This is a genomic window from Collinsella sp. i06-0019-1H4 (genome assembly GCF_042849575.1).
GTDB lineage: Bacteria > Actinomycetota > Coriobacteriia > Coriobacteriales > Coriobacteriaceae > Collinsella.
Window position 1 is genome coordinate 346,030 of record NZ_BAABYB010000001.1, and the last position, 57,671, is coordinate 403,700.

General features: G+C 60.5%; 48 protein-coding genes and 1 tRNA gene (2 of these 49 only partly in view). 34 read left to right on the forward strand and 15 right to left on the reverse strand.

Translation table 11 applies throughout. The features are described 5' to 3' along the window. The 4 genes from ACGHEN_RS01405 to ACGHEN_RS01420 all read left to right on the forward strand — a co-directional run. A protein-coding gene (locus ACGHEN_RS01405; RefSeq protein WP_390396755.1) for a GntR family transcriptional regulator crosses the window boundary here: on the forward strand, positions 1-28 show its end. It extends 692 nt beyond the left edge of the window; 28 of the gene's 720 nt are visible here — the last part of the coding sequence; its start codon lies off the left edge, out of view; the stop codon is at positions 26-28. 262 nt (positions 29-290) lie between these two features. Continuing rightward, entirely contained in the window at positions 291-2,273 is a 1,983-nt protein-coding gene (locus ACGHEN_RS01410; RefSeq protein WP_390396758.1) for a RecQ family ATP-dependent DNA helicase, read from the forward strand. Between the two features lie 2 nt (positions 2,274-2,275). Continuing rightward, entirely contained in the window at positions 2,276-3,031 is a 756-nt protein-coding gene (locus ACGHEN_RS01415) for a GntR family transcriptional regulator (RefSeq protein ID WP_390396761.1), read from the forward strand. Positions 3,032-3,175: 144 nt separating this feature from the next. Further along, positions 3,176-4,144, forward strand: a complete 969-nt coding sequence (locus ACGHEN_RS01420) for an SIS domain-containing protein (protein WP_390396764.1) — start codon at positions 3,176-3,178, stop codon at positions 4,142-4,144. A gap of 130 nt (positions 4,145-4,274) precedes the next feature. Here the strand turns inward: ACGHEN_RS01420 and ACGHEN_RS01425 are convergent, their stop codons facing one another. Further along, on the reverse strand, positions 4,275-5,252 hold the full coding sequence (locus tag ACGHEN_RS01425) for an L-lactate dehydrogenase (protein ID WP_390396767.1): 978 nt from the start codon (positions 5,250-5,252) through the stop codon (positions 4,275-4,277). A 210-nt stretch (positions 5,253-5,462) separates the two neighbouring features. On the opposite strand from ACGHEN_RS01425, the gene metA reads away from it, so the two are divergent. Beyond that, complete coding sequence (gene metA / locus ACGHEN_RS01430; protein ID WP_390396770.1) at positions 5,463-6,389, forward strand: homoserine O-succinyltransferase; 927 nt, start codon at positions 5,463-5,465, stop codon at positions 6,387-6,389. A gap of 453 nt (positions 6,390-6,842) precedes the next feature. Beyond that, entirely contained in the window at positions 6,843-7,805 is a 963-nt protein-coding gene (locus ACGHEN_RS01435) for a hypothetical protein (protein ID WP_390396772.1), read from the forward strand. A gap of 167 nt (positions 7,806-7,972) precedes the next feature. On the opposite strand, the gene ACGHEN_RS01440 is transcribed toward ACGHEN_RS01435, so the two are convergent. The 4 genes from ACGHEN_RS01440 to ACGHEN_RS01455 form a co-directional block, all read right to left on the reverse strand. Next, the gene (locus ACGHEN_RS01440; RefSeq protein ID WP_390396775.1) at positions 7,973-8,569 is read right to left on the reverse strand and encodes a 5-formyltetrahydrofolate cyclo-ligase; all 597 of its coding nucleotides are present in this window, start codon (positions 8,567-8,569) and stop codon (positions 7,973-7,975) included. Between the two features lie 146 nt (positions 8,570-8,715). Next, on the reverse strand, positions 8,716-9,045 hold the full coding sequence (locus tag ACGHEN_RS01445) for a type II toxin-antitoxin system HicB family antitoxin (RefSeq protein ID WP_390396778.1): 330 nt from the start codon (positions 9,043-9,045) through the stop codon (positions 8,716-8,718). Next, complete coding sequence (locus ACGHEN_RS01450) at positions 9,038-9,301, reverse strand: type II toxin-antitoxin system HicA family toxin (RefSeq protein WP_117746728.1); 264 nt, start codon at positions 9,299-9,301, stop codon at positions 9,038-9,040. The genes ACGHEN_RS01445 and ACGHEN_RS01450 overlap by 8 nt, the downstream gene beginning before the upstream one ends. Positions 9,302-9,676: 375 nt before the next feature. Then, the gene (locus ACGHEN_RS01455; RefSeq protein WP_390396781.1) at positions 9,677-12,721 is read right to left on the reverse strand and encodes an insulinase family protein; all 3,045 of its coding nucleotides are present in this window, start codon (positions 12,719-12,721) and stop codon (positions 9,677-9,679) included. Between the two features lie 527 nt (positions 12,722-13,248). Between ACGHEN_RS01455 and ACGHEN_RS01460 the strand changes: the two genes are divergently transcribed. The 3 genes from ACGHEN_RS01460 to ACGHEN_RS01470 all read left to right on the forward strand — a co-directional run bounded on the left by ACGHEN_RS01460 (position 13,249) and on the right by ACGHEN_RS01470 (position 16,676). Continuing rightward, positions 13,249-14,724 (forward strand): ATP-binding protein, encoded by a 1,476-nt coding sequence (locus ACGHEN_RS01460; RefSeq protein ID WP_390396784.1) that lies wholly within the window; start codon positions 13,249-13,251, stop codon positions 14,722-14,724. Positions 14,725-14,853: 129 nt separating this feature from the next. Then, a complete protein-coding gene (locus ACGHEN_RS01465; RefSeq protein WP_390396787.1) occupies positions 14,854-15,519 on the forward strand; it encodes a PilZ domain-containing protein in 666 nt (221 codons plus the stop codon). A gap of 5 nt (positions 15,520-15,524) precedes the next feature. Then, on the forward strand, positions 15,525-16,676 hold the full coding sequence (locus ACGHEN_RS01470) for a hypothetical protein (RefSeq protein WP_390396789.1): 1,152 nt from the start codon (positions 15,525-15,527) through the stop codon (positions 16,674-16,676). A 48-nt stretch (positions 16,677-16,724) separates the two neighbouring features. Here the strand turns inward: ACGHEN_RS01470 and ACGHEN_RS01475 are convergent, their stop codons facing one another. Further along, positions 16,725-17,237, reverse strand: coding sequence for a hypothetical protein (locus ACGHEN_RS01475; RefSeq protein ID WP_390396792.1), 513 nt, complete (start codon positions 17,235-17,237; stop codon positions 16,725-16,727). A gap of 399 nt (positions 17,238-17,636) precedes the next feature. On the opposite strand from ACGHEN_RS01475, the gene ACGHEN_RS01480 reads away from it, so the two are divergent. Together ACGHEN_RS01480 and ACGHEN_RS01485 are read left to right on the forward strand one after the other, a co-directional pair. Next, a complete protein-coding gene (locus tag ACGHEN_RS01480; RefSeq protein ID WP_390396795.1) occupies positions 17,637-18,431 on the forward strand; it encodes a hypothetical protein in 795 nt (264 codons plus the stop codon). A 70-nt stretch (positions 18,432-18,501) separates the two neighbouring features. After that, positions 18,502-19,446 (forward strand): hypothetical protein, encoded by a 945-nt coding sequence (locus ACGHEN_RS01485; RefSeq protein ID WP_390396798.1) that lies wholly within the window; start codon positions 18,502-18,504, stop codon positions 19,444-19,446. Positions 19,447-19,534: 88 nt separating this feature from the next. Here the strand turns inward: ACGHEN_RS01485 and dcm are convergent, their stop codons facing one another. After that, positions 19,535-20,797 carry a DNA (cytosine-5-)-methyltransferase gene (gene dcm / locus ACGHEN_RS01490; protein WP_390396800.1) on the reverse strand — a complete coding sequence of 421 codons (1,263 nt, stop codon included), beginning with the start codon at positions 20,795-20,797 and terminating at the stop codon, positions 19,535-19,537. Between the two features lie 141 nt (positions 20,798-20,938). Between dcm and ACGHEN_RS01495 the strand changes: the two genes are divergently transcribed. Then, positions 20,939-22,444, forward strand: coding sequence for a Sau3AI family type II restriction endonuclease (locus ACGHEN_RS01495; protein WP_390396803.1), 1,506 nt, complete (start codon positions 20,939-20,941; stop codon positions 22,442-22,444). Between the two features lie 77 nt (positions 22,445-22,521). On the opposite strand, the gene ACGHEN_RS01500 is transcribed toward ACGHEN_RS01495, so the two are convergent. After that, the gene (locus tag ACGHEN_RS01500; RefSeq protein WP_390396806.1) at positions 22,522-23,220 is read right to left on the reverse strand and encodes a DUF5710 domain-containing protein; all 699 of its coding nucleotides are present in this window, start codon (positions 23,218-23,220) and stop codon (positions 22,522-22,524) included. A 321-nt stretch (positions 23,221-23,541) separates the two neighbouring features. Between ACGHEN_RS01500 and ACGHEN_RS01505 the strand changes: the two genes are divergently transcribed. From ACGHEN_RS01505 to ACGHEN_RS01515, 3 genes are all read left to right on the forward strand, one after another. After that, on the forward strand, positions 23,542-23,787 hold the full coding sequence (locus ACGHEN_RS01505; RefSeq protein ID WP_147336052.1) for a helix-turn-helix domain-containing protein: 246 nt from the start codon (positions 23,542-23,544) through the stop codon (positions 23,785-23,787). A 162-nt stretch (positions 23,788-23,949) separates the two neighbouring features. Further along, positions 23,950-24,198, forward strand: coding sequence for a PriCT-2 domain-containing protein (locus tag ACGHEN_RS01510; RefSeq protein WP_117765514.1), 249 nt, complete (start codon positions 23,950-23,952; stop codon positions 24,196-24,198). A 285-nt stretch (positions 24,199-24,483) separates the two neighbouring features. Further along, the gene (locus tag ACGHEN_RS01515) at positions 24,484-25,560 is read left to right on the forward strand and encodes a DNA cytosine methyltransferase (RefSeq protein ID WP_390396810.1); all 1,077 of its coding nucleotides are present in this window, start codon (positions 24,484-24,486) and stop codon (positions 25,558-25,560) included. On the opposite strand, the gene ACGHEN_RS01520 is transcribed toward ACGHEN_RS01515, so the two are convergent. Both ACGHEN_RS01520 and ACGHEN_RS01525 read right to left on the reverse strand, forming a co-directional pair. Then, positions 25,557-26,363: an MAE_28990/MAE_18760 family HEPN-like nuclease gene (locus ACGHEN_RS01520; protein WP_390396813.1), complete on the reverse strand. Its 807-nt coding sequence runs from the start codon at positions 26,361-26,363 to the stop codon at positions 25,557-25,559. The two genes, ACGHEN_RS01515 and ACGHEN_RS01520, sit on opposite strands and share 4 nt — an antisense overlap. Positions 26,364-26,368: 5 nt before the next feature. Then, positions 26,369-27,427: a DUF262 domain-containing protein gene (locus tag ACGHEN_RS01525; RefSeq protein ID WP_117842766.1), complete on the reverse strand. Its 1,059-nt coding sequence runs from the start codon at positions 27,425-27,427 to the stop codon at positions 26,369-26,371. Between the two features lie 224 nt (positions 27,428-27,651). Between ACGHEN_RS01525 and ACGHEN_RS01530 the strand changes: the two genes are divergently transcribed. Beyond that, positions 27,652-27,801, forward strand: a complete 150-nt coding sequence (locus tag ACGHEN_RS01530) for a hypothetical protein (RefSeq protein ID WP_158559600.1) — start codon at positions 27,652-27,654, stop codon at positions 27,799-27,801. Between the two features lie 228 nt (positions 27,802-28,029). Here ACGHEN_RS01530 and ACGHEN_RS01535 read toward each other — a convergent pair whose 3' ends face one another. Both ACGHEN_RS01535 and ACGHEN_RS01540 read right to left on the reverse strand, forming a co-directional pair. Then, positions 28,030-28,371 (reverse strand): ATP-binding protein, encoded by a 342-nt coding sequence (locus ACGHEN_RS01535; RefSeq protein ID WP_390399348.1) that lies wholly within the window; start codon positions 28,369-28,371, stop codon positions 28,030-28,032. A gap of 60 nt (positions 28,372-28,431) precedes the next feature. Next, positions 28,432-28,506 (reverse strand) — tRNA-Val (locus ACGHEN_RS01540). Positions 28,507-28,736: 230 nt separating this feature from the next. Here ACGHEN_RS01540 and ACGHEN_RS01545 point away from each other — a divergent pair. From ACGHEN_RS01545 to glmM, 11 genes are all read left to right on the forward strand, one after another. Continuing rightward, the gene (locus ACGHEN_RS01545; RefSeq protein ID WP_390396817.1) at positions 28,737-29,621 is read left to right on the forward strand and encodes a hypothetical protein; all 885 of its coding nucleotides are present in this window, start codon (positions 28,737-28,739) and stop codon (positions 29,619-29,621) included. A gap of 11 nt (positions 29,622-29,632) precedes the next feature. After that, positions 29,633-30,469, forward strand: coding sequence for a hypothetical protein (locus ACGHEN_RS01550; RefSeq protein ID WP_390396820.1), 837 nt, complete (start codon positions 29,633-29,635; stop codon positions 30,467-30,469). 13 nt (positions 30,470-30,482) lie between these two features. Next, a complete protein-coding gene (locus ACGHEN_RS01555) occupies positions 30,483-31,472 on the forward strand; it encodes a hypothetical protein (RefSeq protein WP_390396823.1) in 990 nt (329 codons plus the stop codon). Continuing rightward, positions 31,472-32,278 carry a hypothetical protein gene (locus tag ACGHEN_RS01560; RefSeq protein ID WP_390396825.1) on the forward strand — a complete coding sequence of 269 codons (807 nt, stop codon included), beginning with the start codon at positions 31,472-31,474 and terminating at the stop codon, positions 32,276-32,278. The genes ACGHEN_RS01555 and ACGHEN_RS01560 overlap by 1 nt, the downstream gene beginning before the upstream one ends. A 60-nt stretch (positions 32,279-32,338) precedes the next feature. Beyond that, positions 32,339-33,088: a signal peptidase I gene (locus tag ACGHEN_RS01565; protein WP_390396827.1), complete on the forward strand. Its 750-nt coding sequence runs from the start codon at positions 32,339-32,341 to the stop codon at positions 33,086-33,088. Next, positions 33,081-34,778, forward strand: a complete 1,698-nt coding sequence (locus ACGHEN_RS01570) for a hypothetical protein (protein ID WP_390396829.1) — start codon at positions 33,081-33,083, stop codon at positions 34,776-34,778. Before ACGHEN_RS01565 ends, ACGHEN_RS01570 begins: the two co-directional genes overlap by 8 nt. A 99-nt stretch (positions 34,779-34,877) precedes the next feature. Then, the gene (locus tag ACGHEN_RS01575; protein ID WP_390396832.1) at positions 34,878-37,133 is read left to right on the forward strand and encodes a DUF2357 domain-containing protein; all 2,256 of its coding nucleotides are present in this window, start codon (positions 34,878-34,880) and stop codon (positions 37,131-37,133) included. Then, on the forward strand, positions 37,133-37,837 hold the full coding sequence (locus ACGHEN_RS01580) for a signal peptidase I (protein ID WP_373204562.1): 705 nt from the start codon (positions 37,133-37,135) through the stop codon (positions 37,835-37,837). The genes ACGHEN_RS01575 and ACGHEN_RS01580 overlap by 1 nt, the downstream gene beginning before the upstream one ends. A gap of 125 nt (positions 37,838-37,962) precedes the next feature. Beyond that, complete coding sequence (locus tag ACGHEN_RS01585) at positions 37,963-38,985, forward strand: DMT family transporter (RefSeq protein ID WP_390396835.1); 1,023 nt, start codon at positions 37,963-37,965, stop codon at positions 38,983-38,985. Between the two features lie 139 nt (positions 38,986-39,124). After that, positions 39,125-41,464, forward strand: a complete 2,340-nt coding sequence (locus ACGHEN_RS01590) for a DUF4012 domain-containing protein (protein ID WP_390396837.1) — start codon at positions 39,125-39,127, stop codon at positions 41,462-41,464. Between the two features lie 83 nt (positions 41,465-41,547). Then, positions 41,548-42,879, forward strand: a complete 1,332-nt coding sequence (gene glmM / locus ACGHEN_RS01595) for a phosphoglucosamine mutase (RefSeq protein ID WP_390396839.1) — start codon at positions 41,548-41,550, stop codon at positions 42,877-42,879. 205 nt (positions 42,880-43,084) lie between these two features. On the opposite strand, the gene ACGHEN_RS01600 is transcribed toward glmM, so the two are convergent. Continuing rightward, positions 43,085-44,659: a carboxypeptidase M32 gene (locus ACGHEN_RS01600; protein ID WP_390396841.1), complete on the reverse strand. Its 1,575-nt coding sequence runs from the start codon at positions 44,657-44,659 to the stop codon at positions 43,085-43,087. A 505-nt stretch (positions 44,660-45,164) separates the two neighbouring features. Between ACGHEN_RS01600 and pheS the strand changes: the two genes are divergently transcribed. From pheS to ACGHEN_RS01630, 6 genes are all read left to right on the forward strand, one after another. Continuing rightward, positions 45,165-46,241, forward strand: a complete 1,077-nt coding sequence (gene pheS, locus ACGHEN_RS01605; protein WP_035136801.1) for a phenylalanine--tRNA ligase subunit alpha — start codon at positions 45,165-45,167, stop codon at positions 46,239-46,241. A 163-nt stretch (positions 46,242-46,404) separates the two neighbouring features. Continuing rightward, positions 46,405-48,858 (forward strand): phenylalanine--tRNA ligase subunit beta, encoded by a 2,454-nt coding sequence (gene pheT, locus ACGHEN_RS01610; RefSeq protein WP_390396843.1) that lies wholly within the window; start codon positions 46,405-46,407, stop codon positions 48,856-48,858. Between the two features lie 245 nt (positions 48,859-49,103). Next, positions 49,104-50,186, forward strand: coding sequence for a cobalt transporter CbiM (cbiM, locus tag ACGHEN_RS01615; RefSeq protein ID WP_390396846.1), 1,083 nt, complete (start codon positions 49,104-49,106; stop codon positions 50,184-50,186). Beyond that, positions 50,164-51,000: an energy-coupling factor transporter transmembrane component T family protein gene (locus ACGHEN_RS01620; protein WP_390396848.1), complete on the forward strand. Its 837-nt coding sequence runs from the start codon at positions 50,164-50,166 to the stop codon at positions 50,998-51,000. The genes cbiM and ACGHEN_RS01620 overlap by 23 nt, the downstream gene beginning before the upstream one ends. Before the next feature lie 46 nt (positions 51,001-51,046). Next, positions 51,047-51,817 carry an energy-coupling factor ABC transporter ATP-binding protein gene (locus tag ACGHEN_RS01625; protein ID WP_390396851.1) on the forward strand — a complete coding sequence of 257 codons (771 nt, stop codon included), beginning with the start codon at positions 51,047-51,049 and terminating at the stop codon, positions 51,815-51,817. Positions 51,818-51,896: 79 nt separating this feature from the next. Continuing rightward, positions 51,897-52,745, forward strand: coding sequence for a hypothetical protein (locus ACGHEN_RS01630; RefSeq protein ID WP_390396854.1), 849 nt, complete (start codon positions 51,897-51,899; stop codon positions 52,743-52,745). Here ACGHEN_RS01630 and ACGHEN_RS01635 read toward each other — a convergent pair. Together ACGHEN_RS01635 and pyk are read right to left on the reverse strand one after the other, a co-directional pair. Beyond that, entirely contained in the window at positions 52,742-53,479 is a 738-nt protein-coding gene (locus tag ACGHEN_RS01635) for a hypothetical protein (protein WP_390396857.1), read from the reverse strand. The two genes, ACGHEN_RS01630 and ACGHEN_RS01635, sit on opposite strands and share 4 nt — an antisense overlap. Before the next feature lie 753 nt (positions 53,480-54,232). Next, on the reverse strand, positions 54,233-55,693 hold the full coding sequence (pyk, locus tag ACGHEN_RS01640; RefSeq protein ID WP_390396860.1) for a pyruvate kinase: 1,461 nt from the start codon (positions 55,691-55,693) through the stop codon (positions 54,233-54,235). Positions 55,694-56,134: 441 nt separating this feature from the next. On the opposite strand from pyk, the gene ACGHEN_RS01645 reads away from it, so the two are divergent. Continuing rightward, positions 56,135-57,671, forward strand: the 5' portion of a protein-coding gene (locus ACGHEN_RS01645; RefSeq protein WP_390396863.1) for a cation-translocating P-type ATPase. Its footprint extends 1,145 nt past the window's final position; only the first 1,537 of its 2,682 coding nucleotides appear in the window; it begins with the start codon at positions 56,135-56,137; its stop codon lies off the right edge, out of view.

The following is a 57,671-nucleotide window of genomic DNA, read 5'->3' on the forward strand; positions in this document are numbered from 1 at the left end:
GGGTAGCCGTTACGTCATGGTCATGTAGGTTGCGGCGTTTTACCAAACGCCGCAACCGCTCGACGCTGCAAGCCCGCCAGAGCGGCAATCTGCAGAATGAGCGTGGATAATCTCCCGTTTTTGGCTTGGTGACGGGCCCAAAGTGGGAGATTATCCACGCTCATCCGGAAAGTGTCCAAAAATCCACGCTCGTTCCTTTCGGATTGCGCCGCCCGTGGCCGGCAACCGTGGGGCACCGGTCCGCGTGGCGGCGTATAATCGGCGGCAGATGACTTGGACGTTAGGAAACCATGACCGATAGCATGCAGCAGATGGCGCTCGACACGCTCGGCGCCTATTTTGGCTACACCTCGTTTCGCCCGGGGCAGGACCGCATGGTCGATGCGATCCTTGCCGGTCGCGATGCGCTGGGTGTTATGCCCACAGGCGCCGGCAAGTCCATTTGCTACCAGGTGCCCGCACTCATGCTGCCCGGCATCACCTTTGTGGTGAGTCCGTTGCTCTCCCTTATGGAGGACCAGACCCGTGCGCTGCTCGCGGCGGGCGCGCGACCCAGCTATCTCAACTCCAGCCTTACTCCGGCCCAGCAAAATACCGTGCTCAAGCGGGCGCGCGAGGGCCGCTACCAGCTTATGTACGTGGCGCCCGAGCGCCTGCTCGAGCCGCGTTTTCTGGCCTTTGCGCAGGAAGCTGCGGCCGAAGGCGGCATCGGCGTTCCGCTCGTGGCCATTGACGAGGCCCACTGCGTGAGCCAATGGGGTCAGGATTTCCGCCCCGCCTACCTGCAGATTCGCGAGTTTATCGATTCCCTGCCGCAGCGCCCCATCGTGGCGGCCTTTACCGCTACAGCGACTGAGCGCGTGCGTGCGGACATTCAGCAGATGCTCGGCCTGCAAAACCCGGCGACGGTGGTGACGGGCTTCGATCGCAAGAACCTCTACTTTGGCTGCGAGGAGATGGGCGACAAGGCCAAGGCCGCGTGGGTGCGCGACTATGTGATCGCGCATTCGAGTGAGAGCGGCATCGTATATTGCTCGACCCGCAAGACCGTCGATGCACTCGCCGGCGAGCTTGCCGAGGCGCTGGGCCCCAGCGGCATTCGCGTTGGCCGCTACCATGCCGGCATGGGCAACGACGCCCGTCGTCAGAGCCAGCGCGCCTTTATCGACGACGATATTCAGGTGATGGTTGCCACCAACGCCTTTGGCATGGGCATCGACAAGCCCAACGTGCGCTACGTCATCCATAACAACGTGCCCGAGAGCATCGAGGCCTACTATCAGGAGGCGGGCCGCGCCGGTCGCGATGGCGATCCGGCCAGCTGCCACCTGTTGTGGAACGGCAACGATTTTCGCATGCGTCGCTTTTTGATCGACCGCGGCGACGCTGCCGACGAGGCGCTCGATGACGAGCAACGCGCGTGGGCGCTCCAGAACCGATATCGTCTGCTCAGCCAGATGGAGGGCTACTGCAATACCACCGGCTGCCTGCGCGAATATATGCTGCGCTACTTTGGCGACGAGGCCGCGGCCGAGCATGCTGCTGCGGCTGGTGCGGGCGCCACCGCCACAGACGACGCCGAGGGCTGTGGCAACTGCAGCAACTGCCTCACGCAGTTCGAGGTCGAGGACGTCACCGATATGGCCCGCGCCACCGTGCGCTATGTGGCCACGCGTCCCATGCGCTTTGGCAAGTCGCTCATCGCCGATGTGCTCCACGGCGGCAACACCGAGCGCATCCGCCAGATGCATCTGGACGAGGACCGCGGCTATGGTGAGCTGTCGAGCGAATCGGTCGGGCGCATCAAGGACATCATCGGCCAGCTGTGCGGCCGCGGTTATTTGGCCACCTCGCAGGGGCAGTACCCGGTCGTGGGCCTGGGTCCGCGTGCCGGCGAGGTCGAGGACGAGGCGTTTGCCTTTACCGTTAAGCGTCGCGCGTCCAAGCGCAAGGCCTCGGCCCGTGCTCGCCGTGCGGTGGATCTGCTGCGCGAGGAGGCCGAGCTGGATCAGCGCCCGCGCGTGGGCGACGATGCCGAGCTGTTCGAGCGCCTGCGCGCCCTGCGCAAGGAGATCGCGGCCGAGCTGGAGATGGCGCCGTACATGGTCTTCTCCGACAAGGCCCTGCGCGGCCTGTGCCGCCTGCGCCCGCAGACGCGCGACGAGCTGATTCAGGTCAACGGCATTGGCGAGAAAAAGGCCGACGCCTTTGGCGAGCAGTTTATGGCGGCGATTGAAGAGTTTGAATCCGAGCGTGCGCGAGATGGAGCGTAACAATGGCAACCGACGATAAAACCGGCCGCGCTGGCGTATCCGCCGTACCGCTGTACCAGCAGGTCATGGACGACCTAAAGGGCGAGATCGCGCGCGGCGTGTATGCGGCCGGCTCGCGCATTCCTTCCGAGATGGAGCTCGCGAAGTCTTACGGCGTGGGACGCATCACCGTGCGCCGCGCCATCGAGGAGCTGTCGCGCGCGGGGTATCTCGACCGCCAGCAGGGGAGGGGCACCTTTGTGTGCGCTCCCAAGCTCAAGCGCAAGATTGTCCAGAAAGGCGACGTCCAGAGCTTTACTGAGGGTTGTGCCGCCAACGACATGGTGGCCGGAGCGCGTCTGGTGTCGCGTACGGTGGTCGCGGCGACGCGCGAGGATGCGGCGTTCTTTGGCGTGGAGCCCGGCTGCGAGCTCATCGTGGTCGAGCGCGTGCGCACGGCCGACGGCATCCCCGTCATGCTCGAGAACAACGCCTTTGTGCTGGCCGACCATCCCTACCTGCAGACGCTTGCCGACAAGGACCTCACGGACAATTCCATCTTTGCGCTCGTTGCCGAGCATTCGGGCCGCGCGCCGCTCAAGTCCGACCCCTGCACCGTGGAGATTGCGCTTGCCGATACTCAGACGGCCCCGCTGCTGGAGGTGCCGGTCGGCGAGCCTCTCTTCTATATGGAGGCCTACTTTACCGACGCCGGCGGGCGCCCTCTACTGCTCGGCCGCCAAAAGATCGTGGGCTCGCGCTACGTCTTCGACATCTAACGTTCACGAATAGAACAACATGGAACAAATTTACCGCAATGGCTTCCACCGTGGCTGCATGCGTGGTATATATAGAACAACATAGAACGACAGCAGGTACGAGCAGCCGTCGCCAAAAGCCGCCACACAAGGAGGGGCATCAGCATGAACGCACATGATCTGATTCAGGAAATTATCGAGCGCAAGGGCAAGGTCGAGAACGTCTTTTGGATCGCCTGCGGTGGTTCGATGATCGACCTCATGCCGGCCAACGAACTGCTCAAGCGCGAGGCCACCACGTTTACCTCGACGGTCTACACGGCGCGCGAGTTTTGCCTGATGACTCCCAAGAGTCTTGGCGAGAAGTCACTCGTCATCGCCTGCAGCCACAGCGGCAACACGCAAGAGGTCGTCGACGGCTGCGAGATGGCGTTGGCTGCCGGCGCCGAGGTCATTGCCCTTACCGACTGCGAGGGCTCAAAGATCGGCAACGGCAAGTGGACTACCTGGGTCTATCCCTGGGGCGAGGGCGTGCCGCAGGCCGAGGTGCCGCAGGGCATCGGCGCTCTGATCGCCGCTGAACTGCTCGACCAGCAGGAGGGCTACGAGGCGCTCACTGACATGTACGCCGGCCTTAAGCAGATGGACGCGCTGCTGCCCGCCGCACGCGAGAAGGTCAACGCCGAGCTGGGCGCCCGCTTTGCCGAGCTCTGCCAGCAGCACGAGTTCTTCTACATCCTGGGCTCCGGCCCCAACTTTAGCCAGACCTACGCCATGGCAATCTGCTCGCTCATGGAGATGCAATGGCAGCACTGCTGCTACATCCACTCCGGCGAGTATTTCCACGGCCCGTTCGAGGCTACCGAGCCCGGCGTGTTCTACTTTGTGCAGCTCGGATCGGGCGAGTGCCGCCCCATGGAGGAGCGCGCGCTGGCGTTCCTCAACACGCACACCGACACGATCATGGTGCTCGATGCGCTCGAGTACGGCGTGGGCGAGGTGCCGGCCAGCGTGCGTTCGTTCCTGGAGCCGATTTTCTTCTACGCGATGAGCTGTGAGCTGCGCGCCGCCCGCGGTAAGGTGTTCGACCACAGCCCAGAGGTTCGTCGCTACATGGGCGTCGAGCAGTACTAAGTAGCGGGAAAAGCATTCACCTTCGATTCGCAAGCGTGTCGTGTGAGTCAAAAGCGGGCCGTGCCGGGGATTTCCGGCACGGCCCGCTTGGTATCGCGCTTAGATTCGCAAGGTTGTGGCAGCCAACGGCCTACTTCGCGTCGTATGCCTCGGCGTCCCACCAGTCGAGCTGGGCGATGTTGTCGCGAATGTGCTGACAGCTCTTGTGGAAGCCCTCGAGCTCGTACTCGGACAGGTCGAGCGTGTAGACCTCCTCGACGCCCTCGGCACCGATCACACACGGCAGGGAAGTAAAGATGCCCTCCTCGCCATACTGGCCGGTCATAAGCGTGGAGGCCGAAAGCACGGCGTGCTCGTTGTGAAGCACGGCGGCGCAGACGCGCGCGGCGGAGTTGGCGACGGCGTACTCGGTGCACTGCTTGCCCTGGTAGGTCACATAGCCGCCCTTGCGCGCGAGCTCTTCGACCTCCATGTGGTCGAAGGCGTACTTGTCGGGGTTCTCGGCCTGAAGCTCGTTAAGGCTCTTGCCGGCAATGGTCGCGGTCTTAAAGGCGGCCAGCTGGCTAAAGCCGTGCTCGCCGATCATGTAGGCGTCGACGGACTTGGGGCTCACGCCGACCTTCTTGGAGATCTCGGTGCGCAGGCGGGCGGAGTCCAGGCCGCAGCCCGAGCCGATGATCTTCTTGGGGTCGTAGCCGGTCAGATGCCACAGCTCGGTGCACACGACGTCGCAGGGGTTGGAGATACTCACGAAGATGCCGTCGAAGCCGGCGTCGACGATGCGCTTGGCAAAGGTGCGGGCGGCGTCGGTGGTAAAGAACAGCTCGCCGTCGCGGCTGCCGGCAGCCAGCGCGACCTTGCCGGCAGCGTTGACGATAACGTCGCAGCAGGCCAGCTCCTCGTAGTGGCCGTAGCAGTTGACGATCTTGGTGTTATACGGGACAAACGAAAGGGAGTCGCGCAGGTCCTGGACCTCGGACGTCACCTTGGCCTCGTTGATATCGCACAGGTACAGCTCATCGGCAATGCCCTGCATGAGCAGGCTGTTGGCGACATGTGCTCCTACGTGGCCCTGGCCGACCACACCGATCTTACGCGTCTGGTACATATATGTATCCTTTCGGCCGAGTTTTTCGCGTCGAACCATTGTAGCGTTCTGCTGTTACTTTGCTAGGCTAAAGTGCAGTAGATTTTGGGACATGCCTTAATCTCTACTTTTGGAGTGATTTGGGCCGCTGACGGCATCGCTGGGCGATGCACTCGCGCGGATGGGGCCGGTCGTTGTACCATAGCTGCAACTGACTCGTAAGGAGCATCCATGCCCATTCGCATCCCCGACGCCCTCCCTGCCGCTGCGCAGCTCGAGAGCGAGAACATCTTTGTCATGACCGAGTACCGCGCGCTGCACCAGGACATCCGTCCGCTGCGCGTACTCATCCTCAACCTCATGCCCACCAAGATCGCCACCGAGACGCAGATCATGCGCAAGCTCTCCAACACGCCCCTGCAGGTGGAGGTGGACCTGCTGCGCACCAAAACGCACGAGGCCACGCACGTGAGCGCCGGCCACCTGGAGACGTTTTACCGCACGTTCGACGACATCCGCGACATCCACTATGACGGCCTGATCATCACGGGCGCGCCGGTGGAGCAGATGCCGTTCGAGGAGGTCGACTACTGGCCCGAGCTCTGCCAGATCATGGATTGGTCCACCACGCACGTGCACTCTACGTTGCATATTTGTTGGGGCGCACAGGCGGGGCTCTACCATCACTACGGTATCCAGAAGCACGACTTGCCGGCAAAGGCGAGCGGCGTGTTCGAGCATTATCTGGTGAAGCCGCAAAGCCCACTGGTCCGCGGCTTTGACGACCGTTTCTATGCCGTGCATTCGCGCAACACCGATGTGCGTCGCGAGGACGTGGAGGCCGAGCCGCAGCTCGAGGTCGTAGCCGTATCCGACGAGGTTGGTCTGTACATCGTCAAGTCGACCGACAGCCGCCGCTTCTTTGTCTTTGGCCATCCCGAGTACGATACCGACACGTTGCGCCTGGAGTACGAGCGAGACGTCAAGCGCGGACTCAACCCGGAGGTGCCGGCGCATTACTTTCCGGGTGACGACCCCTCCGCCGAGCCGCGCAACGTCTGGCGCAGCCAAGCTCAGCTGTTCTACACCAACTGGCTCAACTACTACGTCTACCAGACCACGCCCTACGACCTGGCCCGCGCCGGCGAGGAGCACTAGGCTGCGGCCGTGGCTGCGACTGTGGCTGTGCTCACGGCATGACGAGCGTGGATTATCGGACACGCGAGCGTGGATTTTCGGACGTTTACAAATCGAGCGTGGATAATCTCCCACTTTTGGCTTGAAACTAGGCTCAAAACGGGAGATTATCCACGCTCATTTTTTATATGTAGATGCTGATGGCTCGGCTAAGAGACGGTGCGTGCAGAAGCAAAGTCGCATTTGGCGTGGTCTTGAATCTCGACGGGTTTTTCTTTCTGATAATCCAATGGACCAAGGCATCGAATTGTGGAGACGGGGACCTTTCGACAACCGCCCTACCTGCAGATATAAGCCATCAGCCTAAAACGCCCAAAACCGTCAAGCATTTGGTCAGCGCCTGGACAGCGTTTGGTCAGACTTCGCATGAAACCGTCTGGTACGTTTGCGCCGTTCCAAGAGTTGGGAGGCGACATGGGAAACATGACGGCGAATCAAAGACTTGCAAGCCACATTAAAGCATGCGAACAGCAGATGAACTGCGTGTACGCGCGCACGACAGCAGAGGCAAAGCAGATTGAGCGGCGGGTGGCGGCGGGAAGTCTCGAAGTGGTCATGCCGGGGCTGTATGCGCGTCCGGAATACTGGTCCGAGCTCAAGTTTCGGCAGCGTTATCTGCATCGGGTGCGGGCTCTTGCGCAAAAGCACCCCGACTGGACATTTTGCTCCTATACGGCGGCTGTTATCTATGGCCTTTCGGTTTCGCATGCCAATTTGACGCACATCCATATCGCCGCGGCGCCGGCGCAATCGACGACGCCCGGCTCTCAGGTGATTCGCCATCGTTATGTTCGTCAAACGCGGGCAAGCCAGATGGATATTGCCGTGACCGATATCGATCAAACGATTACGGATTGCCTGGTCGATGCATCGTTTGTCGAGGGGCTGATCATCGCAGACTCGGCGCTCCATGAGCAGCTTTTGTCGAAGGAGCATCTCGTTGAGGCAGTCGACAAGCTTGGCTTGAATCGTCGCGGTGTTGTGGCGGCGCGAAGTGTTGCACGGTGTGCCGATGGCCTGTCGGAAAGCGGCGGCGAGTCCAAGGCGCGAGCGCTGATGATCGAGCGCGGCTGGCAGGTTCCGGAGCTGCAAGTTGAGCTGTTCGACCCGGTTGAGCCGGGGAGGCCGTATCGCGTTGACTACCTGTGGCGCGTGGGCGACCGGTTGATTATCGGGGAGTTCGACGGATTCGTTAAAAGCGAAAAGGCGGCGGAGGAGGGCAAGCTCGCAAAGGCGCAATTTGACGAGCGCCAGCGCGAATCGAGGCTTTCGCTGCTTGATAACTGCAAGATTGTGCGCCTGTGCTGGGATGATTTAAGGGATCCGGCAAAACTCGACCGCAAGCTCAGAGTTGCCGGCGTGCCGCGCGTGCGCTGAGGCGGTTGCAGGGCGTTGAGCCGCACGAGCGTGGAAATTCGGACGGACGAGCGTGGATTTTTGGACGCTTGTTGAATGAGCGTGGATAATCTCCCACTTTTGGCTCGTAAGGGGGCTCAAAGTGGGAGATTTTCCACGCTCATCTTGCGGGTGCGATACAGCGGCGATCAGGCGCTGATGATGTGGAGTAGCGGCAGGTCGTGGGCGTCGGTGGGAACGTGGTCGACACGCTGCTCGTCAAAGGCGATGCCGATGATTTGACATGCGGGCGAGAGCGTGAGCAGGTAGCGATCATAGCAGCCGCCGCCGTAGCCCAGGCGCGCGCCGGCGCGGTCGAAGGCTACGAGCGGCACGACGACCATGTCGAGAGCTTCGGCAGACACGATAGGGAAGCGGTCGTTGTCGATGTCCACGGCCGCAAAGACCCGCGTGGGGTGGGCGATAAACGGTGCCGCGGACGCATCGTCGGCGGCAACTGCCCGCATGCACATGCGCTGGCCACAAGCTGCGGCATCAATTGCCGAGAACATGCACGGATAGGCCACGCGCCAGCCGCGTTTGGCGGCCGCTGCGGCAAACGCGGCAGGATCGACTTCGGAACCCATCGCGGCATAGACGGCAACGGTGCGCGGCGCCGCGGCATCCGAGCGATCCAACAGCTCAACCAGCCGCGCACAGATAACGGCAGACTTCGCCGCCCGCACATCTAAATCAAGAGCATCGCGCCGAGCAATCATCGCCCGTCGCAACTCAGCCTTGTCCATCCCAGCCTCCTCTAGCAAACCTGCCAAAAAGGGACAGGTTTATTTTGGCAGGTTTTATCTGGGCAAACGCGATATGGGCAGTAAAGCCACCGCAAATATGCCTGTGAGCTGCGCCCTTTGTGGTTGTTTGGGCCTATGCGTTAATGCTATAACGCCGCAGCGATTGCTTCAGTCACAAACTTATTGAGTGACTCACCCTTCTTTGCCGCTGCCAGCGCCGCTTGCTTGTGGAGCTCAGAGCCCGTTCTTACGTTGAACGAGCCCTTAAAAGCCCGCTCGGGTTCCTCGCCTTTCTCGGCGCAAAACTCAAGGTAATCGTCGACGGCGTCGTGGAAGCATTGCTCCACTTCTTCAGCTGTGGAGCCTTCAAATACGATTGCGTCCCTAATGCCGGTGACCATACCTGTTAGCACATGCTGTTCGGCATCGAACTCGACTGGGGCGAAATAACCCTTGTATGCCAAAACGTTACTCATGACTACCTCCGACATCTTGCAGAAATCGAACGATGTTTCGAATGGTCCCCGCCGTCAATTCGTCAGATGGATGTGGCGCGTGCATTACGAACATCCTGCCATCTGATGGCCTGTAGAAGCGAATGCGCGATCCGGATGTCTTGCCTTTGTTGTCCATTTCAAAGCCATATGAAGCCATGACTTTTAAAAAATCGGTATACCGATACGTCGAAGGGCAGCTAAGCAGTTGGGCGATGAGTTTATCGGTCCGAGTCATCCCGCCTCACATTCTGCAACTATATCTTAGTTGCAATTTAAGTCCGATGCAAGCACCCCTACTATAGAACAAGTGTTCGAATCAACGCAAAGGCACCTGCCCCTTCGTGGTGGTTTTTGCTGGTGGGGCGGGTGTCTGCGGCGGTTTGTCTCGATCTGTAACAGTAACTCGGCAAAATCTGACCTAGATGTTACAGATTGAGACAAAGGGCCGGCGTCATCCGAAAACGTCTCGATTTGTAACATCTGGAGCCAATATTGCCGCCTAGATGTTACAGATTTAGACAAACTGGTGGGACGGGTGAGCTGCCCCGCCCAAGCAGCGGCAAAAGAAAAGGTAGATTTTCAGGCATGTCCCAAAAATCTACCTTTGTGGTTAGCTGAGCAGGTCGACGACGTTAAAGCCGGCGTTGCTCTTGGCGATGACGTCTCGACCGCCAAAGACACAGGTTGGCGACTCGGCTGCGATGCGCGTCACGTCGGCGCCGAGCGAGCGAAGCTCACCGGGCGTGGCGGCGAGCATCTGGGCGCGGCGCTCCTCGCGTGCGTGCGGATCGAGCCCGGCCAGGTAGGTCGTGTTGCGGCGCTTGGTGAGCGCGTACGGCTTCACCGGCGCGTCCATGCCGCTCACGCAGCTCACGATAAAGCCCTCAAAGGCGGCCTCGTCGGGCTCAAAGCTGCCGAGCCATTCGCCTGCGCGCGCCACACGCTCAATCGAGGGGTCGATTGCCGGGTCGCGGTAGGTGTAGAACGCCGCCTGACGCTCGCCGGCCGCGCGGAATCCGCAGCCGTACGCGCCGCCCTTCACGCGGATCTCGTTCCACAGATAGTCGTAGGAGAGTGCGTTGGCAGCAACCGCCCAGGCGCCCGTCACGTCAATGCCCAGGCGACGCGGGTCGCACGCGCTGGCCGCAAAGCAGATGTCGCTGGGGATGACAAAAGCCTCGTGGCGGTCGCACGGCGTCGGCACCACGAGCGCGTCACGGCCGGCATCGGCGCCGTCGCCAGCGCCCAGCCCCAGGTCGCCCGCGGCGGCCCAATATGCGCCAAAGTCTTCATCGCTGCCAGTAAAGCTCGCCAGACAGCCATCGGCCACAAAGATGCGGCCTGCCAGCTCGGCAAGCTTGGTGCGCAGGCCGTCCAGACGCTCGTCAAAGTGGTCGAGCAGATCGCGCAGGAACAGATAGAAATCCACGCCCGAAAGCTGCTCGCGCACCACGGCCGAAGGCGAGCTGTAGCTCATCGCGCGACCGAGCGCCGCCGAGTGACCGTTGTTGATAAAGCCCTGCTCGAGCCCAATGCGAATCTGCGTGAGCACGTCGCGCACGCGGTCGGCATCGGCGTCGAGCAATAGCGTGCTCGACCACACCTCGCGCGGCAGGCTTGCCAGCGCATCGATCTTCTCGGACAAGGCGCCGGCGCTCACCAGCAGGTAGGGGCGCACGCCGTCCACGTCGGGCTGGGTCATGACCTCGGTCGTAAAGCTCAAAAAGCCCAGCTTGCCGGCGAGTAAGTTGTCAAGTTCCTCGGCCGAATGCTCGCGTGTGGGCAGCTGCTTGAGCAGGCGGCAGAGCAGCGTCACGTAGGGCAGGTCCTCAAATGCGACGCAGCTCAGGTCGAAGTATTGCATGGCGTAGGCCAGGCGGTTGGTGGGGATGCCGTGGCGCAGGCAGGGGATGGGCGCGGTCGTGTCCACGACGAGCGGCGGCTCGGGGCGCGCCTCGCCAATGTCGGATACACGCAGGCGCGGCAGCGTTGCCTTGTCCTCGGGCGTGTCCTCGGCCTCCTGCGCGGCACGTAGTACGGCCGTGCGCTCGACCACGTCCGCCAGCTCGGCATCGGACATGGAGTCGCGCTTGGCAGCCAGCTCGGCGGCCTCGGCACCCTCTGCACCCTCGACAGCGTCTACCGGAACCAGCTCGACCAGCGCCATATGGTCATTCTCCAGCACGAGCTCGCGCAGCAGGTCCTCAAAATGGCTGCCGTCCAGCTCGCCACGAAGCTCCTCGTACACCGGGCCATACTTGAGCGCCAGCGTCGCGGCGTCGTCATCGTAGAGCCAGGTGCTCAGCGCGTCGCACGCAATGGCCACGCCGTCGGCGATACCGTAGTCGCGCTGGCGCAGGTCGTATTCGTTGCTGCTGATGATGGCTTCCAGGCGCTCGCGCGGAACGCCGTGCTCGCACAGGTCGCGGCAGGCGTCCTGGAACACGCGACGCAGCTCACGCGCCACGCCGGGCTGCGCGTTTTGCAGCATGATGAGCTCGTAGGGCTGCAGGCTCTCGGCCGCGGTGTAGCTCACCACGTTGCCGCCCAGGCCGGCGGCAAGAATGGCCTTCTTAACCGGCGCTTCGTTGGAACCCAGCAGCGCCTCGAACAGGATATCCGCCGCGATTGTGCGCTTGCGGTCGAGCGCGCTGCCCAGTACAAGACCCAGGCCCACCAGGGCGTTCTCGGGCGTGGTGGCCATCTCGACGCGCTGATACTCGCAGGTCACGGGCGCCTGCACGCCCAGCGGATTGGGCGCCAGCGTGGACGGGTCCTCGCCGGCGGCAACGGCGGCGTCCATGCGGCGGCTCGCGGCACTCGGCTGCGACAGATAGCGCTCGTCCAAAAATGCCAGCGCGCGGTCCACATCTAGGTCGCCGTAGAGCGTTATATAAGAGTTGGAAGGATTGTAGTGGCGCGCGTGCGTATCCAGGAACTGCTCGTAGGTGAGCGCGGGAATCGCGCGTGGGTCGCCGCCGCTCTCGTGCGCATAGGCGGTGTCGGGATAGAGCGCGGCGTTGACGGCGTCGTCCAGCACGCTCATGGGGTCGGACAGCGCGCCCTTCATCTCGTTGAACACCACGCCGTTGTAGCGCAGCGTGCCCTCGCGCAGGCTCTCGGAGCTGCCGTCGCCCTCGCCCTCGGCGCCCTCCGGCAGGTCCAGCTCGTAGTGCCAGCCCTCCTGCTCAAAAATGGTGGGCTTGGTATAGATGGCCGGGTTGAACACCGCGTCCAGGTACACGTCCATCAGGTTGTACAGATCCTGCTCGTTGGTGGTAGCAACGGGGTAGATGGTTTTGTCGGGGTAGGTCATGGCGTTGAGGAACGTCTGCATGGAGCTCTTAATCAGGTCGACAAACGGCTCCTTGACGGGAAACTTGGCCGACCCGCACAGCACTGAGTGCTCAAGAATATGGAACACGCCGGTGGAATCGGCCGGCGGCGTCTTAAAGCCAATGGCAAAGGCCTTGTTTTCGTCGTCGCACGCCAGGTACAGCAGGTGAGCGCCCGAGGCAGTGTGGCGCAGCACGTAGGCGTCTGAATCGAGCTCGGGCACGGTCTCGCAGCGCTCGACGGCAAAACCGTGGCAGATGGTACCGGGTACCAGCAGCGCGGCAGCAGCGGCGCGCGGGTCGGTTGAGGTGGTGGGCATATGCAGTCTCCTTTGACGCCCCAGCGGGGGCGAATCGAGTCGAATCCTCGTGAGTATACCCATATGGGGCCCTCGACCAATCTGCCGCACGAGCGTGGATTTTCGGACACACGAGCTTGGAAATTCGGACGCAAATTGAACGAGAGTGGATTTTCGGACGGAAACAGCCCCAAAACGCCAAAAAACCGTCCGGAAATCCACTCTCGATTCCTGACCGTCCATCACTCATGCATTTCTCATTTCTCACTCATCTCTAATATGAGAGATAACTGAAAGACGAGAGATAAATATGAGAGATAACTGAGCAGCAAGGAGACAAGCAATCATGGTATTGTCTCAATACTGATTGTTCTACCAGCAAAAACATGTTTAAATGAAACAGATGACAGACATCTTTTCTTTCATCTCTCACTTATCTCTAATATGAGAGATAGCAGAAAGATGAGAGATAATTACGAGAGATAACTGAGAGACGAAGGAAATCTATTCGTGGCATTCTCCGCCGGGCCGAGCGAAAGGACATGCAGATGAACGAAAACGAGCTGACCGGTCTGCTCGAGTCTTTAAGGCGCATGGGCTCGGACGATCTTAACGTCGAGGTCAAGGAGAGCGCCACGACGCTTTCCCGCGACGTATGGGAAACGGTTAGTGCATTCGCGAATACCGCTGGCGGAATTATCGTGCTCGGCGTGAGCGAGCGCGCGGGCTTTGTCCCGGTTGAGAACTTTGAGACCGAGAAGGTGCTCAACCAATTCGTGGCGGGCATGGGCGATGCCGGCGGTCGCGGAAAGCTGGCCAATCCGCCCAAATACACCATTGAGCGCGTGGAGCTTCGGGGTACCGTTGTTCTCGTCATCACGATCGAGGAGCTCGACCCGTCGAGCAAGCCTTGCTATGTAATAGAGCGGGGCGCTCAAGGTGGCAGCTACAAACGCATCGATGACAAAGATGTCCCGCTTTCGTCGACCGAGGTTTTGGCACTGTCGTCATATGAGCGGACGAGCCCCAGTGATCGCGACGCAGTGCCGGGCGCGGGTGTGGGCGACCTCGACGAGGCCCTGGTCGACCGCACGATAGAGCGTGCTTTCTCGCTGACGCCCCGAGCTATGCACGGTGCGACGGACAAGAAAACAAAGCTGGAGCGCCTGAATTTCCTCGATTCCCAAGGCAACGTGACTAAGGCCGGACTCCTGGTTGCGGGCGCCTATCCTCAGCAGTTCTACCCCAAGCTCTTTATCGATGTGGCGGTCTATGCCGGAACGCAGAAGGGCGCGGCGGGGTCGTTGAGGTTCATGGACCGTACGATCTGCGAGGGAACGTTGGGCGAAATGATCTCGGATGCCGTCGCGGCGGTCGCCAAGAATTTGCGACGAACCTCGATGATCAAAGGCGTCTCGCGTGTCGACTCGCTGGAGATTCCCGAGGAGGTCCTGCGCGAGGCAATTGCCAACGCCGTAATCCACCGAGAATACGGAGACCGGTTCTGTGGGCAGTCGATCGCTGTTGACGTCTTTGATGACCGTATCGAAGTGACGAACCCCGGCGGCCTATACGGAGGAAAGACTCGCGAGAACCTGTTTGACGGCAGCTCCCGATGTCGCAATGCGACGCTTGTGAAGCTCATGTCGCTTGCCCCATTGCCCGACGGCGCGGGCTCTCCTGCCGAAGGCAACGGGTCGGGCATTCCAATGATGCTCGATGCCATGCGTGCGCAAGGTCTGGCCGAGCCATTGTTTTGCCCGGGTTTCGACCGGTTTAAGGTTGTCCTCTACCGAGCGAAGGTTGAGCAAATCGATCATGGCGGGGACTTAATTGTGGCGGCACTCAAGCGCAACGGCGAACTGGGAACACGTGAACTGGCAGAATGCACGGGACTCACCGTCTCCCAGGTTAGGGTACGCGTCAATGCGCTTATCGCACAAGGCGAGCTTGAGCCCACGGCGCCGGCGACGAGCCGCAACCGCAAGTACCGGCTGACGGAGCGCGCGGGGCAGCTGCACTAGTGGCTGCCCCGCCTCACATCCGCGCCATTTCACGCGCTGCACATCGAAACCTGCGGCAAAGCAGTTACAATAGCCCAATGTGCATCGCGCACGACGATGATATCGGCGCCCGCGACTGGGGGAGAATACATGGCAGAGCAACAGATAACGCCGGGGACTAAGCTTCAGGTGGCATTCGACGTGCCCATGGGCCAAAAAACCGACTTCAACATGCTCGCCACGTACAAAGAGAACCTGGACGAGGCGTACTTTCTTATGAGCGCGCCCATGCTCGCCGGCAAGCCGCTCATCATGGACGAAAACCAAAAGCTGTTGCTGCAATACAAAGTGGGCGAGGAGACGTTCGTGCTCGCCGGCTACCCCGAGGCAGTCGAGAAAAAGGGCATCCGCACCTACTGGAAAATGCGCAAAGTCGCCGAGCAGCGCACCTTCGTTAAGCGCCGCGACGAGCGTTTTAAGGTCGCCATGCGCCTGAACTACCAGCGCGACAACGCGCCGACCCACGAGCCCGAGGACGCCATGACCATCGACGTCTCGGCCGGCGGTCTGGCTATCTACCTTAACGATTACCCCGACGTGGGCGAGGCCCTGGCCGTGCAAATGCCCACGATCCGTCTGCAGGGCGAGCGGCACGAGCTGCCAGAGCAGCTGGGCATCGTGTGCTGGGTGCGCCGCGCGCCCAAGGGTAGCCTGTACCGCAACGTCTGCGGCCTGCAGTTCCGTTACGCCGACGACATGGAGCGCGAGCTCGTCAAAGAATACGTCGGCTACATTCGCACCAAATATAAGATCTGATTGCCATGGCTCTGTTCAAGCGTAACGACAACAAAGATCAAGCTGCCGAGGATTTGGCTGAGGATTTGGCCGAGGGCCAGGCCGAGGACACGTCGCAGAACGCGCCCGGCACCAATGCCGAGGACGTGCCCGGCGAGGACTCCGCGCCCGAGCAGGCTCCCGCCTCCCGCACGCGCTTCGGCAAGCCCAACCGCAAGCCCAAGCCCAAGCGCAACCTGCGCGGCGTGGTACGCATTGAGGAGCTGGAGCAGGCGCTGGCCGACCAGGACCTCGACGACATCGACCCCGACGCGGTCGTATCCATGTATATGCCCAAGCGCCGCATGGAGCGCATCGGCGCGGCACTGCTGCGCATGGACAAGCTGCAAAAGGCCCTCGTGGTGCTGGCGCTTGCCTTTGGCGTGCTGTTTGCCCTGTCGTTTATGCAGGAAAACATGGGTAACTTCACCATCAACCTCAACCGCCTGGAGTTGTTCCGCCGCGGCGTGGCCATTGCCGACAACGGTGACTTTAACAACGCCACCGCGCGCCTGGCGGCCGACGCCGTGGACAACGGCACCAATATCGCCGCCGAGGACCTGCCCGATAACCTGGACGACATCGACGGCAGCCACAACGGCAAAAACTACGTAGCGTACACCTTCTATATCCGCAACGCCGGCAAGACCGATCTGGGCTATAGCGCCAAGCTCAAGGTGGCCAGCGCCAGCAAGGGCGTGGAGAAGGCGGCGCGCGTGAGGGTGTATCGCAATGGCGAGCCCACCACCTATGCGGCGGCTGCGGCCGATGGCAGCCCCGAGCCCAACACCGAGCCGTTTGCGTCCAAAGACGTGGTGACGACCATTAGCCACGCGAACTTCCGCGTGGGCGACGTGGACAAGTACACCGTGGTCATTTGGCTAGACGGCGACGATCCAGAGTGCGTGGACAAGATCATTGGTGGTGCGGTGGAGTTCGGCTTCGACTTTGATTCGTCCGAGACCGACGACTCGAGCCTGTTCATTAAGTTCGTGCAGGATATTGCCGACACCCTGACCGGCAACGACCCCATTAGCGCGAGCGGCAACGAGGCGCCCGATTACTACAAGGAGCACAACGTGACCTGGAGTAACCGCCGCAACCAAAAGAACTCGCCCGTAGGGGACGGGGATAAGTAGAACGAACAATCGCCGGGCCGGGATTGATTTCCCGGCCCGGCGCTTTTGCTATGCAGAGGCGTTGTCTTTGGAGGTAGCGCCGCTGGCAGTGGCGGCATCCAGCAAGAACAGTCGCAGCGCGAGCTTGATCGCGTAGCCCGGTTTGACCTGCGCCGCGTCACCCGTGCGTTCGCCCAGGTCACTACAGTAGGCGTAAACGTCGCGGATGAGGTCTGCGCCCGAGAGGGTGAACATGTAGCCCGCGTCCGAAAGCGCGTTGCGCGCTGTGGGCAGCCCCGCGGCCGCACAAAAGCTTGCGAGGTCGGGGGCCATGACGGCTTTGTAGTCAATCGTGCGTCCATGGTCCTGTGCGGCATGCTGCTGCGCGCGGACGTGCGATAGCGCCGCTGCCAGCACAAAACTGGGCGTGGGTGCGTTGACGTCGTCGATGGTAGCAACTAACTTGCCGGCAGCCTGCGTGATCAGCCAGGCGACCTCGCGCTGGCAGCGAACGGCCTTACGCGTCACCGGTTTGATCGATCCGGTGGAAACGCTTCCTTTAGGTTGAGCGGCAGCAGCCATAGGGACCTCCTAACAAACAGCCTACGCAAGCGAGCAGAAATTACACGTGCTACATCAGTATAGCGGGTGGGGAAGGGCTAGGGCGAAGCTCGGCGGAGGGTGAATGTATGCGATGGCGTGGAACTGCGGTCGCAAGGCTTAAGAGGGACTTACAGCTTTGTGGGAGAGAGATCAAATAAGGTAAACGATGTTCACATAGCACCACATATAACCCGAGGTGGGCCTATGAATCTGCCGGAATGTAAGCTCTCGAAAACTCATAAGGAAATCGTAAGAATTATGGTATTCTCGATTCCATGTCTAAAGGATGGGCAAGCAACATCCAACACGAAAGCGCGGGCTCCCCTTCCGGGCTTCTCGAGGGTCGTCTGGGATGAATGGGGAAAGAAAGGGGTCCGTATGGATACCAAGGCATTAAAGAAGCAGATGGGCGCCGCCATCGCCATGGTGCTGGTAGCAGCCGTAGCGTTGGGCTCTGCCACCTTCGCATGGTTTGTGAGCAACAACAAGGTCGACGCTACCACCAGTAAGATTTCTGCTCAGTCGAACTCTGCGTTCATGTATATCTATGACGAAAATAGCACCAGTGCCACAAAAAAGGACCAGCGTGCTGATCAGTCGCTCGTGAGGGATACGCCGCTTTATCCTGCTCACTGGGCTTACACCGGCGACGCTGTCACCTATGCGACTGCCGGGAATTTTTACACTGCGTTTGGTGATAGCGCCGATAAAAGCGATATGAGCACCGATGGCGCGAGCCTTGTTCCCGAGTCGGGAGATAAGGCTGCGGGTTCGGTTGAGGCTGCCGTAGCCGGACAATATGCTGTCAAAAATACATTCAAGATTGGCTCGAAGGGCGCTAACCTGGAGAATCTTATTGTCAAGGGTGCATCTATCAAAGATGATGGATCGGATAACGGCCAGTTTGATACCGCGCTTCGTGTTCTTGTGAAGTGTGGAGACAACTGGGTTCTTTGTGACAAGGGCGGTGTGAAGGCCGCTTCTAACACTGGCAATAAGCTTACTGATACGGTTTCGTCTACATCGGAAACTACGGTTGATATGTATGTCTTTTACGATGGTGACGATAGCAACGTCTTTACGAACAATCTTGAGAACCTGACGAAGGCTTCGAAGCGCATCACGGTTGCTTTCAGTGCCACCTCTACTCAGACGGACAAGAAGGCCAACTAACGCCCGCGGGCGTAATGAGAGGCGGGGGAGAACTGTCCCCCGCCTTTTTCTTTAGAGAGGAGGATTTCCGTTGAGCGTTCAGCAGATGAAAAAGCAGCTTGCAGTCGCAGCTTTGTCTGTCGTTATGGCAGCAGTTGCGCTTGGTTCTGCAACGTATGCCTGGTTCGTCTCGAACACAAAGGTCGAGGGCACTACCAGCACCGTTAGCGCTCAGGCAAACGGAATGGTTCTCCAAATTGCTTCTGGTCCAAATGCCATTCATGACGGCAGCGATCACCAAACGACCGCCGCAAGCACTGGCCATGAGATCAGTCCGTCTTCCACGGACGATGCCCATAGCTGGTTTGTACCAAAATCATGGAATGGTACAGATGTGAGTGGTTACCAGAAGGCAACGATTTCTAAGCAGCTTGAGGGTTCCTATGCGCTCAGGGGAGATACCGAGACTTATTACGCCTATACGATGGCGGAATATACGCTCTACACGATTAACCAGACTGGCGAGGCTGACGTCTATCTCGACAACAGCAGCTCGAACGGTCCCGTTGTTGTGACTGCGTCGGAAGGCGCTTCGCAAGATTGGTTCGACAAGATCAAAGGCAGCCTTCGTGTTGGCCTGCTGATTAATGACGAGCTCAAGGTTGTTTATGCTCCGGTCCTTCCGACCGGTAAGGGAAACGATGTTTCTGCTACCGAGGGCTGGAGTTGCGTGAATTCCGGCAGCCTCTCGGTGACCATAGCGCCGTCTTATGCCCACGTGTACGGCGGGAATATGATTGACCAGAACAACAAAAACTGGGGAGCAACTGGAAGCGGCGACTCCTACGTAAAGCCGACGGGCGATGCTCAAATGCTCGCACACGTTGGTTACAACGGGACGAACTTCAAGGTTGTCATTTGGATGGAAGGCACCGACAGCGATTGCCAGAACATGTCTGGTCTCGAAGTCGGCGAAGGAAGTCCGACCTTCGACGTCACCGTCAGCTTGGTCGGCATCGTTCCTGATTCCAAGTAGTGCAAACGCTACAGTAACTTAGACAAAAGACGAGGGCCAGTTCAGAATCGAACTGGCCCTCGTCTTGTTTATGCCAATAGTGGTTCGGCTACAGCCCATACACCGCAACCATGGCTTCACCGATGCGGTGGGGAACACCAGTGACAAGTGCGTTACCCATGCAGAAGGCTCGATGACCATCGGTCATGCCGGTGTCGGTCCAGCCCTTCGGGAATCCCTGGAGCTGATCGAGCTCGTCGGGAACAAGACGACGGAAACGACCGTCGGGGCACTCGATGACATGCTTAAAACGGCTGGCGCCCGTGCCGCCTTCACCTGTGAGAATCGTGCGGCTTGGTTTGTCGATGGCATCCGGGAAGCTCATGGCTCCCTCGGAATACGTATACGTAAAGCCCGTCTTCTTGTTGGTGCGCTCTTCGCGTTTGCTGCCCTTGAGGTAGCGCCAGTCGGGAAGCTTTTCGTCAGAGATGTAGAACTGCTCTGGAACAAGCGCTTCGTTGACAAGCACATCGCCAAGCACACGGCGCTCGCCATGATAGTCCTCGGTGAAGTCGCACGTCAGAACATGGCAGCCCTGCATAACGCCAGCATTCTTAAACTGTGATGTCTTTTGACCAACGCCAAAGCGAGTCGAGTTCTCGTAAGGGTCAGGTAACACATCGAGCTCGGCCATTTCGTCGGGATAGATGGCGGGGAAGGCCTTTGCCATAACGCCGTTATGCATGCGGTCGGCAAGATCGACCTTGCCGGCGTTCTTCTCGCAGAAGATATAAACGCGCTTGCGGCGCTGGGGGAACCCGTATTCCGCAGAGTTGACTACGCGCCATTCAACGGTGTAATCGAGATCGGCGAGGCAGCTCAAGATGATGGCGAAGTCACGGCCGCGCTGAGATGCGGGCGACTTAAGCAAGCGGTCAACATTTTCAAAGAGGCCGAAACGGGGCTTCTTCATCTCGAGGAAGTGATAGATATCCCACCAAAGGACACCCTTCTTGCCCTCGATGCCATGTGCCTGGTTAAGCGGACGTGCGACAGAGTAATCCTGGCAAGGGAAACCACCGACGACCATTTGCACGTCGGGGATTTCAATCTCGCCGGCTTCAGCCTGCTCCAAAACCTTATTGATATCTTCGTTGACAACGGAGTTCTCACCAAAGCGCTCCATGTAACAACGCGCCGCAAACTGGCGGGACTTGGTTCCGGGCGGCTCCCACTGGTTGGCCCAAATGGTGCGGAAGGGGCCGGCTGGTTTCATATAAAACTCGGGATGGCGCGGGTCGGCATAGCCTTCAAGGCCCAGCCGAAATCCACCGACGCCCGCAAAAAGCTCGGCAATGTTAATCTCAGACACGTTTCTCCAATCGCTGCTGTGTCCGTTTATGGTGCTCACAACAATAACCGATCGAGCGGACAAGATCAAGCCCTCAATTTTATGGAGGAAATTGCTGCCCTGAACTACCATGGGGCTAACTGCGACTTTCGGAGGTACCCCATGTCCAAGAAGCACCTCGATTTCAAGCGCATGCTTGACGATACCGATTTTTCTGACCCCTCAAGCATTGAGCGGTATGCTGCCAATCTCGACGGGATGACGTTTCGCGATATTCTCGAGCTCGGTATTGCGCCGGAGGGGGAGAGTGCGCCCAAGGACTTTGGGTCTAAGAAGTACAAGGGCGGTATGGGAACCCTGATTGAGGAACGTTACTTTGGCTACAAGGCCAACAGCGATGATCGGCCGGACTTTCCCGAGGCAGGCGTCGAACTTAAGGCAACGTGTTTTGACGTGCTCAAGGACGGTCGCAAGTCGGCCGGCGAGCGCCTTGTCTTAACGATGATTCCTTACGACCGCCCTGTCTCGCTTGACTACGACAACTCGCATCTCAAGACCAAGCTCAGCAATATCCTGCTGATTTACTACGGCCGTGATCGCTCTATCGATAAATACGACCAGCGTATTGAGCGCGCTGTTATGGTTCGCCTGCCCGAAGAGGACATGAAGATTATTCGCGCTGACTACGAGAAGATCATTTCATACATTCAAGATGGCCGCGCGGATGAGCTTTCGGAGGGCATGACCACCTACTTGGGCGCCTGCACAAAGGGTGCAACCGAAGCGACGATGTGGGTTGACCAGTATTACGAGTATTTCAATACCGATACGGGCGAGATCGAGCGCCGTCGCGCAAAGCGTCGCGCCTTTTCGCTCAAGCGCTCGTATATGGACTACGTCCTCCACACCTATGTCCTCGGTGCCCCGCGCGTTGGCGAGAGTATCGTCCAGGCCGGCGACAAGTCCATTGATTTCGAAAGCTACGTTACCGCGCTTATCGAGCGCCACTATGGCGAAACCGATCGCCAGATTGCGGAGCAGTACGGCCTGGAGTATACGGGCAACAAAGCGCAATGGACGACACTCGTTTATCGAATGCTCGGTATTAAAAGCAACGCTGCCGAGGAGTTCGTTAAGGCCGGGATTAACGTCCGTGCTTGTCGCGTTAATAAGAGAGGGCACATCGAGCAGGCAATGTCCTTCCCTCCGTTTGAGTTTAAGCAGCTAATCAATGAGGACTGGGAGACGTCTTCCTTCCGTGCGCGCCTAGAGACCAGCCGTTTCTTCTTCGTCGTGTTCCGCGAGGACCACGAGGGGATGTGGCGCCTTGACCGCTGCCTATTCTGGGCAATGCCGGCAAACGAAATCGAAGGCCCCGCAAAGGCTTGCTGGGACGAAACGCAAAAGGTTATTCGCGAGGGAGTTGAGCTCAATCCGTATAGGGATTCGAGCGGAAAGCTTAAAGTGGCCAACAACCTGCCTGGTATGGCAGACAATCCAATCGTTCACGTTCGCCCGCATACGTCGAAGGCTGCGTACAGATTCGCCGACGGAACCGAAATCGGCGATATTGCGAGGAACGCCTACGAGCTGCCCGACGGACGCTGGATGACCAGGCAATCGTTCTGGTTCAACAAGGGCTATCTGGAGCACATTCTGGGGCTGTAGGTCCTCGAGCTCGCAACTCAGCTACCTGCGCATACTCGATTTTCGAGGATAACTGGACTCGATTTTCGAGTTTTGCCCTACAGGTAAATTCCCTCGCACAGGGTCTTGTGGAACTGGGTGTGGTGGTCGCGTGCCCAGGTGAAGAGTGCCTGGTCAAAGTTGCCCTGACTAGCGGGGATGCCAAAGACGCCAGCGACTTCTACGCGCACGAATTCCAGCGCGGGCAGCTTGTTGATGGCCGTGAGCGCAAACGGCGACGTGGGCTCCTCGAACAGGTAATGGCTGCCTTGCAGCGCGCCGCAGGCGGTGCAGGTGCTGGCGAGCGATACGGTCTTGGTGGTGCGCGACGTTACGGGCTTGTAGCCGCAGCGCTCGCGCAGGTAGTCGCGGATCTCGGCCGGCACGCAGCCCAGCGCGGGGACGATGGCTATGGCGTTGGCGCGGGCGGTGTCAATCGCGATGTGGCCCGCATCGTCCATGGCGGGCGCGGCGTTGGGCGCAGCCTTGCTGCCCGAGTCCTCGGCCGCCCGATACGGAATGCCAAAGGCCGCGACCGTCGTCTGCTCGTGGCACTTCCAGCATTCGCGCTTGCCCAGTACCAGATAGATGTAGGGTGCGCTGGGGTCGGAGCGATCCACGCCGGGCAGCCATGCGGCAAAGGGCTCGGGGTTGACGCCATCGGGCACGTACCAGATCTTCTTGACCCGGTCCCACTTGGCACCCAGGGCTTTGGCCTCGTCTTTGTGCAAAAAGGGAACATCGAGCTCGGTGCGCATGGCGGCTCCTTTGCGTGGCTTGCGGTGCATGTGCTCCAAGGATACCCCAGCGGCGGACGTCCGATGCATGCCGACGGAATTGCTGATGTTCTTGCTGTTGGCCGCGGCTGTTTGCAAACGCGACGGTGCCGTTGGGGCATTGCTATAAGTCAGCAAATGAGCAATTTGGCCGTCCAAGCAGTCGCAAAGCAAAATGGAAGTCCCGCGCCGTCAAGCAGTTTTGCCACTGCTGCACTACATAACCACAGTTAAACGCGGCAATTCGCTCTTGTACAGTCTTAACCGTGATCACACGTCATTAGTAGCTCAGAGGTTAGGGCGGTGACTGAATGGCTCGGTACAAAGGCGAGAATAGGGCATGGGAAGGAGCCGCTCGGCTGCTCGCAAATCCGGCGCGCGGACGTGAAGGTGTGCGAGACCCCCAAGCACGTGGCCGAGATCGGCGGGTGGAGCCTGCGCCAAGTCCAGAAGTGGTGCGCGGACGGGACGCTCCCCGCGATGATGATCGGCGGCACCTGGGCGATCAGCGGGCAGAAAATCTGCGACATGCTCGGCATTGAGGACTAGCGATGCCTATGGAAGCATTCAAGGAAAATGACACCGGTGGCCGTATACTTGGCGGCGGGGCCACCGGCGGCGAGTGGACAGGCCGGGGGCCTGTCGTGGCTGCATCTTACAGCTCGGTCACGGGGAGCGTCGCCTCGCAGCTCGATTGCGGGGTGAGCCAGCATGAACGATAAGGAGAAGGCCGACTTGGCGTTCCTCTCTATGGAGCCGCCCAAGAACTACGAGACTTGGAAGAACATCGGCATCAGCTACGAGGCCGCTGGAGGCGACCACGACACGTTCCTCAGCTGGTGCTCCCACGACCCCGAGAAGTACGACGAGGCCGTTACCCGCAAGCTCTTCGAGCATGTGGACGAGGGCGGTAGGATCACGGCGGGCACGCTCTTCTGGCATGCGGCGAACGCAGGTTGAAAGAGCACGGGCGACCATACAAGCGGAGCGCTTTGCACGGCCTCCGGCGGCCAGGACCTCTCCGGATTGCCGTACTTGGAACAGGCGATCAAGCAAATCGAGGCCAAGGCGTTTTACCTGCACTTCTGCTGTTTACGGGAAGCAAACAGCCGTTCGGTGACGTTTTCAAGCTCAGGTCTCCAATCCCTCTGATTGCTGCTAATCTATAAAGTTAGCGAGTTGAATTCTTTTCGAGTTTGTGACGCTCGCATACGGTCATTCTAGGACGCCGAAGGGGTGATTGCGATGAGCGTTGATAGTTCCACGGAGGATAAGGCTCAGAGCGCCTCCATTGGTGCTGTGGATTTGTTTTGCGGGGTCGGGGGTCTGACCTACGGTTTACGCACCGCTGGCATCGATGTGGTGGCTGGGTTTGACCTCGATTCCTCTTGCCAGTACGCCTACGATGCGAACAACGGCAAGGACAAGTTCATCTGCAAGAACATCGCCGAGGTCACCGGGGAGGAAGTCAAGGAGCTCCTGAAGGACTTTGACATCAAAGTCTTGGTAGGGTGCGCTCCTTGCCAGCCCTTCTCGAAGCACCGCAAGGACAAGAAGCATCGCGAGAGGCACAAGGACTGGGGGTTGCTTGCGCAGTTTGGGAGGCTTGTACGTGAAGTGCAGCCAGATTACGTGTCCATGGAGAACGTGCCCGAGCTCGAGAAGGAGAGCATCTTCTCTGGTTTCTTGAACACGCTTAAGGAGTCCGGATACTCGGTGGAATACAGCGTCGTAAAGGCTGAGGAGTACGGTGTGCCCCAGCATCGGCGGCGATTGATTCTGCTAGCTTCTAGAAATGGGTCCATCAGCTTGATTGACCCTACGAATGATAACGCTCATGCTGTTACGGTTCGGCAGGCAATAGGTGCGCTGCCTGCCGTGAGCGCTGGCGGCTCTTGCAGGGGGGACTCTCTGCAAACGGCGTCGGCGCTATCAGAACTAAACTTGAAGCGCATTAAGGCTTCGACGCCTAATGGCACGTGGCGAGATTGGCCTGAGGACCTGAGGCTTGATTGTCATAAAAAGGCTGCTGGCCAAACGTACCCTGCGGTCTACGGGAGGATGGCTTGGGACGAGACGTCCCCAACTATAACTACGCAGTTCTATATGTACGGTACGGGCCGGTTTGGGCATCCAGAGCAAAATCGAGCCCTAACCTTGCGTGAGGGTGCCGTCTTGCAGAGCTTCCCGCAGGATTACAAGTTCATTAGGCCTGGCGAGAAGATCAGCAAGAAAGCTGTGGCACGGCATATTGGAAACGCCGTGCCACCAAAGCTCGGCGAAGCGGTTGGCAAAAGCATAATTGCCGCTTGCGTACACTAGCCCTCTTCTGATTCGGTCATACCGCGCCGATATTCACCGGCGTTGAGATAGGTCGAAACATCCTTGCGGAGCTGCATCAAAAATGAGTCAACATGATTGACTAGCTCCGCAAGCTCCGATGTTGTCACCTGATTGCTTGCTTCTGCAAACGAAATTGATCCATGAGCTAGGTCATTCCGTCGATTCTTGATGTCTTTAAGCTCGCTCTTAATCTCATCCCTCTTGCAGTTCGCTATATCATCATGAATCGATATTCCGTGGTCATCAAAGAGCTTGAGGATTTTGTCTGCATCTAGATTTCCACCGGCGATGGTGTTCCGAACGCTGAATTGAAGTACGTTATTTTTAACAGCATGATCAAGCAACTTCTTGCTTATGGACTCGGCAGTACTATTGCTGGCTTTTGGGTCGCTCAACCCGTTATACATTTGGGTATGGTGCCAAATCGATTGAAGCTTTTCGGAAACCTCAGCGTAGCCGCAACCCTCGTCCTTTACTCTGTCGTAAATCGCCTGCATGAGATTAGTGACCGAGTACTCAATGATGTTGTAGATCATAAGCTTGACGTTGGAGCGGATGACACTGGAAACGAGGGTCACATCTGGTGTCGATGAGGGCAGGCCACTGGGATTTGCCTTTTCAGCGTTTTCGTACGCTCCTCGCATTACAGCATTGTAGCGCACGCCCTCTGCGCCTTGGTCAAGCGAATCGAGCAGGGTCGCGAGCGTAATCATGCTCTTGGTCTCACCAAGGCGGTCGTTGTAGACCTCTTCGTACCCCAAGTTAAAGTCATTGGAATCCATAAGGTTTACCGCTCCGCCTTCAGCTTGTTGGCAACGAAATCAATGCGAGCTTTCAACTTGGCCTTTACGTTTGCCGAGTCTGACCGCACAAGGGTCTGGAACTCTTCGCAATCAACCCAAGACATGTCTTTGCGCGAAAGGTCCTTGTCCTCCGACAACGCCACGGCAACGCCGACCGCAATAGCTTCGAAACGCGCATGAGGAGTCGTTTTTCCTGTCGGTGTCTTTTTGAAACCCCTGTCTCCCAAGCACTTCTCAACGTATTCCAACATTTCTTTGAAGCGAGCGACGAGTTCATTGCGCTTGTCAGGTGACTCGGCAAGCTCGATGTTCATGCGATTCGTGTATTCATCCAGGTAACTAGCAACGCGGTCTTTGTAACCCTCGAAATCTGGGTAGCCGTCTGCATAGGCGAAGAAACGAGTGACAAGTTCCATGTCATCGTAGTGTTTGCGCGCCGTCTCGCTTAACGGGGCAAGTTTTATAAAGAGCGGATCATTGGAGAGCTCGCTTACTAGTTTTGTAAAATCGCCGCCCATGGAGCCACGGCGAATTTCTTGCGATTTGAGCTGCTTGCCCGATGAATTGATACGACGAAAAATCTCCTGTCGGACGTCAAAGGTGGTCCCTTCCTCAAGGTAAACCACTCGAAAGCTCGCGTTATCGAATCTTCTTTGTACTTCTATGGGAAGTTCTGAATAGGTCTTTCCGTTGACAGATGTAAGGATGTTTAGATTGCACAAGGTTAAATCGCCTCTGGCAAAGTTCACCAAGGCGTTCATCCTTTGCGCTCCATCAACGATTTCCGTTCTGCCATCTTCAGCATCGGCAAAGAACATGTAGGGAATGGGCAGACCAATTAGCACAGACTCAATAAAGTAGCTGCAGTCAACGTCCGTCCAGACGAAGTTCCGTTGATAGTCAAGCGGAATGTAGAATGCATCAGCATTGAACTTATTGATGAGGTATTCCGCAACGTATTCGCGAGTGCTGAATCGCACATCCTTTTTCTTGTCGCGAATCTGTTCGGAAATCTCGATCGTCTCACTTTGTTGATCGGTCAATCGCCTTCACCTCAATCTATAGCAGGACGAAGCCAACTTAGGTCTGACTGGCCGTGGGATGTGAAGTCCTCTCCCATAGCCAATGCTGCACTCTAATGATACCAGCAGATGCCTGGCATTAGAGTCGTGCCCCTCTGCCACTTTGTGACGCCCGTCTAGGCTGCTCGTATCGAGTAACTGGGCGGGCGCCTTGTTGTGCCTGCCGCGATTTGAAAGCAGGATACATGGACGGTGAGACTCATGGCGACGAGGCGGCGAAGGTCGAGCTCGCGGAAGGGCAAGAGGACGCGAGGTCGGCAGAGGTGGCGGACGCCCTTCGCTCGGAGATCGAAGCGGTGGAGGGCGCAGCAGCCGACGAGCGCGTGGAGTACTGAGCTCAGGCTCGCTGGGGCGCGGAGCGTCAAGGCCGCGCGTGCCCTTCTCGACGAACACGGGGGCGACGTGGGCGCGCTCAAGGAGGCGGAGCCCTGGCTCTTCTCGGTCCCCCCGCGCCCGCTGGGATCACGGGGCTGTCAAACGCGGGAGCCGCTGTTTGTGTCGACGACAAACTGAACATTGTGGCGCGACCAAATTGAGCACTTTGGCAAACACGCCGCGTTAACCTATCCCACCGCCTTGCCGAGCATGAGCGTCGCCTCCATACGGTGACTCGCGCCGGTGAACTCGACCAGGCGGCCGTGGTGGACGATGCGGTCGATTATCGCCGCCGCCATCTTGTCGTCCCCCAGGACCGTGCCCCACTTGCTGAACTCAATGTTTGTGGTGATGACCAGGCTGTGCCTCTCGTAGCAGTCCGACACCCCCTGGAACAGCAGCCTCGCGCTGTCGAGGTCCAGCGGCACGTAGCCGAACTCGTCCAGGATGACCAGGTCGTTTCTGGCGATGTCCCTCATCGCCGCCTCCAGCGAGTGCTCGCGCGCCGCCTTTTGGGATACATTTGGGATACAGCGCTATATACAAGAAACCGGTCTACCGCATTTCCGCAGGCAGACCGGTTGAACAATTGGTGGGCGTTAGAAGATTTGAACTTCTGACCTCTTCCGTGTCAGGGAAGCGCTCTCCCCCTGAGCTAAACGCCCGATCAAGGGTGCGCGAGTGCGCAGGGAATAATATAACGGAGCTCCCGCCCAGTGGCAAGAACTATTTTTTAAAAAGCGGCGATTTGCGACCCTATCCGCCCCGATGCAGTGCGAACAGCACGCGGAAAGTCGCGTTTGTACCCCCGATGAACTGCACATTCGCGTAAAATAACTCCATTATGGGCAAATGGTGTCCAGGTAGTTTGCAGCACGGCATCTGGGGGAGGGGCATGTCGGACGCGCGTTCGCTGAAAAAACAGTTCAATCGCATGCTCGCCACGTTGCTGGTGGCCCTTGCTGTTGCCGGAGCCGTAACGTATGCCTGGTACATCTACAACGCCAACCGTCATATCACCGACGTCAAGATGGCCGCGGGCACGGGCGTAACCTTCCTCATCTCCAACGAGTACGACGGCGAATACAAAACCAACGCCGGTTTAAGCTTTGCGGGCCTGCTCGATCCCGTCTCGACCGACAACGTGCTCAACGGCTTTCAAAAGGTAACGGGCTTTACCGGCGGAACCACGCAGGACTCGCTGTTTGCCAGCATGTTTGGCGCGGCCGAGCACTCCGACTACTACAAGACCTCCCTGTACCTGGCCACCAACTCGGCCGCAACCGACGTGTACCTGTCGGGCATCGACTTTGCCGAGCAGGATTCGGCAAGTCCCATTTCCACCGCCCTTCGCGTGGGGCTGGTCACTTATGCCCCGGGCAAAAGCGATACCGTTACGGGCCAGTACGTCTTTGAGGTCTCGGGCGAGCACAATCCCCAGGCGCGCTACAACACGCTCGATGGCAAGGACACCGGCGAAAACGAGCAGAACCACCTGGTGCTCGACAGCAGCCGCTCCGACGGCGCCACGGTCTATTTTGACCAGCTGACCAGCGCAAACTTCTGTGACTACAACGAAGACACCGGTATCGTGAGCCTCAAGGAGGCCACGACCAAGATCTGCAGCCTGCCCGCTGCCGCCAAGGGCGCCAACCGCAGCACGCCCGTGCGTGTGGATGTGTACGTGTGGCTGGAAGGCTGCGACCCCGACTGCACCAACAACCTGGCCGCCACCAGCCTGCAATCGCTGGCGCTGCGCTTTGCCGGCAAGCGTTCGTAAGGGGGCCGGGGATGAGTACATCGAACATCAAAGACATCCTAAGCTCGCGCCGCCGCATGGTTGCTGCGGCCGCATGGATGCTGGTGCTGGTAGCTGCCCTGAGCGCCGCCACCTACGCCTGGTTTAGCAACTCGCGCTACACCAACGTGACGCCCGTGGCGCATACGGTAAGCGACGAGGGCTCCGATCTGCAGATTGGCCTTTCGGCCAACGGGCCCTGGGACACGACGGCCACACTTGCCGCCGCCGACAAGACGCTCTATCCCATCTCGACGTCAGACCTTTCCCGCTTTTGGCGCGGCACGTTCCAAAACGCTGCGGGCATCACGACCGACTACGCCGACTGCACCGCGCAGCTGGACGACTATGCCCTTTCGGGCACGCTGTACCTTAAGGGCGGCGACAGCGCGCTCAACGTGTACCTGTATCAGGGCCAGATGAGCGTGACGAGCGATCCGCAGCTGCTTGCCGCATTGCGCCTGGGTCTTGTGATAACGACCCGGTCGGGTACGCAAACGCACATCTTTACCTGCGACGACCTGGGCAGCACCGCGGGTGCCACCAGCAGACGTACCACCGCGCAAGACGGCGTTGTCGTGGCAGTGGGCGCCTCGGGCTGGACCTATACCGCTGACCCTGCGCGCGCCATAAGCGCCTACAGCATGGACGGCACCGGTGACACGCCCACGGCGCGCGCGGGCGCCACGCCCATCTGCACGCTGACCGCCAACGAGGTGGCAAGCGTTCGCTACGTTGTGTACATGGAAGGCTGCGACGCCAATTGCATCGACGAGGCCCAGGCCCGCGATGTGGTGCTGCAGCTTGCCTTTGCCGCGGCCAAGGCGTAAGGGGGCGAGCGACATGGAAGATCAGAAGCACATGCCAGCAGATAGCTGCGAGGCCAAAACCCAGAGTGAGAGCCCCGCGGGCTCCTCCAGCGTAGCCGCCGAGCGCCAGGTCCTCGAGGACGTCGTCACCCGCCGCCACGCCCGTCGCGCGCGTGCCTACATCGCACTCGTTATGGTGGCACTCGCCGCCACGCTGGGCGCCGCGACCTACGCTTGGTTCACGAACAACATGAAGGTCAACACCAACTCGGTGAGCGTGCACAGCGACACGTCCAAGCTGGTGCTGGAGCTGGGCGATGCCGATCGCGGCAGCTGGTCGCAGCAGGGCGACGTTTCCCTAACTTCCAACGCGACCGGCGCCGTGACGCTCTACCCGGTCTCGACCTTTGACCTCAACGGCTTTGCTGCCTGTGCGCAAAACAACTCTGCCGGCGATGCCACAGTGTTTGAGCAGGCAAAAGACAACGGCTCCGCGTTCTACCACGGCTGGATCGACCTGCGCCCCACCATTACCGGAACGGGCGCCAGCAAAGTAGCGGGTAAGGTCAACCTGTATCTGGCCGAATCGCTGGCCCCGCAGGGTGCCGATGCCGAGCTGCTGCGCGCAGCCCGCGTGGGCATAAAGATTTCGAGCGGCAGCCAGGTGCTTGCCAGCAACATCTTTGAGCTCGACAGCTCCGACAGCGGCCATCGCGACGAGCATCCCGCGACCGCGCCTGCGGGCCTGGCGGGCTACACCGAGGGCATGCTCCTGGGTTGGCAAAACGGCCAGCTCGCTTGTGGCGCCAACGTGACGCAGGACCCGGCCGCCTTTACGCTGGACACGAGCGAGACGGCCACGCGCCCGCAAAACACGCTTGCCACGCTGGGGCTTGGCCAGACCTATCGTCTGGATATCTATTACTACATCGAGGGCACCGACCCCGATAGCGCCGACTATCTCTATCAAGATCCGGGCACCTTGCACCTGGCGCTCTTTGCGACGCTGGATGGTGAGGCGTAATGGCACGCATCATGCCCGACGACCGTCGGCCCATCGCCAACGGCGCCCAGACACAAGCCGCCGCGCCCACCGACACCGACCTTCGCCGCAAGCTCACCACCACCATGGTGCTGGTGCTGTTTGCGCTGGTGGCGATAGCCATGGCAACGTTCGCCTGGTTCTCCATCGCCGATAGTGCCAAGACCCGCATGCTCATGATCGACGCTAACGCCGACGGTTCGCTGCGCTTTGACCTGGACGAGCACGCCACGTTCGACGAATACGTCCACAGCCTGGGCTTCGACCAGATCTCGGCGCGCATCGCCAGCGAAAAGGGCGTGGACATTGACGCATCCAAGCTCAAGCCCGTAACCACGAGCGACTACCAGACCTTCACTTTCGAGGACGGTTCCACCGCCGATCCCGCCACCGGTGCCTACCTGGAGTTCACGCTGCACTTTATGAGCAGCACGGACCTGCGCGTTCGCCTGACCGGGCAGGATGGCGACGGTGGCGTGTCCGGCACGCGGTTTAGCTCCGACACGCAGGGCATGGCAAGCGCCATGCGCATGAGCTTTACCGCCGACGGCCACACCTGGGTCTACAACCCCAACGGGGACGGGGGCTCATCCGGCGCGGCCACCGTCTTTGGACTCGACTCGAGCGCTGCCACCGCGGCCAGCGATATGTTCGACCTGATAAAAGATACGGATAAGCCGGTAACCGTTCGCATATGGCTCGAGGGAACGGACCCAAATTGCACTAATATGCTAAAGGGAGCTAACTATTCGGTTTCGATGCGCTTTGAGGGCATCGAGGAACAGTAGATATGCACGGCGGCCACCGGGCCGCGCACGACCTAGACAGACACGGTAGTAAGGGACATCATGCAATCTGTTAAAAAAGCCGCATCCATCGCGTTGAGCGTCGTCATGTGGATCATCATCCTGGTGGCGGCCCTGTATGCGTTTACCACGCTCGCCACGCGCGAGGACGGCAGCGTCTCCGACATCGCCGGCTTCACCCCGCTCGCCGTGCAGTCCGACTCCATGGCGCCCACGTTTAACAAGGGCGACCTCATCTTCATCAAAAAGTGCGACACCTCCAAGCTCGAGGTGGGCGACATCGTGACGTTCCATACCATCATCGACAACGAGTACGCGCTCAACACGCACCGCATCGCCGCCATCGACGAGGTCGACGGCATGCGCAGCTTTACCACCAAGGGCGACAACAACGACGTGGCCGATACGCACATCATCAGCGACGGCGACATCGTGGGCAAGTACCTGTTCGCGTTGCCGCAGATGGGCAAGGTCATGGACTTCCTGTCCAGCTCCATGGGCTTCCTCATTGTGATCGTGCTGCCCATGCTGCTGTTCTTTATCTACCAGGTGTATCACCTCATCGTGGTGGGCATGAACCTCAAGCGCGCTATGGCCGAGGAGGACCGCCTGGCCGCCGCGGCTGCCATCGTGGACGCCGAGGACAAGGGCGCTGCTGCCACCGTCACGGCCGATAACGCCGCCGAGCAGCTCGCCCAGGCCGAGGCCAAGCTCGAGGAAGCCCGTCGTCTGAAGGCCGAGGCCGAGGCGGCGATGAACGCGACCAAGCAGGAGGGTACCGACGGTGAGTGAGTTTCTGGGATTTGCCTGGGAGCTGCTGGCAAAGGTCGTCTACAACGTCGTTGCCGTCGTGAGCTCCATCCTTAACCTGCTGGTGTTTGGCTGGGTTGAGTACTTCAACATCTTTATGACCTACTTCACCACGTTTGACCTGGTGGGCAAGATCGGCGCGGTCATTCTGTTTGCCATGCTCATCGCGGTCCCCGTGCTGATCGTGGCCATTCTGGTCCACCGCTACCGCATCAACCGCCGCCTGCATCGCGACGACACGTCCAACAAGGCGCTCTACCGCGAGATCGGCCGCCTCAACAAGCAGGTGCTCGACCTCATGGACGAGAAGAACAAGCTGCTGGCGCTCAAGGTCAATGCCATGGGCGGCACCAAGCAGATTCCGTACGTGGGCGCCTCGGCCCTGGCCGACGACCACCTGCCCACGGTGGGCAACGTGGTGGGCGCCGCTGCGGGCGCCGGTGCGCCTGCGGGCGAGGGCGCCACGGCCGCCGTGGTGTCGGGCAACGCGTCGCTCGCGCTCGATGGCGATGGCGTCAAGGATGCCGCGGCCGCCATGGCCAAGGCCACCGTCGAGGCCAAGACCCTTGCCGAGGAAAAAGAGATCGCCCAGGCCAACCGCTTCCCCAAGCTGTCCCTTGTGGACCTTAAGTACCGCGACTGGGAGCCCCCGGTCTACGACGATGCCATCTCGCTGGAGGACTTTGTCGACAGCTTCCGCGCGTTCGCCTGCAGCCAGATGAAGCTCTACTACACGCCCGAGGTCATCCGCCGCTTTGTGGCCGGCATGGCCGCCTCCAAGCTGCTGATTCTGGAGGGCATTTCGGGTACCGGTAAGACGTCGCTGCCCTACAGCTTTAGCCGCTATCTGGACAACCCCGCAACCATCGTGTCGGTGCAGCCGAGTTTTCGCGATCGCACCGAGGTGCTGGGCTACTTCAACGAGTTTTCCAAGCGCTTTAACGAGACAGAGTTCCTCCGTGCCGTGTACGAGGCGGGGCTGCGCCAGGACCCGTCCATGATCGTGCTCGACGAGATGAACCTCGCCCGCGTGGAGTACTACTTTGCCGAGATCCTGTCGGTGCTCGAGATGCCCAGCCACGACGAGTGGGTGCTCGACCTGGTGCCTACCCGGTGGGCCGCCGACCCCAAGGGTCTGCACGACGGAAAGCTCACCATTCCCGACAGCCTGTGGTTTATCGGCACGGCCAACAACGACGACTCTACCTTTACCATCACGGACAAGGTGTACGACCGCGCGATTCCCATCGAGCTCAACGAGCGCGCCGACGCGTTTGAGTGCGAGCCGCACGAGCGCGTGCACGTGACGGCCGACCACCTGCAGTATCTGTTCCAGAAGGCCAAGGTCGAGTACGTGATCGATGACGATCTGCTCGAGAAGATGCACAAGCTGGACCAGTACCTGCAGACCCGCTTTAAGCTGGCCTTTGGCAACCGTATCATCAAGCAGATGTACGACTTTATCCCCGTGTACGTGGCGTGCGGCGGCACCGAGTTGGGCGGCATGGACTACATCATCGCCCGCAAGGTGCTCAAGAAGTTTGAGTCCATGAACGTGAGCTTTGTGCGCGACGAGATGAAGGGCCTGATCGAGTACATCGAGAAGACCTTTGGCGAGGGCGGCCTGCCCGATTCCGTCATGTATCTGCAGCGGATCCAGAACTTCTACTAATGCCGTAAGCGCGGGGCGTGGGACAAGACAATCAGTAGCGTTTGCCCAGTGTGGTGTCGTCACGCCCCTTACCGATCGATCCAACCTATGGAGTAACCCATGTCCGAGACCATTCAGGACCTCTATACCAGCTTCTCCGAGCAGATGGAGCCCATCCAGGAGGGCAGCCGCTACTTCCGCTATCTGTTTGAGATGGCGCAGGCCTCGGGCACCACGATCGAACAGCAGCGCGAGGAGCTCGTCAAGGTGGTGGACGAGGAGTGGATCAGCATGATCGAGGACTCGCTCGACGCCATCAACACCATCATCGAAAATCCGCGCCGCTTCATCACCACCGAGGAAGAGGTGGTGCCGGTCTCGCTCGCCAAAAAGATCAGCGCCGACAGCGTCCGTCATCTGAGCCAGAACACGCAGTTTTTGGCGCCGAGCGACGATGGCGGCGTCCACCCCACGCGCATCCTCAACGTCAGTACCGTCGAGACGTACGACCTGTACGAGAACCGCTTTATCTACCACCTGATTCAGCGCCTGCTGACGTTTGTGGATAAGCGCACCGACGTGATCTTTTGGTCGACGGGCAACGAGATCCGCAACCGCTTTAAGATGCACAGCAAGATCGACGACGCGTACGAAGAGATCGAGTACAACGTCGAGATGACGGTCAAGAACCGCCAGAGCTTTGCCGAGAACGACGCCGACAACATGGACATCTTTATGCGCATCGACCGCGTGCGCCGTCTTGTCATGGCGCTGCGCGGCGCGTCGTTCTGCCAGATCATGAACGGCTGCAGCGCGGTCCGCAGCCCCATCCAGCGCACCAACCTCATCATGAAGGACCCCAACTACCGCAAGTGCTACCAGCTGTGGCAGTTTATGGAGCGTTACGACAAGGTGGGCTACAACATCGACGTGCAGCAGCAGGCGCTGGCGTTCGATGACGAGTACATGGTGCAGATGTACACCAACCTCATCAACATCTACACCGTCTTTAAGAGCCTGACCGACGACGAGCGCAATCTGCAGGAGCTCGAGAGCGTGCAACACGCGCCGGTGGCGCCCAAGTTTATTAAGGAGATTAAGGAGGTGCAGGTCGATAGCCCCGACCTGCCCGATGTCGAGATTCGTCGCGTGTTTGTGGAGGAGGTCACGCAGGCCCAGCTCGACGCCGAGCAGGCGCTGGCCGAGGCTCGCGAGCAGATTGAGGAGCTGCAGGGGCAGGTCAAGTCTTGGAAGGTTCAGGCCCATGCGCTGACCGACGAGCGCGACGACCTGGCCGACGAGCTGGACGAGGCAAAGACGCGCGAACTGGCGTTGACGCAGCGCGCTCAGATGGCCGAGGCCGATGTTGAGGAGCTGCGCGGCTCGCTGGAGGATGTCGAGGCCGGCAAGAAGGCTGCCGAGGATGCTGCGGCAGAGGCACGCTCGACCGCGGCGGCGCAGCTTGAGCAGATGCGCACCGAGGCTGATGCCGAGGTCGCGGCCGCTCACGCCGATGCCGATGCCAAGATCGCAGCTGCCGAGCAGACGGCCGCCGAGCAGGTTGCGCAGGTCAAGAGCGACGCTACTGCGGCCCTGGCTGCCAAGACGGAAGCCGATGCCGCCGAGCTGCAGGCCGCCAAGGACGCCGCCGCAGCTGAGCTCGCCGAGGTGCGCGAGGCGTCTGCCAAGGAGCTCGCCGAGCTGCATGCCAAGCTGGACGCCGCCCAGCTGCAGATTGAGGAAGTGCAGCTGACGGCCGAGCGCGATGCCCGTGCCGCGGCCGAGGCGGCCGACGCCGCCGCTGCTGTGGCGGAGCAGAAGCTCGCCGACACCGTTGCCGCGGCCGAGGAAAAGGTTTCCGCTGCTCAGCAGGCAGCCGATGCCGCGATCGATGCCGCCCGTGCGGCCGCCGATTCTGCTGTGGAGCAGGCTGCGGTGGACGCCAGCGAGAGGGTCGCCGCTGCCGCTGCCGAGCGCGATGCCGCCGCGCGTGCCGCCGAGGAGGCTCGTGCCGACGCCGACGCGCGCATCGCTGCAGCCGAGCTCGAGGCGAGGGAGCGTATTGAGCAGGAACTCGCCGACGCCAAGGCCGCGCACGAGCGTGAGCTCGAGGCCGCCCGCGCGGAGATGCAGCAGCGTCTGGATGCACTGGCGCAAGAACTGGAGCAGGCCGAGCGCGATCGCGCCCGCGCCGAGCGCCGTGCCGAGGGCAACAGCCTGTCGCGCTATCTGCTGGCCCGCTTGCGCGGCGAGGCTGGCGAGCCGGCTGCGGGTGCCGAGACGGCCGCGGGCGCCGAGGGCGACGCTACGGCTTCTGCAGAGGACGCCGCCGAGGCCGCTGACGCTGCACTTTCCGCAAAGGACGACGACAAGTGATGAAGCACGTGCTCCGCGTGATCAACGTGCTGGCGACCGTGGTAATCCTGGTCGCCTTTGTGGTGTTGCTGCGCACGGTGTTCACGCCCGCCGGCGAGATTCCCACCATCATGGGCTACGGCTTTATGCGCACGCTGACCGGCTCGATGGAGCCGGCGATTCCCGTGCATTCGTTTATCGTCGTCGATACCGACAACAGCCAGGTCTACCAGATCGGCGACATCATCACCTTCCATTCGTCCGATGACGCGCTGGAGGGTTCGCTCAACACGCATCGCATCGTTGCCGTGGAGGATGCGGCCGACGGCACGCCGGTCTACCGCACCAAGGGCGATGCCAATCCGGTCGAGGATGCTGCGCCCGTGCCTGCCTCCGACGTGGTGGGCCGCGTGGTCTTTGTCTCGGCAGGCCTGGGCGTGGTGGTGTCGCTGCTCACCAATCCGCTGCTGTTCTTTCCGCTGATCGTGGTGCCGTTGATTGCGCTGCTGGTGCTCGAGATTCGCCATATGGTCAAGACCACGCAAGAGGTGGCGCGCGCCGAGGACGAGGCCGCCCTGCGCGCAGCCGTGGAGCAGATTCGCGAAAAACGTCGCCGCGAGCAGGAAGGCCAGGACAACGCCAAGGAGCAGAACGACGGTGGCCATACCGATGAAAGTGCGGAAGCCGACCCCGGCGCCCTAGACGATTCCAACCACTCGGCATAGCGCGTCTGCGCCTTTCGTCCCTGCAATTTGGATGCTCGTAGATGTTCCGAATCGTCTGCTTTTTCATGCCGATATTCGTGCTACAGTTTGAGCGCTTTGTTGCCAATTGATTTCGGGGGAGTGGAATGGAGCAGGAGCGCGCAGCGCAGCGTGCACGCAAAAAGACTTCGGTACCGATGACGGCGGCGTCCGATTTTGTCGTGCCCGAGGGAACTGACGAGCTCAGCCGCAACACCCGTCGCGCCTGGCGCGACCGCCTCAACGATGCCCAGACGCGCAAGATGATCACGGGTGTTTTAGCCACGCTGGTGGGCGGTTCGTTTTGGGGTTTCTCGGGTACCAGCGCGAGTTTTTTGTTCGATACCTACCATGTCGATACGCTGTGGCTCATGAGCGTGCGCCAGATTCTTGCCGGCCTGCTCTTTATGGTCGTGGTCGTCGCGCGCGACCGTGCGCGCCTGGTCAAGCTTTGGACGACGCCGGCCGACCGCAAGCAGCTGTTGCTCTTTACCGCTTTTGGCCTGCTCTTTAACCAGTTTTGCTATCTTTCGGCCGTGCGCCTGACCAACGCCGGAACCGCGACGGTCCTTCAGTGCCTGCAGCTGGTCATCATCATGGGTTACGCCTGCGTGGTCGATCGCCGCATGCCGCGCGTGCGTGAGGCCGTTGGCATTGGGTTGGCCTTGGGCGGCACCTTTTTAATCGCTACCGGCGGCGACCCTACCAGTCTGAGCATATCGCCGCTTGGCCTGGTCGCAGGCCTTATGTGTGCGGTTAGCGCCGCCTGTATGGCGGTGATTCCCGCCAAGATCCTGCCCGAATACGGTAGCCCCATCGTCACGGGCTCGGCAATGCTCACGGCGGGCGTGGTTTCATGTGTCTTCGTGCGGCCCTGGGCGCATATGCCGGCGCTCGACGCTGCCGGCATCGAGGCGCTCGCGGTGTTCGTGGTTATCGGCTCGTTTTTTGCTTACATGCTTTATATGCAGGGCGTTAAGGACATCGGCTCGGTGCGCGCGAGCCTCATCGGAACTGTGGAGCCGGTCTCGGCGACCATCACCAGCGCCGTTATGCTGGGCACGGTGTTTTTGCCGACCGACTTGATTGGCTTTGTCATGATCATCGTGATGATGTTCCTGACGGTATAACTTATGCCGCTGCCTAGACGGACACGGTGTTGCACCACAATTCCGCGAATTGGTGCCTGCATCTGGAGTTTAACTGACGATGCCAAATATGTCATAAACTAATAGCGTTATTGACTTTTAGTATTGCGAGGACTCCTCTATGGCTGGTAACCACTTTAAGAACGGCGACGGCGAGCGCTCTGCAGTTCCGCCGCGTTCAAATGGGACTGGAAACGCTGGCGTACCGAGTGGATCCAGCCAAAACGGTGCTGGCAACCGTACGTCTCCGGGCGAAACGGCGATGTTTACCGCTCTGTACGAACAGTCTCAAAAGGCAAAACAGGCTGGTCGCGTAGGCAGGCAGGCATTTCCGGGCGGGGCGGGCTCTGCGGCTTCGTCGGCCGGGGTCCGTCCGGCGCCAACGGGCGATGCAAATGTCGCCGGCCCCACTGGCCCCACTAACAACGCTCATCGCGCCCACAACGCCGGCCCCATCAACCCCGCCAATTCCGCCAATAGTGCTTCTTCTGCTGGAGACGCAGGGCTTACGGGTAACCTAGGCACTATCTATACGGGCGCTTCCGAAACCGGCACGTTTGCCCGTCTCAATGACGACGGTGCCGAGTTTAAGGGCTCGGGCTCTAAAGAAGATTATTACGATTTTGGCTTGAACTACGGCGGTGATTCCTCGACGAGTCCGACCTCGAACGGCCTGGTTCGCCATCGCCATCGCAAGGGCGAGCGCAAGAACCGCCGCGTTTCGGCTGTTGTCGCTGCCATCGTCGCGGTGGTTCTTGTCGCGTTTGGCGTGAGTGGCTTCATGCTGCTTAGCTCGGCAAAAACCGTGAAGAGCCAGGCAAAGGAAACTGTTGAGATCGTCGGCGGCCTTAAGGACAAGGTCACGTCGGGCGATTTTTCGACCCTGCCCGACGATGCGAAAAAGATCGACGGGCTCTGCAGCAGCATGAAGAAGGAGACCTCGAGCCCGGTGTGGACGATGGCCTCGTTCATTCCGGTGTATGGCAGCGATATTAATGCCGCCCGCACCATGGTCGATGCTCTGTCCGATGTTTCGAGCGGCGCGCTGGTCCCCATGGCCGATAATCTCGCTCAGGCAACGCCCGGCAAGCTGTTCCAGGACGGGACAATCAACGTGTCCGCGCTGCAGGCGGTCGCCGATTCGCTCTCCGATAGCTCGAAGGCGTTCAAGAGCGCCAATGAAAAGATTCAGGGTATTGGCGATACGCATATCGCCCAGGTGACCGAGCTGGTCAATAAGGCAAAGGACGGTTTTGCCACCCTGGACGGTGCAGTCGATGCGGCGGAGAAAGTCGCCCCCGTTCTGCCCCAGATGCTCGGCGCCAACGGCCAGACGCGCAACTATCTTGTGTATGCCATGAACAACGTCGAGATTCGTGCTTGCGGCGGTTTTGGTGGTTCGCAAGGTTTGATTTCAGTCACCGATGGCCAGATGTCGATCGGTGACTTTGTTCCATGTATTGCGCTCAGCAAAGACGAGGCGGTTGAGAGCGTCGACGAAGAGGACGAGGCACTGTTTGGTGACCACAGCAACCTGTACAACTCTGGCAACGCGTATTCGCCCGATTGGCCCCGCAACTCGCAGCGTGTTGCCGCGCTGTGGGAGTCCCAGTATGGGCAGGACGTTGATGGCGTCGTTGGCATCGATCCGGTGTTCTTGCAGTACCTGCTGGGCCTTGTCGGTAATGTCTCGCTGCCCGATGGTACGGTCGTCGACGGTACCAACGCGGCGAAGGTTCTCATGCACGATGTGTATTGGAACTATCCGGTCGAAGAATCGGACGGCATCTTTGCATCTGTTGCCAGCGCCGCCTTCGACAAGATTCTCGGTGGCATCGGTGACGTCGACGTTACGAAGCTTGTCGGTGCATTCGAGCGCGGTGCCGAAGAGGGCCGTCTGATTGCTTGGATGAGAAACGATGATGAGCAGAATGCCATCAAGGAGACAGGCATTGACGCTTCGCTGCCCGATCCGGATGATCCGAGTGCCGAACCCGTTGCCGGCGTTTACTTTAACAACCTGAGCTTCTCCAAGCTCGACTGGTATCTGAACGCCGACACGCAGATTGGCCAGGGCGTGAAGAACGGCGACGGCACGTGCTCCTATCGCATCACCGTTACCCTGACGAACATCATGACGCAGGGGGAGGCTGGCAAGCTGCCCGACTACGTTGCGGCGAGCGCACCCGGTGCCGCGCGTGACGACGAACGCCTGAATGTCTCAGTGTTTGCCCCGACGGGCGGCAACATCAGTGACCTTACGGTTGAGGGCACCCAGTTTGGTCTTGGCGCCGCTACGTGGCATGGAATCCCCTTCTATTCGGGCACCGTTGACCTGCATGCTGGTGAGACGACGACGATCACGTATACGCTGACCACGTCGGCCGAGGCGGGGGACAAGCCGCTTACGCTGCGTCAGACTCCTACATGCCAGGCGGCTCGCGACAGCGCGTCGGCATAGGGTTTTTCTGGTAGCGCAGATAATCGAGTACCATTTTGGGGCGGACAGGCAATCTGTTCGCCCCTATTTTGTAAGGAGAGCGTATGAAGTACTTTGGCACCGATGGCTTTCGCGGCGAGGCCAACGTTGGGCTGACGGTAGAGCACGCTTATAAGATCGGCCGCTTTGTGGGCTGGTATTACGGCGCCAACCGCGGGACCAAGGCGCGCGTGATCGTGGGCAAGGACACGCGTCGCTCGAGCTATATGTTCGAGGCGGCGCTGGTGAGCGGCTTGGTCGCGAGCGGCGCGGACGCCTACATGCTGCACGTGATCCCGACGCCGGGCGTGGCGCATCAGACCGTGGAGGGCTGCTTCGATTGCGGCATCATGATCAGTGCGAGCCACAACCCGTTTTGCGATAACGGCATTAAGCTCGTCAACAGCGACGGCTATAAGATGGACGAGGACGTGCTGGAGCTCATCGAGGATTACATCGATGGCAAGAGCGAAGTGCCGCTGGCCACGGGCAACCACATCGGTGCCACGGTGGACTACATGCAGGGTCGCAACCGCTATATTGCCTCGCTCATTGCAAGTGCGAACTTTTCGCTGCAGGGCGTCAAGATCGGTCTCGACTGTGCCAACGGCTCGGCATCCTCGGTGGCCAAGCCGGTGTTCGACGCGCTGGGTGCCGACGTACGCGTGATTAACGCCGCGCCCGATGGCTTTAACATCAACGTCGACTGCGGCTCCGCGCATATGGAGCGCCTGCAGCGCCACGTGGTGGAGCAGGGCCTGGACGTGGGCTTTGCCTACGACGGCGATGCCGACCGCTGCCTGGCCGTGGACGAGCGCGGTCGCGTGGTCGACGGCGACCAGATCCTGTACGTGTGCGGCGTGTACCTGAACAAGCACGGGCGCCTCTCGGGCGGTACCGTGGTGCCGACGATCGCCAGCAACTTTGGCCTGGTCAAGTCGCTGGAGCTTGCCGGTCTGAGTGCCGTGACCAGCGGCGTGGGCGACCGTCATGTGTATGCCAAGATGCGCGAGGGCGGCTACAGCCTGGGCGGCGAGCAGACGGGCCACACGATCTTTGGCGATATCGAGCGCACGGGCGACGGCATTATGACCTCGCTGCGCGTGATGGAAGTGATTCGCGCTGAGCGCGAGACACTCTCGCAGCTCACGGCTCCGTGCAAGCTGCTGCCGCAGGCTCAGGTCGCCGTGCGCGTGGCGGATAAGGACGCCGCGCTGGGCAACATGGGCGTCCAGGCCGCCATTGCCGAGGCCGAGGCGTCGCTGGCGGGCGAGGGCCGCGTACTGGTGCGCAAGAGCGGAACCGAGTCGGTGATTCGCGTTTTGGCTGAGGCTCCGGACCAATCGGCCGCCGACGCCGCTATGAAGCGCATCGCCAACGCGCTGGAAGCTTTATAGTTACGCGGTTTTACCAAACCGCGTAACTGCTCGACGCTGCAAACGGCCCCAAGCGGCAATCTGACGTTCAATTTCAAGGGCGCGACCAGAAGGTCAGCGCCCTTTCATTTCACGTCACCTTGCTCGCTTGAGGCCGTTTTCGCTGACGTTGCCAAAACATCGGCGTCAACATGGTTGGCGATGGCGATGGCGTGCTGGTCAATCCTTACAGCTCGTACAGCGTGGTGAACTTGTCCTGCAGGTAGCTGCAGTAGTAGCGGGCATCGAACGCCATGCCGCACGCGCCCTTGATGAGCTCCGGCGCGTCCTTGGCGCGGCCCCACTGCCAAATGTGCTCGCCGAGCCAGGCGCGGACGGGTCCCAAATCGCCGCTCGCGCAGGCGCCGGTGAGGTCGACGCCGTCGCGGCACATGGCCGGCACAAACATGGCATCGTAGGCGCTGCCCAGCGCATACGTGGGGAAGTAGCCAAACGAGCCGCCGCTCCAGTGCGTATCCTGCAGGCAGCCGCGCGTGTCGTCGGGAACGGGAATGCCCAGGTACTCGTCCATAAAGCGATTCCAAAGCGCGGGAATGTCCTTGGCTGTGGCCTCGCCGGCAAACAGCATACGCTCGATCTCGTAGCGCACCATAACGTGCAGCGGGTAGGTGAGCTCGTCGGCCTCGGTACGGATCAGCGACGGCTGCGCGATGTTCACGGCGCGGTAGAGCGTGTCTTCGTCCACGCTGCCGTAAACCTCGGGCGCGTGACGGCGCAGTACCTCGAGCAGCGGTCCCATAAAGGCGCGACTGCGACCAACGGTGTTCTCGAAAAAGCGGCTCTGGCTCTCGTGGATGCCCATGGAGGTGCCGCCCTCCAGACACGTGCGCGCATAGGCGGGGTTCACGCCCAGCTCGTACATGGTGTGACCGGCCTCGTGGATGATGCTGTAGACGTTGGAGATGCAGTCGTCCTCATAGATGTGCGTCGCGATGCGCGCGTCGCCCACCGAGAAGCCCTCGCTAAACGGATGCTCGGTAAAGGCAAGCGTGGTGTCGTCCAGGTCCAGGCCGACGAGCTTCATCAGGTCGAAGCTCATGGCGCGCTGGGCGGCCTCGGGCACGTGGGCATGCAGAAAGTCGGCAGCGGGCTGCTGGCCGCGCTCGCCGATGGCGTGCACGAGTGGCACGACCGTGGCCTTGACTTCGTCGCAAAACGCGTCGAAGCTCTTGGCGGAAAGGCCGCGCTCGTACTGGTCGAGCCAAACATCGTATGGGTCGCGCTTGGGGTCCATGAGCTCGGCCTGATGCTTGAGCTGGCAGACGATCTTGTCCACATAGGGTTCAAAGCTCGCCCAGTCATTGGCTGCTTTGGCTTTGTGCCACACGGCATCGGCCTCGCAGGTAAGCCTGGTCCAGGCTTCGGCTTCTTCGGTGGGAATGGCGCTCGCCTCGCGCTGGTCGCGGCCGAGCACGCGAATTTCGTCGAGCAGCTGCGGGTCGTCGATTTTTCCGTCGGCGACCGTCTCACGCGCGAGAGAGCGCACGAGCTCAACGGACTTTTTGCTGGTCAGGAGCTTGTGATGCTCGCCGGCAAGGGTGCCCATAGCATCGGCGCGGGCCGCGGCGCCGTTGGCGGGGGCAATCGTCGCGCCATCGAACTCGGCAATTTTGAGCAGGTACTCGCGGGTCCACAGTTTGCCTTCGAGCTTGCGGAGCTTCTTGATGCCCTTGCCCGCCTTGGCGTTCTTAGAGGCCTTGGCCACGGCGGCTTTGGCCTTCTTATCGAGTTTCTTTCCCATACCATATCCTTGATCTCGCGAGCCGTGCACCACGGGTGGGCGCACGGCCAGTTTGCACAGCTACCCGACTTGTACCCAGTGCGAACAAAACGGAACGCGGCGATATGCTCGCAGAATGTGTTATCCTATAGCCAAATGCGTTGACGGAGAGGGTTTTGCCCGTCGCGTCGCCGGCAAGAGAGGGAAGGTCATGGGCTGCAAGCCTTCCTGCGGTGGCAAGGGCCAAGCGTTCACTCCCGAGCAGCGACCTCAACGGGCACGCGGCCAGCGGCGGCGATGTCCCCAGTAGGGAAGCCGTGAGCCTCGCGACAAGGGGCAAAGAGTGGGCGCGGCGGGCCAGACATCCGCCGGGTCAAACAAGGTGGTACCGCGGAATTCAACCGTCCTTGGGCAATACACATGCCCGAGGACGGTTTTTTGTTACCGAACCGGGCCGCGTTTTCGCAACGTCAGACGGCGGCAGCCGCCTCGGCAAGCGGGGAGCGCGAGAGACGAAAGGGAAGACATGAGTCTGATTGATGATCTGGTCAAACTCGAGGAAGAGGCCAAGGAGCTCGTCGCAGGCGCCGATGACGCCGCAAAGCTCGAGGCCGCGCGCGTTGAGCTGCTCGGCCGCAAGGGCCGCATCACTGGCCTGATGCGTATGATGGGCAAGCTCGCCCCCGAGGATCGTCCCATGATGGGCAAGCGTGCCAACGAGATGCGCCAACTGATCGAGGGCATGCTCGACGAGCGCACCACCGAGATGAAGGCCGCCGCCCTCAAGCACGCTCTCGAGCACGAGGCCGTCGACATCACGCTGCCGGGCATCCGTCCGCAGATCGGTCACCAGCACCTGATCAAGCAGATCATCGAGGAGGCCGAGGACATCTTCTGCGGCATCGGCTACACCGTCGAGTCCGGCCCCATGGTCGATACTTCCTACTACAACTTCACTGCGCTCAACGCCCCCATGGATCACCCGAGCCGCTCGGCCCGCGATACCTTCTACGTGGTCGACAACAACCCTGGCAGCGTCGCACACCCCGAGGCTCACGCCCATGGCGAGTCCGACGTACTGCTGCGCACCCAGACTTCGGGCGTGCAGATCCACACTATGGAGTCGCAAAAGCCGCCCATCTACATGATCTGCCCGGGCACCGTCTACCGTCCCGACACGGCCGACGCCTGCCACCTGCCGCAGTTCAACCAGATCGAGGGCCTGGTCGTCGACGAGGGCATCACCTTTGGCGATCTTAAGGGCACGCTCGACTACTTTGTTAAGTGCATGTTTGGCGAGGACCGCAAGACGCGCTACCGCCCGCACTTCTTCCCCTTCACCGAGCCTTCCTGCGAGGTGGACGTGAGCTGCCACGTGTGCGGCGGCAAGGGCTGCAACTTCTGCAAGCATAGCGGCTGGATCGAGATCCTGGGCTGCGGCATGGTCGACCCCAACGTCCTGATCAACTGCGGCATCGACCCCGAGAAGTACACCGGCTTCGCCTTTGGCATTGGCGCCGAGCGCGTCGCGGCCCTGCGCTACGACCTGCCGGACCTGCGAACCCTGATGACTGGCGATATGCGCTTCCTGAACCAGTTTTAGGCTTGCCCAGGCACCCCATCTTGGCGTTCAAACCGTCGCTCGCGTACCTTTAGTACGCATCGCTCCTCTTTCACGCCAACCTGGGGCACCTGGACAACCCTAAGGTGAACGTCTTCATTTGATATTTCCTCCCTTTGCGGAGATTAAGAACTAGGAGAGCTACATGCGCGTTTCTTACGACTGGCTCAAGACCATGATCGATATTCCGGAGGATCCCAAGACCCTTTCGGACGAATATATCCGTACCGGCACCGAGGTCGAGGCGATCGACACCGTGGGCGAGTCCTTCGACCACGTGGTGACCGCCAAGGTGCTCACCAAGACCCCGCACCCCGATAGCGACCATATGTATGTGTGCTCGGTCGACGTGGGCGACAAGAACCTCGACGCCGACGGCAACCCCGCTCCGCTGCAGATCGTCTGCGGCGCGCAGAACTTCGAGGCCGGCGACCACATCGTCACGGCCATGATCGGCGCTGTGCTCCCCGGCGACGTCAAGATCAAGAAGAGCAAGCTTCGCGGCGTCGTGTCCATGGGCATGAACTGCTCTGCGCGCGAGCTCGGCCTGGGCGGCGACCACTCCGGCATCATGATCCTGCCCGAGGACACGCCCTGCGGCATGCCGTTTGCCGAGTATGTGGGCTCGAGCGACACCGTGCTCGACTGCGAGATCACGCCCAACCGTCCCGACTGCCTGTCCATGATCGGCATGGCCCGCGAGACCGGCGCCATTTTCGATCGCGATTTCCACGTTGAGCTGCCCGCCATCAAGGCCGAGACCGGCCGCGCGACCGACGACGAGCTTTCGGTCGAGATTGCCGACGAGGGCCTGTGCGACCGCTATGTCGCCCGCATCGTGCGCAACGTGAAGGTCGGCCCCTCGCCCGACTGGATGGTCAAGCGCCTCAACGCCCTGGGCGTGCGTCCGCACAACAACATCGTCGACATCACCAACTACGTGATGATGCTCACCGGTCAGCCGCTGCACGCCTTTGACCTGGACACCTTTGCCGAGCGCGAGGGCAGGCGTCGCGTGGTGGTTCGCGCCGCCCAGCAGGATGAGAAGTTCACGACGCTCGACGGCGAGGAGCGCGTGCTCGACGCCGGCATGGGCCTCATCACCGACGGCGAGCGCCCCGTGGCGCTGGCCGGTGTTATGGGCGGTATGGATTCCGAGATCGAGGACGACACCGTCGATGTGATGGTCGAGAGCGCCTGCTTCAACGCCGGTCGCACCTCGCACACCAGCCGCGACCTGTCGCTGATCTCCGACGCCTCCATTCGCTTTGAGCGCCAGGTTGACGAGACCGGCTGCGTGGACGTCGCCAACGTTACCTGCGCTCTCATCGAACAGATCGCCGGCGGCGAGGTCGCTCCCGGCTATGTCGACGTGTTCCCCGCGCCCAAGACCATCGATAGCATCAAGCTGCGCTTGGCCCGCGTGCACGCCATCTGCGGCGCCGACATCGAGCCCGACTTTATCGAGCGCTCACTCACCCGCCTGGGCTGCACCGTCGAGCGCGACGGCGAGGACTTTATGGTCACCCCGCCGAGCTTCCGTCCCGACCTGCCGCGCGAGATTGACCTGATCGAGGAGGTCCTGCGCCTGTGGGGCATGGGCCGTGTGACGGCGACCATCCCGGCTGCCAAGAACCACATCGGCGGTCTGACGCGCGAGCAGAAGCTTACCCGCAAGGTCGGCGAGATCCTGCGCGCCTGTGGCCTCAACGAGACCACGACCTTTGGCTTTGCCGCCCCGGGCGACCTGGAGAAGATCGGCATGTCCACCGAGGGCCGCGGCTGCCCCGTGGTGCTCATGAACCCGCTGGTGGCCGAGCAGACCGAGATGCGCCGCTCGCTGCTGCCGGGCCTGCTGCAGTCTGTGGCCTATAACGAGGCCCACGGCACGCCCAACGTGCACCTGTACGAGGTCGGCAGCCTGTTCCACGGCCGCGAGAACGCCAGCCTGCCCAAGGAGACCAAGTCCGTGGCGGGTGTGCTCTCGGGCCAGTGGAGCGAGCAGTCTTGGACCATGAAGTACCGTAAGCTGCGTTTCTTCTTTGGCAAGGGCATCGTCGAGGAGCTGCTCGCCCAGCTGCGCATTGAGAAGGTTCGCTTCCGTCCTGTCGAGGGCGAGGGCTATGCCTTCCTGCAGCCGGGTCGCGCCGCCGAGGTCCTGTCCGGCGGCACCGTGCTGGGCTGGGTCGGCGAGATTCACCCCGAGGCGCGCGAGGCGATGGGCATCGATGAGGTCGTTGTTGCCTTTGAGCTCGATCTGGACAAGCTGATCAAGGGCGCTCGCAACCAGGAGAACTACCGCGAGTTCTCGCAGTATCCGGCTGTTGAGCACGACCTGGCTATCGTGGTCGATAACTCCGTGACCTGCGAGGATCTTGAGCGCCGCATTACCAGCGCCGGTGGCAAGCTGCTCGAGGGCGTGCGCCTGTTCGACGTCTACCGCGATCCCATCCGCATCGGAGCGGGCAAGAAGTCCATGGCCTTTGCGCTTACGTATCGCTCCGACGACCACACGCTCACCAGCGAAGAAGTCGAGAAGGCACACCAGAAGATCGTCACCAAGGTGTGCAAGGGCGTAAACGGCGAGGTCCGCGGCTAGGATTTGCGCTGGGTATAGGCCAGCGGTGGCTGCCGCCGAGTCCTACGTGACTGCTATGCTCGATATAAGGCGCTGCTGAGCCTGCATATATGACACGCGCATTACATAACGGCGTGCTGCTTTGTCGGCAGTGCGCCGTTTTGCTATGATAGCCCGCGGCGTGTTACGAATCTGACATTACGTAACACTGACAAGGTGATTTTAGCGGCGTTGCAATTCCGCGCGCCGATAACCGGGAGGCGTATATGCACATTCCAGACAACTACCTGTCCCCGCAGACCGATGCCGTCATGGCGGTGGCGATGGTGCCCGTTTGGGTTCACTGCATCAAAAAGGTGCGCGCCACGCTCGATCGCGAGCATATGGCGTTCCTGGGCATCTGCGCCGCATTCTCCTTCTTGCTCATGATGTTCAACGTGCCGCTGCCCGGCGGTACCACGGGTCACGCCGTTGGCGGCGCGCTCATCGCGCTGCTGCTTGGCCCCGAGGCCGCTGCCATTGCCGTCTCGGTCGCGCTAGCGCTGCAGGCGCTGCTATTTGGCGACGGCGGCGTTCTGTCGTTTGGCGCCAACTGCTTTAACATGGCCTTTGTGCTGCCGTTTGTCGCTGCTATCGTGTTTCGTGCGCTCAACAGCCGTCTGCACGACAAGAGCTGGGGCACCTCGGTTTCTGCCATCGTAAGCGGCTGGGTCGGCCTGTGCCTGGCGGCCCTGTGCGCGGCAATCGAGTTCGGTATTCAGCCGATGCTCTTCACGAATGCTTCGGGCGCTCCGCTGTACTGCCCCTTCCCGCTGTCCGTGGCTATTCCTGCCATGTTGATCCCGCATATGCTGGTTGCCGGCGTGGTCGAGGGCGTGGCGACGGCTGCGATCTACGGTTTCATTAAGAAGACGGCGCCGAGCATTATCGTCGGGCCCGAGGCCGTCGATGGCCAGCTTGCCGCCGATGGTACCGCCAAGAAGACTTCCCTGATTCCCACGCTCATTCTGGTCGCCGTGCTCGTGGTGGCCACGCCGCTGGGCCTGCTGGCCACCGGAGACGCCTGGGGCGAGTGGGACGCCGAGGGCGCCGCGACTGCCGTTCAGGAGGCTGGCGACGACAGCCTGCAGGCTTCGGTCGGCCTCGATACCCCGACCTTTGCCGACGCGCTGCCCACGGGTGATTACCTGCAGGCCTATTCCGAGGAACAGGGCCTTGGCTTTGCCGGCCAGGCTGCCATGTATATCCTTTCCGGTGTGATTGGCGTGGCGGTGCTCACCATCGCATTCCGCCTGATTTCGCTGACGGTCAAGGAAAGCGGTGCTCATGGCAATAGCCGAGCTGCCTAGCTGGCTTGCGGCCGAGGAGCGATACGAGCCCGCGGGGTTTCGGCATCGTGTGATGCAAAAGAATGTCCTGCACCTGGCGAGCCTGCTTGAGCGGGTTCGCCTGGGTGGAGGTGCGCACGAGGGCGGGTCGATGGTCGACCGCGCCCTTTCTTGCGTTTCGGCTCCGGTGCGTCTGGTGGGGATGTTCGTTTGCGTCCTGTGCGTGTGTCTGACGCAAAGCCCGCTGTACCTGATGTTGATGGCGGCAATCGCGTTGGTGTTGGTCGCGGTGCGCCCTGCACGCGGGCTGCGCGCGACCTTTGTACCGGCGCTCGGCGCCACGGGGCTTGCGGCGGCTCTGACACTGCCTGCCCTGCTGCTGGGCGCGTCTGCCACGGGCACCATGCTCAAGATCGCGCTCAAGACGTTTATTAATGTGTCGCTGGTGCTGGGCGTTTCGTGGACCCTCACGTGGAGTCGCATGTCGGCGGCGCTCAAGATGCTGCATCTACCCGACGAAGTTATCTTTACGTTTGATATGGCGCTCAAGCACATCGAGGTACTGGGTCGCACGGCGCACAGTCTGTGCGAATCGGTCATGCTGCGCAGCGTTGGCCGTGCGCCTGAGGGATTTTCGCGTACCGATTCGATCGCGGGTATCATGGGCATGACCTTTATCAAGGCGATGGAATGCAGCCGCGCGATGGACGAGGCCATGCTCTGCCGTGGCTTTGCCGGTGCGTATCCGGCTCCCGCGCGCGCCGGGTTTGGCTGGCGCGATGCGGTCTATGCGGCCGGCGTGGCGCTGCTGGCAGTGTTGTGCGCCGTGCTGTAGGCACTGCTGGTTTCGGCTGGGGATGCAAATAGGGAAGGGCGACGTTTTGGCAAACGATACGAATAACGCGATGGGTGCGAGCGGTGCTGCCGGCGCCGAGGTCACGCCGCTCATCGAGTTTCGCGACGTGGTGTTTTCCTATGCGGGTCATACGGTGGTTGACGGTGTTTCATTGCAGGTGAACCGTGGGGAGCTCGTTGCTCTGCTCGGTCCCAACGGCTGCGGCAAGACGACGATTATGCGTCTTATCAACGGCCTTGAGCTTGCGGACGCGGGTGCGTACCTGTTCGACGGGCATGCGGTCGATGCGGCATATCTCAAGGATTCCGCGACGGCCCAGCGGTTCCATCAGCGCGTGGGCTTTGTGTTCCAAAACGCCGATGCGCAGCTCTTTTGTGCCACGGTCGGCGAGGAAGTCGCGTTTGGCCCGGCTCAAATGGGGCTGCCGGCAGACGAGCTCGAGCGCCGCGTCCGCGATGCCATGGAGCTGTTCCAGGTTGCCGATCTTGCCGACGTCTCTCCCTATCAGCTCTCGGGCGGGCAAAAGAAGCGCGTTGCGCTGGCTGCGGTGGTGTCGATGAACCCGGATATCCTGGTGCTCGACGAGCCCACCAACGGACTTGACGAGGACTCGTGCGACATCGTGGTCAACTTTCTACTGGCCTATGTTGCTGCTGGCAAGACGGTCTTGATGAGCACACACCATCAGGATTTGGTGCGGCGCCTGGGTGCCCGCGCCATCTATATTGATCGATATCACCATGTGGTTGAGGCGCCGGTGTCGTCGTATGGAACCGAGAGCGGCGCTGCGGAATAGTTGCTGCGTAGAGCGTGCGTAGCCGCCCGCGCGGCTTTGCCGTGATGGTATAGTTATCCAGGTTTTTATGGGGGTGGCTATGCCAAGCTGGAACATTCATATCGCTCAGACGGAGCGTTTGCTGGAGCGCACCGGTGCGCTTGCCAATAGCGTGCGCGACCGCAATGCCTTTTTGTTTGGCTGCGTGGTTCCGGATATCTTCGTGGGCTATATGGTCCCTGGCATCGCTGATCCCATTCCGTATCGCATTACGCACTTTGCAAAGCCCGAGCCTATCCCTAAGCCTCGTGAGCATGAGTTCTGGGATACCTATGTGGCGCCGCTGCTTAAAGGCGCACCCGCGGGCGAACCTGCTGAGGCCACCTCGATTGTCGAGGAACGCGAGCGACTCAATCGGGTGCATTATCCCCAACGTTACAAGGACGCCGAGCCGGTTGCCGGTCCCGGCGCCTATGAGTTTTCGCTCGCGCCCGATGACGTGGCGCAGTCGCTGCTCGATCTGACGCTGGGCGTTTGGTCTCACCTTGTGGCCGATACTGTGTGGAATACCCGCGTGAACCAGTACCTGGAGGCGCACGGCGGCAAGCCGTGCGAGGAATTCCGCATTAAAAAGCAAGGCGACTTTGACTGGTTTGGCAAGACGCTCAGCATTGTTTCGATTCCGCGCGCGACCGATCGCCTCTATACTGCGGCGACGCGTTTTGGTCAGTATCCCATCCATAAGGAGTATGTGCTCAAGACCATCGGCGTTATGCACGAGATTGTACGCGAAAACCCCGGCGAGCCCGATCATCCGCCGTATCGCTTGCTAACCGAGGAGTTTTTCGATGCAACGTTTACCGAGGTCGTCGAGCTAACCGAGGCGGGTTTTGCCGCCCGTGTCGAATCGCCCGATGTGTCTGCGCTGCCCCTGATTGCTAGCGGCTAGCTGGCCGGCCCGGCAGTGAATAGCTCAACCCAATCGACAAGTAGCTCTTGCCGCAGGGCATCTTCGGCAGTGCGCTCCTGTTTAGTCTTTGGGGTGTAGGGAAGCCCAGCCTTTTTATGGATGAGCTCGGCTATGTGGTTGAAGCTCTTCTTCTCCTTGATCTGGTCATAGGTAATTTGGATGACGTCGTAGCCCATGCTTGTGAGTGCGGTGGCGCGCTCGGCATCGGAGAGGCTCGCGGCTTCGCTGTCGTGGGCGGAGCGGCCTTGGCATTCAAGGATGACGCCCATGCTGTCGGTGGCGCTTTCGATGAGGATATCGGCGTAGCAGCAGGTTTTGTCATACAGCGAACGCGCGGCTTCGCTGAGCGGGATGCGCGCGTTATTGGTGATGTCGATGCCCAGACCGCCCTCATCGCGGGGGAGCGAGATGAGAATTGACGTCTGGACTTCAAAGGGCGAGGCGGTCTGTCCTGTCATGCGTTCGGCGGCCCAGCGGAGCTGCTTAACGCCGCGCAGGCCTGCGGCCTGCTTGGCGAACGCGGCGATATCCGCTGCGGTAAGAAGCGGCGTGCGCTTCCACAAGTTGGTGTCATTGCCCTTGGTGTCGTTAGCTCGCTCCCAGCCGCAGCTGGGCGGAATGAGCTTAAGCGAAATAGCTTCATCGAGTTGTTGTTGCGTTCGCTCGCAGGGCTTAAACACTGCAAAGGAGCCGCACATCTCGTAGCAAGCCATGAGTAACTGGCTGCGTGAGACCTGCGTGGCAAGGCTGAGCAGCGTGAACTCCGGTGAAGTGACATCAAACCCATGCTCAGTCTGCCTAAACGACCCAGGAGGCGGCTCTTGGGTTAGCAGACGGCTATGAAATAGCTTTCCGTTCGCGCGCTGTTTTCTTTCGCCCACGAATCTCCAAACTGGTGTGCCGAGCAAGTCTTTAAATACTGGTTGTTTTGAGTAGTGTACCAAGCGATGGTCATGGTCGGGCGGCAGGATTGCCGGATAGAGTCCCAGTATCTGGGGCGGGATGCGATAGTACTGAAAAGCCGTGGGTCCGCAGGCAAGAAATGACATGGCGATCCGATCGTTTGAGCGTAGTTTGGGCTAGAAAAGCTATCGGTTTCGGAAGTGCGGGGAAAAAGACAAACAGGCAAACCACAAGCGGTATTTGAGCCAACTTTATCAGGGGTTTTGTTGAAATAAAAGGGCTTGTACTCGGAGGTAAGCAATTTTTCCCCGCACTTCCGAAAACCAGGTCGATCTGACTCTTGCTAAAACGATTTAGCAGTGTCGGTTAAGGTGTGGGTTTGCCACCGGGCGAACACTTTTAGCGCTTGCGACTTTATTTTTGGGCCTCGAAGGGTGGATTTCGCGCTTTTGGTAAAGAAATGAGTGCGTGTTTTGCCGTGCGCCGGCATTGGCACAGAAAAAGGGCCCGGAAGGCAATGCCTTCCGGGCCCTTTGCAATGCAAGTGTGCTTGCAAGTGCGTTTTAGCGCACCTGAGCGACGTAAGCAACGTTGGTCGAGGAGACCTTGTCCTCGAGCTGGACGCTCATGCGGGAATCGCCGGCGGTAGCGACGGTCAGGTCTCCGGCCTCGACGTAGCCGAGCTCCTTAGCAGTCTCAATCGCCTTGACGATCGTGCCGTTGACGGTGCCCTGGGTAATCTCGGCCTGGTGCGGGATAACGCCCCAGTACATGATCATCTGCTGGACGGCCCACTCGTGGCGGGAGAACGCGCAGATCGGCATGTTGGGACGGAAGTGCGAGATCAGGCGAGCGGTGCGGCCGGTGGTCGTCGGCACGGTGATGCACTTGGCGCCAACGGTGGTAGCCATGTTCACAGCGGACATACCCACAACGTTGTTGACAACACGGGTGCCGTGGGCATCAGCCGGAACCTCGAGCGGAGCGTGAGCCGGGAGGTACTTTTCGGTCTCGAGAGCAATGCTGGCCTGCATCTTAACGGCCTCGACCGGGTACTTACCGGCAGCGGACTCGCCAGAGAGCATAACGGCGTCGGTGCCGTCGTAGATGGCGTTAGCAACGTCGGCAACCTCGGCGCGCGTCGGGCGCGGGTTCTGCTGCATGGAGTCGAGCATCTGCGTAGCGGTGATAACGGGCTTGTAGGCCGCGTTGCACTTGGCGATGATCTCCTTCTGGATGTGGGGAACGAGCTCGGGCTTGATCTCGATGCCCAGGTCGCCACGGGCAACCATGATGCCGTCGGAAGCCTCGAGGATCTCGTCGAAGTTCTCGACGCCCAGGGCGCACTCGATCTTCGGGAAGATCGTGACGTGCTCGCCACCGTTCTCGCGGCAAAGCTTGCGGATGCCGCGGACGGACTCGCCGTCACGGATGAAGGAAGCGGCGATGTAGTCGATGTTCTCGGTCAGGCCAAAGAGGATGTCCTGACGATCGCGCTCGGTGATGGCGGGCAGCGAGATGTTGACGTTGGGCATGTTGACGCCCTTGCGCTCGCCGATCAGGCCGTCGTTCTTGACGACGCAGGTCATGTCCTGGCCGTCGACGGACTCGACCTCGAGGGCAACCAGGCCGTCATCGATCAGGATGAGGGAGCCCTTCTCGACCTCGGAGGGCAGAGCCAGGTAGTCGAGGGAGATGTGCTCAGAGGTGCCGTGGAAATCCTCGGACGTGGGCTGAGCGGTGACGACGATCTTGTCGCCGGTCTTGACGGCAACCTTCTTGCCATCGACCAGAAGGCCGGTGCGGACCTCGGGGCCCTTGGTGTCGAGCAGGATGCCGACGGGCATACCGAGCTCCTTGGAAATACGACGGACGCGCTCGATGCGACCGTGGTGCTCGTCGTAGGAGCCGTGCGAGAAGTTAAAACGGGCGACGTTCATGCCCGCCTTGATCATCTCGCGGATGGTCTCGTCGCTATCGCAGGCGGGACCCATGGTGCATACAATCTTAGTGCGCTTGTACATTCAGACCTCCATCTGACATCGTCTTGCGCTGATAGATAAACCATAAGAAATAAAACTGAGTTGATTATAACGAAATGGCGACCGAATACCCCAAAAAATCGACCGTATGCCGAATTAGAAGTTCATTTTTTGCGGAAAAACGGTATATGCAAAAACTTTACCAACCGTTCTAACCGCTGCTATCTGGGCGATATTTCAGTTTGATGATGCGCCGAAGAAAAAACGTTTTATCAATGTTGAGCATCACACGGCCTGCACCGTTGCTTATGGACCATATTTCCAAATGGATTGTTTTGGCTAGACGCGTTGCTTTGGGGTACCATAGCTCCACTATCAACTGCCGCTCAGCACGGCAGCCTTGATGAGCCCTTGCCCTTCTCCTGGGAATTATGATCGGGCATCAATCTGCTGAGTGGCCCGAATCCCAGGAGGGGACTCTATATGCAAAAGGAATACCTGTCCGCCGCGGCGGAGGTGCTCAGCGACCAGGGTGTCGATGAGAACCTCGGCCTGAGCGACGACGAGGCGTCGTCGCGCCTCGCTAAGACAGGCCCTAACAAGCTCGAGGAAGCCGAGAAGACGCCGCTGTGGAAGCGTTTCTTTGAGCAGATGGTCGATCCCATGGTCATCATGCTGATCGTTGCCGCCGTCATCAGTGCGCTCACGGGCATGGTCAAGGGCGAGCCCGACTTTGCCGATGTCGTCATTATCATGTTCGTCGTTATCGTCAACTCGGTGCTGGGCGTGGTCCAGGAAGCCAAGAGCGAGGAGGCCCTCGAGGCCCTGCAGGAGATGAGCGCGGCGCAGTCCAAGGTACTGCGCGACGGCAAGCTCGTGCATCTGCCGAGCGCCGAGCTCGTGCCCGGTGACGTGATCATGCTCGAGGCGGGCGACTCCGTTCCGGCCGACTGCCGCGTCCTCGAGAGCGCCACGATGAAGATCGAAGAGGCCGCACTCACCGGCGAGTCCGTGCCCGTAGAGAAGCACGCCAACGTGATCGAGCTTGCCGCGGGCACCGATGACGTGCCGCTCGGCGACCGCAAGAACATGTGCTACATGGGTTCCACCGTTGTGTACGGCCGTGGCCGCGCCGTCGTAGTCGGCACCGGCATGGATACCGAGATGGGCAAGATTGCCGGCGCCCTGGCCGAGGCCAAGGAAGAGCTCACGCCGCTGCAAGTGAAGCTCGCCGAGCTCAGCCGCATCCTTACCATTATGGTTATCGTCATCTGCGTCGTCATCTTTGGCGTCGACATCATCCGTCACGGCGTGGGCAACGTCCTCACCGACCCGACTGCCCTGCTCGACACCTTTATGGTCGCCGTCTCGCTTGCCGTCGCCGCCATCCCCGAGGGCCTGGTCGCCGTCGTGACCATCGTCCTTTCGCTCGGCGTGACCAAGATGGCCAAGCGCCAGGCGATTATCCGCAAGCTCTCTGCCGTCGAGACCCTTGGCTGCACGCAGACCATCTGCTCCGACAAGACCGGTACCCTTACCCAGAACAAGATGACCGTCGTCAAGCACGAGCTCGCTGCGCCCAAGGAGAAGTTCCTGGCCGGCATGGCGCTGTGCTCCGATGCTCAGTGGGACGAGGAGCTGGGCGAGGCCGTGGGCGAGCCGACTGAGTGCGCGCTCGTCAACGACGCCGGCAAGGCGGGCCTCACTGGCCTGACTGCCGAGCATCCGCGCGTGGGCGAGGCCCCGTTTGACTCGGGCCGCAAGATGATGTCCGTGGTCGTCGAGACCCTGGATGGCGAGTACGAGCAGTACACCAAGGGTGCGCCCGACGTGGTGATCGGCCTATGCACCCATATCTACGAGGGCGATAAGGTCGTCCCCCTGACCGAGGAGCGCCGCGCCGAGCTCGTGGCGGCCAACAAGGCCATGGCCGACGAGGCCCTGCGCGTACTGGCGCTGGCAAGCCGCACCTACACCGAGGTTCCCGACGACTGCAGCCCCGCTGCGCTCGAGCATGACC

Bases quoted from the DNA above. Each gene is read 5' to 3' on its own strand.
- ACGHEN_RS01565 (WP_390396827.1), top strand. From the start codon at position 32,339: ATGCAATCTGTTAAAAAAGCCGCATCCATCGCGTTGAGCGTCGTCATG.
- pheT (WP_390396843.1), top strand. From the start codon at position 46,405: ATGCGCGTTTCTTACGACTGGCTCAAGACCATGATCGATATTCCGGAG.
- ACGHEN_RS01575 (WP_390396832.1), top strand. From the start codon at position 34,878: ATGTCCGAGACCATTCAGGACCTCTATACCAGCTTCTCCGAGCAGATG.
- ACGHEN_RS01590 (WP_390396837.1), top strand. From the start codon at position 39,125: ATGGCTGGTAACCACTTTAAGAACGGCGACGGCGAGCGCTCTGCAGTT.
- metA (WP_390396770.1), top strand. From the start codon at position 5,463: ATGCCCATTCGCATCCCCGACGCCCTCCCTGCCGCTGCGCAGCTCGAG.
- ACGHEN_RS01495 (WP_390396803.1), top strand. From the start codon at position 20,939: ATGTCCAAGAAGCACCTCGATTTCAAGCGCATGCTTGACGATACCGAT.
- glmM (WP_390396839.1), top strand. From the start codon at position 41,548: ATGAAGTACTTTGGCACCGATGGCTTTCGCGGCGAGGCCAACGTTGGG.
- pyk (WP_390396860.1), bottom strand. From the start codon at position 55,693: ATGTACAAGCGCACTAAGATTGTATGCACCATGGGTCCCGCCTGCGAT.
- ACGHEN_RS01480 (WP_390396795.1), top strand. From the start codon at position 17,637: ATGGATACCAAGGCATTAAAGAAGCAGATGGGCGCCGCCATCGCCATG.
- pheS (WP_035136801.1), top strand. From the start codon at position 45,165: ATGAGTCTGATTGATGATCTGGTCAAACTCGAGGAAGAGGCCAAGGAG.
- ACGHEN_RS01520 (WP_390396813.1), bottom strand. From the start codon at position 26,363: ATGGATTCCAATGACTTTAACTTGGGGTACGAAGAGGTCTACAACGAC.
- ACGHEN_RS01435 (WP_390396772.1), top strand. From the start codon at position 6,843: ATGGGAAACATGACGGCGAATCAAAGACTTGCAAGCCACATTAAAGCA.
- ACGHEN_RS01530 (WP_158559600.1), top strand. From the start codon at position 27,652: ATGGACGGTGAGACTCATGGCGACGAGGCGGCGAAGGTCGAGCTCGCG.
- ACGHEN_RS01635 (WP_390396857.1), bottom strand. From the start codon at position 53,479: ATGGCTTGCTACGAGATGTGCGGCTCCTTTGCAGTGTTTAAGCCCTGC.
- ACGHEN_RS01630 (WP_390396854.1), top strand. From the start codon at position 51,897: ATGCCAAGCTGGAACATTCATATCGCTCAGACGGAGCGTTTGCTGGAG.
- ACGHEN_RS01415 (WP_390396761.1), top strand. From the start codon at position 2,276: ATGGCAACCGACGATAAAACCGGCCGCGCTGGCGTATCCGCCGTACCG.
- ACGHEN_RS01420 (WP_390396764.1), top strand. From the start codon at position 3,176: ATGAACGCACATGATCTGATTCAGGAAATTATCGAGCGCAAGGGCAAG.
- ACGHEN_RS01585 (WP_390396835.1), top strand. From the start codon at position 37,963: ATGGAGCAGGAGCGCGCAGCGCAGCGTGCACGCAAAAAGACTTCGGTA.
- ACGHEN_RS01510 (WP_117765514.1), top strand. From the start codon at position 23,950: ATGAACGATAAGGAGAAGGCCGACTTGGCGTTCCTCTCTATGGAGCCG.
- ACGHEN_RS01580 (WP_373204562.1), top strand. From the start codon at position 37,133: ATGAAGCACGTGCTCCGCGTGATCAACGTGCTGGCGACCGTGGTAATC.
- ACGHEN_RS01455 (WP_390396781.1), bottom strand. From the start codon at position 12,721: ATGCCCACCACCTCAACCGACCCGCGCGCCGCTGCTGCCGCGCTGCTG.
- ACGHEN_RS01515 (WP_390396810.1), top strand. From the start codon at position 24,484: ATGAGCGTTGATAGTTCCACGGAGGATAAGGCTCAGAGCGCCTCCATT.
- ACGHEN_RS01440 (WP_390396775.1), bottom strand. From the start codon at position 8,569: ATGGACAAGGCTGAGTTGCGACGGGCGATGATTGCTCGGCGCGATGCT.
- ACGHEN_RS01555 (WP_390396823.1), top strand. From the start codon at position 30,483: ATGGAAGATCAGAAGCACATGCCAGCAGATAGCTGCGAGGCCAAAACC.
- cbiM (WP_390396846.1), top strand. From the start codon at position 49,104: ATGCACATTCCAGACAACTACCTGTCCCCGCAGACCGATGCCGTCATG.
- ACGHEN_RS01475 (WP_390396792.1), bottom strand. From the start codon at position 17,237: ATGGCTGCTGCCGCTCAACCTAAAGGAAGCGTTTCCACCGGATCGATC.
- ACGHEN_RS01465 (WP_390396787.1), top strand. From the start codon at position 14,854: ATGGCAGAGCAACAGATAACGCCGGGGACTAAGCTTCAGGTGGCATTC.
- ACGHEN_RS01425 (WP_390396767.1), bottom strand. From the start codon at position 5,252: ATGTACCAGACGCGTAAGATCGGTGTGGTCGGCCAGGGCCACGTAGGA.
- ACGHEN_RS01470 (WP_390396789.1), top strand. From the start codon at position 15,525: ATGGCTCTGTTCAAGCGTAACGACAACAAAGATCAAGCTGCCGAGGAT.
- ACGHEN_RS01410 (WP_390396758.1), top strand. From the start codon at position 291: ATGACCGATAGCATGCAGCAGATGGCGCTCGACACGCTCGGCGCCTAT.
- ACGHEN_RS01600 (WP_390396841.1), bottom strand. From the start codon at position 44,659: ATGGGAAAGAAACTCGATAAGAAGGCCAAAGCCGCCGTGGCCAAGGCC.
- ACGHEN_RS01500 (WP_390396806.1), bottom strand. From the start codon at position 23,220: ATGCGCACCGAGCTCGATGTTCCCTTTTTGCACAAAGACGAGGCCAAA.
- ACGHEN_RS01620 (WP_390396848.1), top strand. From the start codon at position 50,164: ATGGCAATAGCCGAGCTGCCTAGCTGGCTTGCGGCCGAGGAGCGATAC.
- ACGHEN_RS01545 (WP_390396817.1), top strand. From the start codon at position 28,737: ATGTCGGACGCGCGTTCGCTGAAAAAACAGTTCAATCGCATGCTCGCC.
- ACGHEN_RS01560 (WP_390396825.1), top strand. From the start codon at position 31,472: ATGGCACGCATCATGCCCGACGACCGTCGGCCCATCGCCAACGGCGCC.
- ACGHEN_RS01460 (WP_390396784.1), top strand. From the start codon at position 13,249: ATGAACGAAAACGAGCTGACCGGTCTGCTCGAGTCTTTAAGGCGCATG.
- ACGHEN_RS01550 (WP_390396820.1), top strand. From the start codon at position 29,633: ATGAGTACATCGAACATCAAAGACATCCTAAGCTCGCGCCGCCGCATG.
- ACGHEN_RS01450 (WP_117746728.1), bottom strand. From the start codon at position 9,301: ATGACTCGGACCGATAAACTCATCGCCCAACTGCTTAGCTGCCCTTCG.
- ACGHEN_RS01445 (WP_390396778.1), bottom strand. From the start codon at position 9,045: ATGAGTAACGTTTTGGCATACAAGGGTTATTTCGCCCCAGTCGAGTTC.